We start from the raw sequence: 56,234 nt of genomic DNA on the forward strand, positions 1-56,234 counted from the left end.
TCTAGTTGTTCTCTGCTCTGTTGCTGCCTGTTTTTTGTTTCACCCCCCCCGGCCGGCCGCGCCCCCGCCCGGGCGGGCCCCCCCCCCCCCCGGGCCGTCCGCGTTGGCTGCCCCCGCTGCCCCCCCGGCTGCCCGCTCCCGGTGCAGCGGGGGCGGGGCACCACCGGTGGCACGGGGACAACGGAAGGCCCGGTACGCGCTGGGCGTACCGGGCTCGGAAGCCGGGGAGGCGGGGGGCGTTCCTGACCCTCCGGCTTCGACCGTGTGGCCGGTGTGGGACCGGCCGGTGCGATCCGGAGGTGCCGGTGTGGGACCGGCACCCCCGGGCGCGGGTTACTTCAGACCAGCGTCGAGCGCGGTGATGAGTTCACCGTTGCTGGTGTCTCCGTCAGCCGACCAGAAGAAGGCGCCGCCGAGCTTCTGGCCCTTGGCCCAGGCCATCTTGGTCTTGATGGTGGCCGGGGTGTCGTAGCTCCACCAGTTGCTGCCGCACTTGGCGTACGCGGTGCCGGCGACCGTACCGGTCGACGGGCAGGAGTTCTTGAGGACCTTGTAGTCCTCGATGCCCTGCTCGTACGTGCCCTGGGCGGGCCCGGTGGCGGTGCCGCCCGGCGCGTCCTGGGTGACGCCCGTCCAGCCGCGGCCGTAGAAGCCGATGCCGAGGAGCAGCTTCTTGTCGGGCACGCCCTGCGCCTTGAGCTTGGCGATGGCGTCGGCCGAGGTGAAGCCCTGCTGCGGGATGCCGTTGTACGTGCTCAGCGGCGAGTGCGGAGCCGTCGGGCCCTTCGCGGCCCAGGCGCCGAAGAAGTCGTACGTCATCACGTTGTACCAGTCGAAGCTGGCGGAGGCACCGGCGTAGTCAGCCTTGTCGATCTTGCCGCCGTTGGAGGCGTCGGCGGTGATCGCGGCGGTGACCAGGTTGTTGGCACCGAACTTGGCACGGGTCGCCGCTGCGATCTTCTTCAGCGCGTCCGGACCACTGTTGTCGCAGGTGAGACCACAGGCGTTCGGGTACTCCCAGTCCAGGTCGATGCCGTCGAAGACATCGGCCCAGCGCGGGTCCTCGACCATGTCGTAGCACGACTGGGCGAAGGCGGCCGGGTTCTGCGCGGCCTGGGTGAAGCCGCCGGACCAGGTCCAGCCGCCGATGGAGAAGAGGATCTTGATGTGCGGGTACTTCGCCTTCAGCTTGCGCAGCTGGTTGAAGTTGCCGCGCAGGGGCTGGTCCCAGGTGTCGGCGACACCGTCGACGGACTGCTCGGCGGTGTACGCCTTGTCGTAGTCCGCGTAGGAGTCACCGATGGTGCAGCGACCGTTCTGGACGTTACCGAAGGCGTAGTTGATGTGCGTGATCTTCGCCGCGGTCCCGGAGGTGTCCAGGTTCTTCACGTGGTAGTTGCGTCCGTAGACGCCCCACTGGGTGAAGTAGCCCATCTTGATCTGGCCGCCGCCGCCGTTGCCGCCGTCGCCGGGGGTGCGGACCGCGGTCGCGGCACTGGCCGGACCGGTCTGGTTGCCGGTGTCGCGGGCCTGGATGCTGTACGAGTAGTCCGTACCCGCGGCCAGCGTGGTGTCCGTGTAGCTGGTGTCGCCGGAGGCGGCCGGGTTGACCGTCGCGACGACCGCGCCGTCCCGCAGGACGTCGTAGTTCTTGATGCCCTTGTCGTCCGTCGCCGGACCCCACGACAGCTTCACCGAGGTGCTGGTGAGGCCAGAGGTGGTGGGCTTGCCGGGAGCCGTGGGGGGCTCGTCGCCCGGGACGACGCCTCCGTCACAGGAGCCGCCGTTCAGGGAACAGTTGCTGGGGGAGCCGCTGCCGGAGCCGTTGAACCCGAAGGTGACGGACTTACCGGGCTCGACGGTCCCGTTCCAGCCCAGGTTCTTGGCGGTCCAACGGTTGCCGTTGTTGGTGACCGTGGCGTCCCAGGACGAGGTGGCCTTGGTACCGGTGGGGAAGTCCCATTCCACGGTCCAGTTGCTGAGCGTGGTGGTACCGGTGTTCTTGACCGTCCAGCTGCCGCCGAAACCGCTGCCCCAGTCCTGGGTCTTGGTGAAGGTGGCAGTGGCACTGGTGGCCGCAGCAGCCGGCGTTGCCAGGGCGACCAGTGCGGAAAGGGGCAGTGCCAGGGTCGCGAGCCCTGCCACAGCTTTGGTTCTGAAGCGCATGCTGCGCCTCCTCGGGTGAGTCCGGTAGTGGGGATGGTGGAACCCAACCTGCGCCGCCCGTGAGTACGCGCCGTAGTGATCTCATGACCATGACACGCTCACCGCAGTGCCGCGAGAATAGAAAGGTCTGGACCATCGGTCAAGAGGTCTGGACCAACGAAGCGAGAGCGTCGCAGGTCAGAGCCTTGGGAACCTCATGGGTTCACCAACTGACGCTTGCTCACCATCCGTCACAGTGGACGTCGGTGCCCCCGAGTCACTTCCAACTCCCGGCTTTCACCACCCACTGTGACACTCCGGGGGGCGCGGCACGGCGCACTTCCCGGTATCGCCCCGGCCGTCCGCGCTCCGGCGCACGTCCTCGCAGGTCCGGGCCCCTGGTGGCGCTCGTCACACCCGGGGCGGGGCGGTGTCCGGGACGTTCCGGAGGGTGGCGGTCGGGTAGCGGAGGGCAACGCCTATCCGCACAGCCCCAGTTCACGGGCGAGCACCGCGGCCTGCACGCGACTGCGCAGCTCCAACTTCCCCAACATCCGGCTGACGTGCGTCTTCACGGTGGCCTCCGCCATCTCCAGACGCGCCGCGATCTCGGCGTTGGACAGCCCCTCCCCGATGCACTGGAACACCTCGCGCTCCCGTCGCGTCAACGTGTCCAGCACCGCTTGGTCCGCCGCCGAACTCCGGTGGGAACGGGCCGGGTTCGCGAACTCGGCGATCAGCCGTCGGGTCACCGCGGGGGCGATCAGGCCCTCACCCCGCCCCACCGCCCGCACCGCCTCGATCAGGTCCCTGGCCTCGGTGTTCTTCAGCAGGAAGCCGGAGGCTCCGGCCCGCAGCGCGCCGAACACGTACTCGTCGAGGTCGAAGGTGGTCAGCACCAGGACGTCCGCCAGGCACTCGGCCACCACCTGGCGGGTCGCCGACACCCCGTCCAGGACCGGCATCTGCACGTCCATCAGCACCAGGTCGGGGCGGAGTTCCCGGGCCAGGTCCACGGCCCGTTGCCCGTTCTCCGCCTCGCCCACGACCTCGATGTCCTCGGCGCTGCCGAGGATGAGCACGAGACCGGCCCGCACGGCTGACTGGTCCTCGGCGACGAGCACACGGATCACGGGGTCACTCCTTGGCCTGGGACGGGCCCGAGGTGCCCGATGCGGCGGACGTGTGGGATGTGCCTGACGTGCCTGAGGGGGCCGCTGCGCCGGGCGGGCCGGCCGTGTCGACGGGGAGGACGGCGCGAACGCGCCAGATCTTGCCGTCCCCCGGCCCGTCGTCAGGTTCGGGGCCCGCCCCGAAGAAGCCGTGCAGCAGCGCGGTCCGCTCCCGCATCCCCACCAGACCGGCCCCCGAACCGGGCGCCCGGGGCCCGTCCCGTTCGCCGTGCGGGCTGGTGACCGTGACCGTCAGGGAGTCCGCGTCCCGGGCCAGTCGGACGTGCACCCGGCCGGGCGAGGCGTGCTTGAGGGCGTTGGTCAGGGACTCCTGGACGATCCGGTACGCGGCCAGCTCCACCGGCGCGGGCAGCCGCTGGTCGTCGGCGGGGCGGGCGTCCGTCAACAGCACGTCCAGACCATTGGCACGGGCGCCCGCCACCAGGGCGTCCAGCCCGTCGAGCGTGGGCGCCGCCGCGGGCTCCAGATCGCCGGCGGAGTCCCGCAGCAGACCGATCAACCGACGCATTTCGGCCAGTCCGGCGACGCTGTTCTCCCGGATGACGCCCAGCGCGGTCCGGGTGGTCCGCTCGTCGTCCAGGGAGAGCGCGGCCGTCGAGTGGATGGCGATGGCCGACAGGTGGTTGGCCACCAGGTCGTGGAGTTCGCGGGCCATCCGGGCGCGCTCGGCGCTCACCGCCTGGACCCGGTCCATCTCGGCCAGCAGCGCGGTCTGCTCCGCGCGGAGCCGTTCGGCCTCGGCGGTCTCGCGGTGGTTGCGGACCAGGACGCCGGTGGTGGCCGGGGCGATGGAGATCAGGGCCGTCACCACGCCGATCAGGATCGCCTCGGGCGTCCGGAACCAGGCGAGGAAGCCGATCGTCGCGGCCACCGAGATCAGTCCGCACGTCACCGGGATGCGCCGGGCGTTGGCGGGGGAGCCGTAGACGACGGCGGCGTAGACCAGGTCGGTGAACATCACCAGGGTCGCCAGGTTGCCCGTGGTGAACTGGTCCGCGATGACCGCCGCGGTGCCCACGGACAGGGCGACCTGCGGCCGGGTCCGCCGCATGGTCTCCATCGCCGCGGCCACCACCATCGGCACCAGGGACCATCCCTCGCCGAGCGGCCGGTCGAACTGGAGGTGCAGTCCGAGCGCCCACATCAGGAGCCCGCCGAGCAGTCCGCCGAGGGCGATCACGGCGTCCAGCCGCATCGAGTCCGGCGGTAGTGCCGACGGAAGCCGACGGCTGCGCGGAATCCGGTGGGCGGACGAATCGGACGGGGTCGGCATGCACCCATCCAACACGCACCGGCTCCCCCGGGACATCACCGCGCGGTCGGAACGCCTCGCTGGTCACTACACACAAGGATGCAGTCCGAGGTCGGTCCCGGCGACGACGATCCGGGGTGATCGGGGCGGGAGCATGGAGGCAGTCCCGCGGGGGAACGGCGGGGGGAACGGAGGATTCGGACGGTGATCGTCACCCTGATCGTCATCTGCGAGGTCGGCTTCTGGGTCCTGCTGGCCGCCGGGCTCTCGCTGCGGTACCTGGCCCGGATGCCCCGGCTCGGCGCCGCGGTGCTGCTGTGCGAGCCGCTGCTGGAAGTGGTGCTGCTGGTCGTCACCGCCGTCGACCTGAAGAACGGCGCCGCACCCGACTGGAAGCACGGACTCGCCGCCGTCTACATCGGCTTCACCGTGGGGTACGGGCACTACACCATCAGCCGGATCGACGCGCGCTTCCAGCACCGCTTCGCGGGTGGCCCGCCCCCGGTGCTGCCCCCGAAGTCCGGGCCCGCCCGGGCCCGCCACGAGCGCCGGCTGTGGCTGCGCACGGTCGTCGCCGCGACGGTCGCCTACGCCCTGCTCCAGGGCGCGATCTGGTACGTCGGGGACGGCGGCGGGGACACCTCCTCGCTCGCCGGCTGGCAGGGCGCCGCACTGAAGGCCGCCCTGATCCACGGCCTCATCGCCCTCGCCTACACCCTCTGGCCGGGGAAGGGGCCCGTCGACGCGGGCTCCCGCAAGCCCTGACCGCCGTCGCGCCGCCGTCCGCTCAGCGCTCGCCGCCCGGGACCCACAGGACGTCCCCGTCGGGGTTGGCGACCCGGGCGAGGATGAACAGCAGGTCGGAGAGGCGGTTGAGGTAGGTGGCGGTCAACGGGTTCATGGTCTCGCCGTGCACCTCCAGCGCCGCCCAGGTGGACCGCTCGGCCCGCCGGACCACGGTGCACGCCTGGTGCAGCAGGGCCGCGCCGGGCGTGCCCCCGGGCAGGATGAAGCTCCGGAGCTTGGTGAGCCGCTCGTTGAACCGGTCGCAGTCCTCCTCCAGCCGGTCCACGTAGAACTGCTCCACCCGCAGCGGCGGGTACGCGGGCTCCGCGACCACCGGGGTCGACAGGTCGGCCCCGACGTCGAAGAGGTCGTTCTGCACCCGGGTGAGGACGGCGACGACCTCCTCGCCGAGGTCCCCGAGGGCGAGGGCGGTGCCGAGCACCGCATTGGCCTCGTTGGCGTCGGCGTAGGCGGCGATCCGCAGATCCGTCTTGGCCGTGCGGCTCATGTCCCCGAGGTTGGTGGTGCCCTGGTCCCCGGTCCTGGTGTAGATGCGCGTCAGATTGACCATGGGCCTCAGCGTAGTGAGGTGCGCTCCTCCCGGAAGACCCGCGTGCCCGCGGTGACGGCCGCCGCCGCGAGTCCCAGCGCGATCAGCGCCCCGACCAGCACGTCCCCGCTCGCGTACTGCCCGGCGTAGGCGTCCCGCACCGCCTCCACCAAGTAGCGCAGCGGCACCAGGTGCGACAGGGCGTCCAGCCAGCCCGGGGCGAGGGACATGGGGAGCATCAGCCCCGACAGCAGCATCACGGGCAGCGTCACCGCGTTCACGGTCGGCCCGAACTGGTGGGCCCCGGTCAGCCGCATCGCCAGCGCGTACGACAGGGAGCCCAGGGCCACCGTCAGCAGCGCCACGAAGGCGAAGCCGATGAGCAGGCCGAGGAGCGGCGCGCGCAGCCCCATCAGCAGTGCGGCGCCGACCAGCAGCACCGACTGGCAGGTGAGCAACGCGGCGTCGAGCAGGACCCGGCCGAGCAGCAGCGCCAGCCGACTGACCGGGGTGACCCGCATCCGGTCGATCACCCCCTGGCCCTTCTCGACGATGACCGAGAACCCGGCGAAGGACGCCCCGAACAGCGCGAGCTGGAGCAGCAGCCCGGGGGCGAGGACCTGCCAGGAGTCACGGCCCCCGTCGAGCGGCAGGCCGGTGAGCAGGGGGCCGAAGAGGACGAGGTACAGCAGCGGCATCACCATGCCGAACAGCATCTGGAAGCGGGAGCGCAGCACCTTGCGGGCGTAGCGGCCGAAGACGAGCGCGGTGTCGGAGAGCAGGGCGGGCACGGGGGTCTCCTGCGGGGTCGCGGGGGCGGGATGCGGCGGGCGGGTCACACGGCGACGGGCGCGGTGTCCCGGGGGAGCGGGTCGCGGCCGGTGACGGCCAGGAACGCGTCCTGGAGGGAGGCGTCGATCGATCCGGCGTGCGCCAACTTGAGCGCGGTCGGGGTGCCGTCCGCGACCACCACGCCCCGGTCGACGATGACGAGCCGGTCGGCGAGCGCATCGGCCTCGTCGAGGTAGTGGGTGGTCAGGACGATCGTGGTGCCGTGCGTCTCGCGCAGGGTGCGGACCATGTCCCACAGCACGGCGCGCCCGGCTGGGTCGAGTCCGGTGGTCGGCTCGTCCAGGAAGAGCACTTCGGGACGGTGGGTGAGGCCCATCGCGAGGTCGAGGCGGCGCCGCTGGCCGCCGGAGAGGGCGGCCGTCGGTCGGTCGAGCAGTCCGTCGAGGCCCAGTTCGGCGGCGAGTTCCTCGGCCCGCGCCACCGCTTCCGCCCTGCCGAGCCGGTACAGCCGGCCCTGGGTGACGAGTTCCTCGCGGACGCTCAGGGTGGGGTCGAGGCCACCGGACTGGGCGACGTAGCCGGTGCGGGCGCGGACGCCCGCGGGGTCGGTGGCGAGGTCGTGGCCGGCGACGGTCGCGGAGCCGCCGGTGGGGCGCAACAAGGTCGTCAGCATGCGCAGGGTGGTGGTCTTCCCGGCGCCGTTGGGCCCGAGGAGACCGAGGATCTCGCCGCGCCCGACGGCGAGGTCGACGCCCCGGACGGCCTCCACGGGGCCGCGCGGGGTGCGGAAGGTCCGGGCGAGGCCGGACGTCTTGATGACTGCCATGACCCCAGAAAAACAGAGGCCGTGAAATTTTGCAATGACTCCAAAATTTAAGGGACGGCAAAAAGCGAACGATGTCCAGGGTCGATAGGCTCGGACCATGGACGACGCACGGACACGCGCCAGCGGGGGTACCTCCGCGGGCGACGGGAGCGACGGGAGCGACGGCAGCGACGCGGGCTACGGCAGCGACGGGGGCGCCGCGCCGGAGGCGGCGGGTGCGTCCGAAGGGCTGCGGGAGCGCAAGAAGCGGCGCACCCGGCAACACCTCTCCGACGTCGCCACCGGACTGTTCCTGGAACGCGGCTTCGACGCCGTCACCATCGCCGAGATCGCCGAGGCCGCCGACGTCTCCGTGAACACCGTCTACAACTACTTCCCGGCCAAGGAGGACCTCTTCCTCGACCGGGCCCCGGACCTCGCCGACCGGCTCGCCGGCTGGGTGCGCGGACGGCTCCCCGGGGAGTCCGCCGCCCGGGCCGTACTGCGCCACCTGCGCTCCGAGGTGGAGGCCGTGTCGCCCCGGGTCGGCCTGACCGAGGGGTACGACCGCTTCCTCGTGGTGGTGGAGGACGCCGCCGGGCTGCGCGCCCGACTGTGGCTGCTGGACCAGGAGATGTTCACCCGACTGGAGCGCGCCCTGCGCGAGGAGACCGGCGCCGGGCCCCGCGACCGGCTGCCCGCGCTGATGGCCGGACAGATCGACTGGGTGCACCGGACGGTCATGGGCGTCATCCGCTGCGGCCTGATCGAGGGCGGCAGCCCCGAAGCCGTGTCGCGCGAGGCCCTGGACGCCCTGGACGACATGGAGGAACTGCTCGGCGAACGGGTCCTCAACTACGCCGTGCGCACCACGGGATGAGCCCGTCCGGCCGGGCGCGGCACGCGGTACGGGGCGAGGGGGGTGTGATGTCGGTCATTCGGGGCGTGACACGCATCTCTTCCCTGTCATCAGGGCCCGCAGTGCCGCTAGGGTCCGCCGAAGGGGTGCGGGGAACTCAACGTCAACAGCGGGTGAGGGGTGCAACGTGGCACGCAAGCTGGCCGTCATCGGAGCCGGGCTGATGGGCTCCGGAATCGCGCAGGTGTCCGCCCAGGCGGGCTGGGACGTCGTCCTGCGCGACGTCACCGACGAGGCGCTGACCCGCGGCACCGACGCCATCCGGGCGTCCTACGACAGGTTCGTGGCCAAGGGCAAGCTCGACGCCGTGGACGCGGAGGCGGCCCTCGCCCGGATCACCCCCACCACCGACCTGGACGCAGTGGCCGACGCCGATCTCGTGGTGGAGGCCGTCTTCGAGAAGTTGGAGGTGAAGCACGAGATCTTCCGTGCCCTCGACAAGATCGTCGGCGATGACGCGGTCCTCGCCTCCAACACCTCCGCCATCCCGATCACGAAGATCGCCGCGGCCACCGAACGACCCGAACGCGTCGTCGGCACCCACTTCTTCTCGCCCGTCCCGATGATGCAGCTGTGCGAACTCGTCCGCGGGTACAAGACCAGCGACGCGACCCTCGCCACCGCCCGGGAGTTCGCCGAGTCGGTCGGCAAGACCTGCATCGTCGTCAACCGCGACGTCGCCGGCTTCGTCACCACCCGGCTCATCTCGGCCCTCGTGGTCGAGGCCGCGAAGCTCTACGAGTCGGGAGTGGCGAGCGCCGAGGACATCGACCTCGCCTGCAAGCTGGGCTTCGGCCACGCCATGGGCCCGCTCGCGACCGCCGACCTCACCGGCGTCGACATCCTGTTGCACGCCACCGGGAACATCTACACCGAGTCCCAGGACGAGAAGTTCTCCCCACCCGAGTTGATGCGCCGAATGGTGGACGCCGGTGACATCGGGCGCAAGAGCGGGCAGGGCTTCTACAAGCACTGAACGGGCCCGCCGCCGCTCACCGAGCGGGCGGACGGGGCACGCGGTCCGGGGTCGGGCGACCCTCCGGTCAGCGGAACCGATCTGACGCACCCTCACCCCGAGGATCACTCCTCGGGGTGAATTCGATATCGGTTCGCTTACAACCAGCAACTACGGTCGCCCACCGGCAGTCAGTTGCAGTGACATGGCCGGACAGCAGTACGGACCGCCCGGGCGGGCCCGCACCACCGACCACTGACCGCGGTCATCCTTCCGCGGTCACCCGTCCGGGTCGCGGCCCGGTCACCTTTCGCCGACACGGAGCACGGGGAGCGCATATGCACATCAGGGGCGACCACGCCGAGCTGGTCGTCGGGGGCCGCCTCGACGTCCGCAGCGCGGCGGACGCCCGTACGGTCCTGCACTCGGCCGTCGACGACGGCACCGGTGACCTGGTGCTCGACCTGTCCGAACTCGACTCCTGGGACGCCACCGGACTCGGCGTCATCATGGGCGCGCACCGCCGCGCGGGACGTTGCGGCCGACGGCTCGTGCTGCGTGACGTGCCGCCGCAGATGCAGCGCCTCCTGGTCGCGACCCGGCTGCACCGCATCCTCGCCATCGAGGGCGGCATCGGCGTGGAGTCGCTGCCGCGCGTGTGACCACGCCGATTCTCATCGGACTGTGACGTCCCGAGCCCCCCGAGACGCGCCCGTTCGGGGATACTGGCGCGAGATCCAGTGCCCTGGCACCCGCCCGCACGGCAACCTGCGGGGAGGGGAGCCGCGTCGGTGACGGCAGCGCCGAGCGCGGACCAGCGGACGGGGCGCGGTACACAACGCTCTTGGGGGGCTTTGACCATGGACCCGACCAATCGGGAACCGGAGCAGCACGACCCGGACGCCCCCGGGAACCGGGAAGCGTACGAGGACGTCTCCGACCGTCACGATCAGGCCACTTCCGGCGCCCGCGGTCAGCAGCGCCCGGAGCCCGTCGACGGCGGACCGACGACGAACCGGTTCCTGCCCGCCGTCCGGGGCGACCGGGCGCCCGTACCCGTGGCCGGCGCCGGCCGGGCCGCACCGCCCCGGCCCCGGCCGCCCCGCGACCCGCTCACCCCGGACCTCGGCGGCGCGCAGCCCGCCCGCCGCCCCGCCCGACTGGTCGCCGGCGACCTGTCCCTGCTCGTCAACCCCGTCGACGGCAGCGAGATCGCGACCTGCCCGCCGGGCGAGCGCCCCGGCCCGCCCGAACGGCACACCGCCGAGGCCCGCGAGGAGGTGCGCCGCGCCGCCACCCCACCCGTGCCGGCGGGTCCCGCCCTGGCCAGACCGCCCCTGCTGGAACGCCAGGAGGAACGCGAACACCTGGTCCGACTGATCGCCCGGGGCGGTTCGGTGCGGCTCACCGGAGCCACCGGCTCCGGCCGGACCGCGCTGCTCGACGCCGTCGCCGAGGACTGCGCCGACCTCGCGCCGGACGGGGTCATCCGGCTCACCGGCTTCCGCCGCACCGTCACCGACCTCTTCCACGACCTGTACGGGGCGGTGTTCGACAGCGAGGGGCACCGCCCCGACCGGGCCACCCTCGTCGAACGGGTCCGGGAGATCGGCGCCGTCGTCATCGTGGACGACCTGTCCTTCGGCGGCACCCCGCTCGACGAACTCCTCGACGCCACACCCGAGTGCGCGTTCCTGCTCGCCGTGGACCCGGACACCCCCGCGCCCACCGCCGACGCACCCGTCGAGGAGGTGACGCTGGGCGGCCTCAGCAGGGCCGCGAGCACCGAGCTCCTGGAGCGGGCCACCGGGCGCGTCCTCACCGAGGAGGAGACCAACTGGGCCGGTGACCTGTGGTTCGAGTCGGAGGGGTTGCCCCTGCGGTTCGTGCAGGCCGGCGCCCTCCTGCGGCAGCGCGACACCCGGCGCCTGCACCTCGCAGTCGACGACCAGGCCGACGCCGACACCGAGGACGAACAGCCCGGCGCGCGGGACCTCCCGCTGCCGTCCCCCGCCGAGGCCGCCGCACCCGCCGCGCTGCTGGCCGCGGACCTGAGCGAGTCCGCCCGGGCCGCCCTGCGCTTCGCCGTCGCCCTGGACGGCGAGGTGCCGCACCAGGCGCACCTGCCCGCCCTGGTCGGGGACACCCACGCCGATGCGGCCCTCGCCGAGCTCGTCGCCGCCGCCCTGGTTACCCCGGTCGGGGCCCGGCACCGGCTGGCCGCCGGCGTGCGCACCCAGCTGCTCGCCGCCGGTTACCCCGACGACCCGGACCTCACCGACTCCACCGCCACCGGTGACCCGCACGCCCTGATCGCGGCCCGCCACTACGCCTGGTGGGCCGGACACCCCTCGGTCACGCCCCGAAGGGTCGCCGCCGAAGCCGACGCCGTGTTGACCGCGCTCACCGCCGTCGCGTCCACCGCCACCGCGAGCGCCCCCCTGGACCCGGCGGACGAGGAGGGCGGCCCCAGCGCGCCGGTCGGACTCGCCCGGGCCGCCGCGCCCGTCCTCGCCGCCGGCGGCGACTGGAACGCCTGGGAGGCCGTGCTCCGGCTCGGCGTGGAAGCCGCCCGGCACACCGGAGAGGTCGCCGACGAGGCGTACTTCCACCACGAGTTGGGCGTCCTCGCCCTGTGCGCCGGGCAGCTGGGGCGGGCCCGGGCCGAACTGGAGGCATCCGTCGCGCTGCGCGGCGCGGTCGCCGACCGCCGCGGCGCCGTCGCGGGACGCCGGGCGCTCGCCCTGGTCACGGACCGCTCCGGGCAGACGCCCGCCGCCGCATGGGGCGGCGCCCTCGGGACGAAGCCGGCCGGTGCCCGGTACGAACAGCCCGCCGTGCCGTCCGTCACCGCCACCCGGGCCATACCGCTGGCCCCGGCCGCCACCGCCGCCACCGCCTTCACTCCCGTCACGGGTGCCGCGGACGGCTCGACGACCCTGGTCGGTTCGGTGCGACCGCCCGTCGCCGGATTCTCCGCACGGGTCCGCAGGGCGCGCCGGGTGGTGCTCCACGGCACGCGGCGCAACCTCGCCGCCGCGGGGGCCGGTGCGCTGCTCGCGGCGGTGCTCGGCACGGTGGTGACGCTCGGGATGATCTCGGACGACACCCCCGCCCCCGCCGACCGGGTCAGGACGAACCCCTCCGCCAGCCAGGGCGTCGACGACGGGCGCGGCTCCGACGACGACGGCAAGGAGACGGCGGACGCCCACACCTCGGGAGACACGGGGGACACCCAGAACGTCGCGGACGAGACCGAACAGCGCACCGGCTCCACCAGCCGTCCGGTGGCTCCCGGCGCCACCTCGGCCACCCCCTCCGCGCCGAGCGCCTCGCAGTCCCCGGGGCCGAGTTCCAGCGGGCGGCCCACGAGTTCGGCGCCCGGCGGCGGTCCGACCGAGCCGAGCGGCCCCACCACCTCCACCGGAACGGGCGGTCCGTCCCCCAGCGGCGAGCCCACGCCCCCGGCGTCGACCCCGCCGACCACGGCCAGCGTGCCGCCGAGCGGCCGGCCCACGTCGTCCACCCCGTCGACCCCGAGCACACCGAGTTCCCGTCCGTCGTCGCCCGCGGCGAGTTCCTCCACCACCGACCGGTCCGCGGGGCCGACCGGTCCCGTCCGGGTGTCCCCGCCCGCCGAGGCGGCCGACGGCACCGACGACCCGGGCGGGGCGGACCCGGTGCAGTGAACGACACCGGCCGCGGGCGGGGTCGATGACCCGCCCGCGGCCGGGAGGCTGGTGCGCGTGGCGCCGGAGGACCGGCTAGAACAGGCGGAGTTTGTCGTCCTCGATGCCGCGCAGTGCGTTGTAGTCCAGGACCGTGCACCCGATGCCCCGGTCGGTCGCGAGGACCCGGGCCTGCGGCTTGATCTCCTGCGCCGCGAACACCCCGCGCACCGGCGCGAGATGGGGGTCACGGTTGAGCAGCTCCAGGTACCGGGTCAGCTGCTCGACCCCGTCGATCTCGCCGCGCCGCTTGATCTCCACCGCGACGGTGCCGCCCGTCGAGTCCCGGCACAGGATGTCCACCGGGCCGATCGCCGTCGGGTACTCCCGGCGGATCAGCGTGTAGCCCTCACCGAGGGTCTCGATGCGGTCGGCGAGCAGCTCCTGGAGGTGCGCTTCCACCCCGTCCTTGATGAGCCCCGGGTCCACGCCGAGTTCGTGGGAGGAGTCGTGGAGGACCTCCTCCATGGTGATGATGAGCTTCTCCCCGCCCTTGTTCACGACGGTCCACACCCCACTGTCGTCCCCCGTGCCCTCCTTCAGGGTGCAGGGCGGCGACATCCAGTTGAGGGGCTTGTAGGCCCGGTCGTCGGCGTGGATGGACACGCTGCCGTCCGCCTTGATCAAGATCAGGCGGGGGGCCGACGGAAGATGGGCGGTGAGCCGGCCCGCGTAGTCCACGGAGCAGCGGGCGATGACGAGACGCATGGTCGACCACGCTACTGGACGCCCGGTGCTCCACGCGATTCGCCCTGGAAGGACCCCGTACGCGAGTGGCCGGTTGTGGCCGCGTTCTCCTGGTGCGGTCTGGACACGGTGCTTACCGTGGAAGCGGGAGGTCGCGGAGCGTGCACGCTGCGTAGGCGGACTCCTGCCCTGTCCGTGAACCCCCGGGACCGGGGGTGCGAGAGGAGAACCCATGTCGCTCGACGTCTCACCGGCGCTCCTGGAGCAGGCCGAGCGAGGCGAGGTCGACGAAGCCGCCTTCGTCGACTGCGTCCGGACCTCCCTGCCCTTCGCATGGGAGATGATCAGCTCCCTGGTGGCCCAGCTGAAGGTGGACGGCGGCGAGTTCGCCGACAACCAGACGCCCCCGCCGGACGAGCAGGCGCGCGGTCAACTGCTGCGCGCGCTCGCCAGTGACGCGATTCGCGGCACGCTGGAGCGGCACTTCGGAGTGAGGCTCGCGTTCCAGAACTGCCACCGTGTCGCGGTGTTCCCGCTGGACCCGGGGGTGGACGCGACGCTGGCCCGCTTCACCTCGATCCGGAACCAGCTCCTCAACCAGTCGCCGGAGCTGCGTGACTGCTGACGGCCGCCCAGCGGCCCGCCGTCGTGGACCCGGCACCCGCCGTGACAGGTCCACAACGGCGGGCCGTGCGCACCACGGTCCGTGGGGCGACCCCGCGGCCGTCGGTTCCGGCTGCCCTCAGCGCAGTTGCGGCAGCACCTCGGAGCCCAGCCGGCGGATGTTCTCCTCGGTGGCCGCCAACTCGCCCGACCCCTCCGTCAGGAGGGCGAACCGGGTCAGGCCCGTGCGCTCCGCGGTGGCCGCGAGCGTGTCGGCGCAGTGCTGCGGGGTGCCCACGGGATGGAGGGAGCACAGCAGGTCCGTGTAGGCGACCGGATCGCGCATGGTGCGGGCCCGGCCGTCGACCGTGACGTGCGCCGTGAGGCCCTGGCGCAGCCAGCCCGGCATCGCCTTGCGCAGCGACTCGGACGCCTCGGCGCCCCGGTCGGCGATCTGGACGACACCCGCCGAGACGTGCGCCGCGTCCAGCACCTCTTCGACGCCGAGGCCGGACGCCCGGGCGTGCGACCGCCACAGGGCCAGCATCTGCGCCTTCTCCTCGTCGGAGGCGTGCATGCCGAGCAGCATCGGCAGCCCCCGTTCCGCGGCGAGCCGCACCGAGCCCGGCGACGTACAGGCGACGACGACTTCCGGCCCCTTCGTGCCGCAGGGCCCTTGCGCCGGCTGCGGTACGACGTCCACCGGACGGAACCGGAACCGGTCCGTCTGCGCGCCGACCCGGGACTCCGTCAACCAGCGCATCAGCAGATCGAGGGATTCCGGGAAGCCCGTCTCGAACGCCGGCAACCCGGCGCCGAAGACCTCCAGATCGACCCACGGCCCGCCCCGTCCGACCCCCAGCGAGAAGCGCCCGCCGGAGGTGATGTGCAGCAGTGACGCCTGTTCGCCGAGGGCCACCGGATGGACCGTCGGCAGCACGCTCACGGCCGTCCCCACCCGGAGCGTCCGGGTGCGGCCCAGTAGCAGCGCCGCCAGGGTGACGGCCGAAGGGCAGGTGCCGTACGGCACGAAGTGGTGCTCGGCCAGCCACACCGCGTCCAACCCCGACTCCTCGGCGACCTCCGCCGTCCGCACCGCCCGGTGCAGCGCCTCCCCCTGGCTCTGCCCCGGGAACTGGGCCGCCAGGACGAAACTTCCCACGCGCATGTCTCTCCTCCTTGGCACCGGTCCCGGTGCCACCCCTTGTTCCCCCTAGGCAACAACGCACCACACGTGCCGAAGGCACGGCCGCCCGGAGGATTGACGGATTGTCGGGGTATTACGGGGCGATTGCGGGAACCGGGACGGGCACCCGCCGTTCGGGGTGGCGCGTAGGCTGGACGGGACCTGTCGCTGTTCCCCTGAGATCGTGAGGTGCGCCCGTGTCGCCGCGTCGTAATCGCCCCAAGGGCGGCAAGGACTTCGCAGGAGCCGGGTCCGGCGACGACCACGACCGGTACGGCGGTTTCGAGTCCGTCCACACCTGGCGTGGTGAGGAGTGGTCCGTACGCCATGTGGCGGGCGCGAGCACGGTGGGCAAGACGTACCGGTGCCCCGGCTGCGACCAGGTGATCGCCTCCGGGGTACCGCATGTCGTGGCCTGGCCGCAGCACGCGGGTGTGGACGACCGACGGCACTGGCACAAGGCTTGCTGGTCCGCCCGCGACCGTCGGGAGAGCCGCGTGCAACGGGGGCGCGGCGCTCCGCGGCACTGACGCCGGGCCCGCCCTTCGCGGTCCGTGCCGCCCGGGTATCGTCACCTCTGGTGGACGTCACAGCGGAACAGGGGTGGTACCGGATGTCCTTCTTCCTCCAGCGCCAGGCGCGGGTCCTGACGGTCGCGTTCACGGCCACGGTCGCCCAACTGGGCGCGGCGGCCCTCGTCTTCGCCGTCGTCGTGGCGAGCACCGCCACCGAGTCGCCCTTCCTGCCCACCTTGACGCTCTACGCCCTCGTGTACGCCCCGCTCGTCGTCCTGGCCCTGGCCCTGCTGGGCACGGCGGTCTACGCCCTGCCGGTGCTCCTCCTCGCGGACCGGGCCGTCGCCGCCCGGGGCGGGTCCACCGGGCGCTGGCGGGCCGGCTTGGCCGTCGCGTTCGGCGCGATGTACGCCCTGGTGCTCACCTTCGAGGCGCCGGCGGACTACCCCTGGGCGTTCGGCGCGCTCGTCCTCGCCAGTGTGCTGCCGCTGCTCGCGGTCGCCCGGTCGGACCGTCGTCGCGCCGGTGGCCGGGAACCGAGCACCGCGGGCTGGGCCACCCGGTTCTGGGGGTTCGCCCTGGTGGCCGTGCTGACCCCGGCCCTCAGCAGCGCAGCCCTCACGACGTTCGCCTAGCCGGACCGGTACTCCAGCACCGGGTTCTGGCATCATGAACCGCGCTGCGCAAGGCAACGGTCAACAACCGGCAAAGCCCCTCTGAAACCCCAGGTCAAAAGGGTGCTCCCCGCGCGAGCGGGGGTGGACCGATCATCCGGAGCATCAGGACGTCGGCCGCGACGTGTTCCCGCGCGGCGGGGGCGGACCGAGCTGGTGTTGTGCCGTTGGTGCCCGCTTCGGAGCCGATGGGCCCGCGCCCCGGCCGTACGGCACAGCTTTCCACGACCGGGGCGGGAGCTCAGCGAGCGTCGGACGCGTCCTTCAGCTGGTGGGCGAACACCAGCTGTTCCAAGCGGCGGAGACAGGGTTCGCACGTGAAGAACGGTGCCGTGCCGTGGACGGTTTGCACGGGGCCGAGCCACAACACGTCGATGCCGCGGTTCTCGCACCGCCAGCAGTCGCCGACGCGCCAAGTCCGAACGATCACGTGCGTACCCGGGGCCGGCAGTTGCACGAGCACGGCAACGGCCGCTCGCGGACGCCCAGGTGGAGAACCGCCCGCCCACCACGGAACCGAAGCGCACTGGGGGTCCGTCCCCGGCACTGGTGGTCGTCGGTCCCGAAGATGCGGGCCTTGACGCACGGCGCGCACGGCAGGGCCTCCGGGAGGCACCGTCGGTGGAGATGCACGGGCGAGCCGGGCCCCGACGGGGAGAAGCGGACCTTCGATATCTGGCGCTGCCACCATCGGATCGGCTCGGTGCAGCGCGCGCAGTACCTGAGGGTCGTGCGGACCAAGGGTTCCTCGCAGACGAAGAGGGTAGAGGGGGGCTCCGGTTCGTCTCCGGACAGGGGGAGGCGAACCGAAGCCAAGGGGGCGCCGGCCCGGCCGGCGGCTCAGGACCGGGTGGTGACGCCGTACGCCAGCGCGATGATCAACGCGGCCAGCGACGCGACGTACAGCACCTGGTCGACACCGGGCCTCACTGCGGCTGTTCCAGGAGACCGGTCGGGGGGTCCCAGCCCGGCCGCACGGTCACGTGCTCGTCGCCTGCGCAGCAGTCCGTGCAGTACACGATCCGTCCGCGCCGAGCGGCGACGTACTCACCGAACCCCTGGTGCTCCCAGACGGGGCACTGGCAGGCGCCGCAGACGAGGAGTTCGCCCTTGCCCTCGGTGTCGGTGAGCGGGCCGGTGATCGATTCGATCGCCGTGCGGAGGTCATCCGGGTCGGTCAGCGGAACGGGGTCCCGCGGTTCCCGGAGCCACCACCGTTCCATCCCGGCGGCTCCCACACCGGGGATGGACAGGACGTCTCCCATCTGATGGTGGGTGATGGCGACTCCGGGGGCGTCCGGCCATTGCTCCGTGCCGCGCGGAGACACGATCACGGTGTAGGTGTCGTGTCGGTCATCGGTGATCACCGGCCCGCAGTTCTTCCGTGCGGTGGCCAGGTGCCTCAGCACGAGGTTGCCCCAGGCGGACGGCATGCTGACCGCGGCCCATGTCCCATCGAGCCGGACCCGGTGCGCGACGGTGTCGAGCAGCGATTCCATCAGGGGAACGGGCGGCGGGGCGATGACGAGACCGACGCCGGGGTTGCCCGTGCGGGCGGCCAGCGCCCGCAGGACGATTCCCAGCCGACGCCCGCCGAGGAAGTCAACGAAGCCGATCGGGAGTGTGGTGGACCCTTTGACGGACCGCATGACTGACAGGAACGCGCGCTCGCCGAGGTCGAGCCGGAGGTTTCCGAATCCGCTCTCGAAGCGGCCCCAGTCCATGGACGCCCCGTCGGCGGTCCGGTCGACCAGCAGGTCCTGTACGTCATCCCGGGCTAGGAGGTCGCCCTCCTCGATGAGGGCGGCGACCGCCGCCTGCTCCCGCAGATCCCGTGTGCTGGCCCAGATCCGTAGGTGCGTTGCCAGCGCTGCGAACGGGTCGGTCGTCTCGATCATGTGCGCACCCCGACGGCCACCGTGTCCGAACCGGCGAGCGTCGCCAGGGCCCGCAGGATGATCGTGAGGCGCCGCTCACCGAGTGCGGCGATCTGCCACAACGGCACGAGCCGAGGGAATGCGATCGCCACTACCAACTCCAGGAATGCTTGTTCGCTGGCGTCGAGGACGAGCGTCGTGCGGTACAGGGCCTCGAACCGCGGCCAGTCGCAGCGTGCGCGCGCCCCGGTGTCGACCACCAGGAGGTCGCGGACGTCTCCCCGGGCGAGGATGTCGCCCTCTTGAATCAGCGCGGCGACCGCGCCCTGTCCGCCAGCGTCGAGTCCGTGACCCCACAGGGCCAACCGGCCCGTCAGGAGCTGCGGGTACTCCTCGTCCTCGGGCTGGTCGGTGCCGGCTGCTACATCGGCGAGTGCCCCCCTTCGTGTCACGCCCACGAATCGCTCCCCTCTTGGGCGAGGATCCGACCGAGCGTCGCGTGCAATTCGGTCGCCTCAGCCTCCGTCAGCACGAGGACGGCGTCGCCGAGTTCCACGTCGTCACTCTTGACGGTCAGCGGTACGCCAACCCGTCCGGCCTCGGTCTGGCGCACGGCGCCAGCTTGGCTCACCCGTAGGCCCTTACGCGGATTCGCACTCATCGGTCTTGACGGCCCCCACTGTCGTAGGTGAATCAGAGTGATCGTCACGTAACGGACCGTAGATGCATGTGCGGGGGTCTACCCGGAAGAATCCTCCGGGTAGACCCCCGCTCCGGGGTGTACTGCTGCTACGCCAGCACTCCCACGTGCTTGGCGATCTCGTGCACTTCCTGCCGCATGTGCGGACGAGCCCGTTTCACCAGCGAATGTGCCGCCTCACGGGCCAGAGGCGAGTACCGGATCTCCTCCGGGCTGGCCTCCTTGATCTTCCGCAGCATGAACAAAGTTCCGAAATCGTCTCCGGTCCGCCGGTGTGCGTGCATCACCTCCAGGTGATATCGCGTAACACGCTCCAGTGGCAGAACACCGCTTGCCGGTACCTCCACGTCATCGGCCAGACGTAGCGCCTCCGCAACGTCCCCTTCCTCCGCCGCCAGGTGTACTCCGTGCATCTGCACGTTCGTTGGGCCGAAAGCCGTGTGGAAGTCGTTCCGATCGCCGGGGAGCCGCTTCGCGATCTTCTCTGCCGCGGCGAGCATGGCCCAGGCCGTCGGAGCGAGCGACGCCCGAACCGCTGCGATCACCGCTACCAGGTGCAGGGCGCCGAACGCGCTCACGTGTGCCGATGGCGCCTCCGGCCCGGGGCGGGTCTGAGCGATCACCGACCGCGCCAGATCCAATGCTTCCCCCACCTCACCCCTCGACACCAGGATGCCGGACAGGTTCCAGGCCGCGGCGGCTATCAGGGCAGGCTCACCGACCTGATCTGCGATCACCATCGCCCGTTCAGCGGCGCGTAGCGAAAGAACACGCTCACCGACGCGACGCAAGTAGACCTGGTGGAGATGTAGCAGCGACACCAGTGCGCGCACTGCCACCCGTTCGGCGGCTCCATCGGCGGTGCGAAGGACCGCGTACGCGTCCGCCAAGAGGGTGGGCAGGGCATCGCCGACCGGCCCGTACCGGGTGGTCTGCGTCTCGTAGATCGTCCACGCCTCCCGAACCCGCTCCGCGAGAACGTCGGGGGACGGGGCCTCCCCAACCGAGCTGAGGCCGAGGAGAGAGGGCGGCGTGGTCAGAGTTCGCCGGATTGCTGGGACGGAGGGGTGCTCGGTTCCGGGAGCCAGAGGGACGTCGACGCTGCCGCCAACGAGGTCCGCGACATTGTCCAGCCCGAGCTCACGGGCGATCCGGATCAGCATCGAGAGGCTGTCGATGGCGATGATCCCTCGCTCGACTTTGGACAGCCAGTCCTCGGAGCGACCGACGAGCCCCGCCACGGTTGCCTGAGTCTTGCCGGCCTTGACTCTGTAGTGTCTGATTCGCTCCCCGCTGGTCATCACTGATCGGTGAATCATGGGTTCCCCTCTCCGGGTTGAGCACTCACGCCCAATGTACGGCGACACTCGTCTCTGGGGGCGTGATCGCCTTCCCCTGACAGGGAGCAATCACCGCACAACACCTGCGCCCTCCACTGTTCCCGAGGCGGAAGTGGGGTGCTTCGCGCGCGAGCAGAGGTGAACCGCCCCCCACGCACCGCGCCCCCGGCGCCCTCCGAGGGAGGGCGCCGGGGGCGCGTACGGATGGGGGTCCGGCTCAGACGTCCCTGCGGTCGAGCAGGGCGAAGGCGCCCGCCACCGCGGCGACCGTCAGGACGATCAGGAAGACCAACTGCGGGGTGCCGCTGCTCTCCCCGTCGAGCATGAAGATCTTCGCGAGTGCGTTGGGCGCGGCGTAGTCCGCCATCGTCTCGCCGAAGTCCCGGGTGCTCGGGGAGATCATCAGGAAGGCGGGCATGATCGAGGGCACCAGCACCGCACCGAGCATCGTGGTGATCGCGCCCGCCGAGTGCCGCAGCATCGCACCGACGGCGACGGACAGCACGCCGATCAGCGAGACGTACAGGGACCCCTTGAAGACGGTGCCGAACCAGGGCTCGCTGCTGGCCCCGCCGTGCATGCCGGCGGTCACCACGCCCACGAAGCCGGTCGCGAGCACCGACACCGTGAACGCCACCGCGAAGAAGATGATGAACTTCGCGGCGAGCACCCGCCAGCGCGCGGGCGAGGCGGTGAGCGTGGTGCGGATCATGCCCGTGCCGTACTCGGAGGAGATCACCAGGACGCCCAGGGTGATCAGGCAGATCTGCCCCAGCACCAACCCGAAGAACGCGGGGATCGTGTACGGGGTGTCCACGTAGTCGTTGCTGCTGGTCTGCCCCGCGACGAGCAGTCCGAGCCCGATGACCAGGGCGAGGAACGTGCCGAGCGTCCACATCGTGGAGCGCACCGACTTGATCTTGGTCCACTCGGAGGTGAGGGCGTGCCCCAGGTGGGTGCGCGTGATGGGGATCGGCGAGGTGTACGCGCCGCCGGGCTGCTGCCAGGCGGCGGCCGGTGCCGCCGGTGCCTGCTGCGGGGGCGGCGTGGGCGCGGTGCTCATCAGGATCCCTCGGTGATCTGCTGGGTCGGGGCGGAAGTGCTGGGGGCCGCGGGGGCCGCCACCGGCGGGGCCGGAGTCGCGTACGGGTTCGGCACGGCCGGCGCGGGGCCGGGGCCCTGCGGGGGCAGCGCGAACGGCTGGCCGCCCTGCTGGGGCGGCGGGGGCGCGTACCAGCCGGGCTGGCCCTGGCCCGCCACCGGCACCTCGGGCGGCGGCGGCAGCGCACCGGGCGGCAGCTGCTGCTGGAGGCCGGCCTTCAGGTCGACGGTGGAGCGGTAGTCCACCACGCCCTGAGTCATCCGCATGTACGCCTCCTCCAGCGACGCCTGGTGCGGCGACAGCTCCCAGAGGCGGACGTCGTGGCCGTGCGCGAGGTCGCTGATCCGGGGCAGCGGCAGCCCCATGACCCGCAGGGCGCCGTCCGGCTCGGACAGCACCTGGCCGCCCGCCTCGGTCAGCGCCGCCGTCAGCTTCTCGCGCTGCTCGGACTCGCTGTCCGGGGTGCGCACGCGGGCGAAGTCGGCGGAGTTGTGCGAGATGAAGTCGCCCACGCTCATGTCGGCGAGCAGCTGACCGCGGCCGATGACGATGAGGTGGTCGGCGGTGAGCGCCATCTCGCTCATCAGGTGGGAGGAGACGAAGACGGTGCGGCCCTCGGCGGCCAGCGACTTCATCAGGTTGCGCACCCAGAGGATGCCCTCCGGGTCGAGACCGTTGACCGGCTCGTCGAAGAGGAGGACCTGGGGGTCGCCCAGGAGCGCCGCGGCGATGCCGAGGCGCTGGCCCATGCCGAGCGAGAAGCCCTTGGAGCGCTTGCGGGCCACCTCCTGGAGGCCCACCACTCCGAGGACCTCGTCCACCCGGCGGGCCGGGATGCCCGAGAGCTGCGCCAGGCACAGCAGGTGGTTGCGGGCGTGCCGGCCGCCGTGCACCGCCTTGGCGTCGAGCAGGGCACCGACCTGGCGGGGGGCGTTGGGAAGCTTGCGGTAGGGGTACCCGCCGATCGTCACCTGTCCCGAGGTGGGCTCGTCCAGCCCGAGGATCATGCGCATCGTCGTCGACTTGCCGGAGCCGTTGGGCCCCAGGAAGCCGGTGACGGAGCCGGGCCGCACCTGGAAGGAAAGGTTGTACACGGCCGTCTTGGCGCCGTAGCGCTTCGTCAGGCCGACTGCCTCGATCATGCTCCGCACACCCATCCGCAGGTTCAGGACGTCGGGGCACGCGCCCCCGTAAGGATTAAGAGGATATCCGGGCCTTGACGGTTCCGGCCAAAAGCGGATCGGCCCCCGAACGGCGGGATCCCGTCCCCCCGCCGTCCGCGCGGACCCGCCGTCCTGCCCGCTGCGAAGGGCTCAGGCGTCCCGGCGCTTCAGCAGCACGTAGCCGCCGATCAGGGCGACGACCACCCAGACGACCATGATCCCCAGACCGCCCCAGGGGCCGTACGGGGTGTCGTCGTTCGGCGGGGTGACGACCTGCATCACCTTGGCGCCCGCCTGGTCGGGGAGGAACCGTCCGACCTCCTTCGTCGCCGACACGTTGGCGAGGATGGCGGAGACCAGGAAGAAGAACGGCATCAGGATGCCCAGCGACAGCATCGGACTGCGCAGCATCGTCGCGACGCCCATCGAGAACAGGGCGATCAGGGCCATGTAGAGGCCGCCGCCGATCACCGCCCGCAGCACCCCGGGGTCGGAGATCGCCGCGCGGTGCTCGCCGAGCGCCGCCTGCCCCAGGAAGAACGTCGTGAAGCTGGTGACCAACCCGACCACCAGGGCCAGCGCCGTCGCCACCGCCAGCTTCCCGGCCAGGAACAGACCCCGCTGCGGCACTGCGGCCAGCGAGGTGCGGATCATTCCGGTGCTGTACTCGTTCGAGACCACCAGCACCCCGAACACGATCATCGCGAGCTGTCCGAGGCTCATCCCGGCGAAGCTCACGATCGTCGGGTCGAAGGCGAACTGGTCCTCCCGGCTCAGATTGCCGAACTCGTTCTTCGCCAGCACGCTGATCAGCACGCCGAGCGCGACCGTCACCACGAACGCCAACGACAGCGTCCACACCGTGGACGCCACCGACCGGATCTTGGTCCACTCCGACCGGATCACCTGGGCCGCCGCCATCTCAGGCCCCCTTCCCGTCGCGCCGCTGCCAGTCCTCGCCCCACCCGGGCCCGGGTGGTGGCGCCGCGCCGCCGTCGGGCACGCCGGGATCGTGGGCGTGGTACTCCACCGAACCGGCGGTCAACCGCATGAACGCCTCCTCCAACGAAGCCTGCTGGGGACTCAGCTCGTGCAGCACCACCCGGTGCTCCGCCGCCAGCTCGCCCAGCTTCTCGGACCCTTGCCCGTCGACCTCCAGGGCGCCGCCCGCCGCCTCGACGACGGTGATCCCGTTCTGGTGCAGCACGTCGAGCAACCGCTCGCGGTGCGGAGTGCGCAGTCGTACGTACGAGCGGGAGTTCTCCCGGATGAAGTCCGCCATCGACGTGTCCGCGAGTAGCCGCCCCTGACCGATCACCACCAGGTGGTCGGCGGTGAGCGCCATCTCGCTCATCAGGTGGGAGGAGACGAAGACGGTGCGGCCCTCGGCGGCCAGCGACTTCATCAGGTGCCGGATCCAGTGGATGCCCTCCGGGTCGAGACCGTTCACCGGCTCGTCGAACATCAGCACGCGCGGGTCGCCGAGCAGGGCCCCCGCGATGCCGAGCCGCTGCCCCATGCCCAGCGAGAACCCCTTCGCCTTCTTCTTCGCCACCGCCGTCAGCCCGACCGTGTCGAGCACCTCACCCACCCGGGCCCGCGGGATGCCGTTGGACTGCGCCAGGCACAGCAGGTGGTTGTACGCACTGCGCCCGCCGTGCATCGCCTTGGCGTCCAGCAGCGCGCCGATCGCCGTGAGCGGGTCCCGCAGCCGGTCGTAGTGCTGCCCGTCGATGCGGACCTCGCCCGCGGTCGGATGGTCGAGTCCCAGCATCATCCGCATCGTGGTCGACTTCCCGGCCCCGTTGGGACCGAGGAACCCGGTGACGATCCCGGGTCGCACGGTGAACGTCAACCCGTCCACCGCCAGCTTGTCACCGAACCGTTTAGTCAGCCCCTCAAGCTCGATCATCCCCCCACGCTAAGCGGTGCGGATCGCTCCTGCCTGTTGTACGGACCTACAGAACCCGGACCGGTGATCAGGTGCCGCTCCGTCAGCCCGCCGGCCCCCGCACGCGCATGTGCCCGGCGCGGCCGTCGGGGCCGTACCGGGCACATGAAGCCGGTCCGCGTGAGGGAACGCGGAGCAGCGACTACCGGGTCTGCTGCGCCGGGACGCCCCGCGACACGGGCTCGTCCTCGACCGGGGAGCTGGCCGCGGCCACCGCCGCGCCGGTGAGCGTCGCCAGCATCTCGCGCACATTGGTGAGCTGCGCGTTGATGGAGTCGCGGCGGTTGGTGAGGGCCGCCAGCTCACGCTCGGATTCGCTGCGGATGCGGTCCGCCTTGGCGTTGGCGTCGGCCACGATGTCCTCGGCCTGGCGCTGCGCCGTCTCCACGGTCTGGCGGGCGCGGCGCTCCGCGTCGGTGCGCAGCTTCTCGGCCTCCAGACGCAGCTGCTCGGCGCGGTGCTCGATCTCGGCCAGACGCTTCTCGGCCTTCGCCTGACGCGACGCCAGGTCCCGCTCCGACTGCTCGCGGCGCTTGGCCAGGTTGGTCTCGAAGTCGGCGGCGGCCTGAGCGGCCTTCGCACGGGTCTCCTCGAAGAGGGCGTCCGCCTCCTCGCGCTTCGACTGGGCGTCCTTCTGGGCCTCGGCCCGCAGCGAGGACGCCTCGCCCTTCGCCTTCTCGACGATCCGCAGGCCCTCGTCCTCGGCCTTCGCCTTGCGGTCCGCCGCGAACGTCTCGGCGTCGTTGCGCACCTGCTGGGCCGCCGACTCGGCCAGCTCCCGGTGCTGCTCGGCGGCGCGCCGGGCCTCTTCGCGCAGGTCCTTCGCCTCCTCCTCGGCGAGGCGGAGGATCTTCTCGACGCGCGCGCCGAGGCCGGCGTACGACGGCTCGGCGTCGCTGACCTGTGCCTGGGCGTTCTGCGTTTCGAGGTGGAGTTCCTCGATCCGCTTCTCCAGCGCGGTGATCCGGGTCAGGGCACTGTCGCGATCGGAGACGAGCTTGGAAATGCGTTCGTCCACCTGAGCGCGGTCGTACCCACGCCGCACAAGCTCGAAGCCGTAGGGGGAAGTGTCGCTCATGGGGTTCCTGTCGAATGAGACCGGTGAGGTGATAGGGGGAATCCTAGGGGGCGGAACGGCGTGTCATCGAGCGGATACAGTTTTGATACGGAGAATGACACCCCTTTTGGGTGGCGGAGCCCACCGGCAGGGAGCCGAGACACCGTCAACCCCAGCCAACAAGCACGGACATCGGTGGGGCAAGGGCCCGGAGGCCACGAGACGCCATCGATTTCGGCCGAATCGCGCAGTCGTGCGTTGCTCCCGCAGTGGACTGGCCGTCAGTGTGGTGGCCGTTTCCGGCTCGTCCGTCGGGTTGCGGTCCGTCGTGGTTGCTCGCGCAGTTCCCCGCGCCCCTATGGGGCGCTCCAGTGCGAGGGCGCCGCCCTGCCCCGGAACCGCCCAAGGGGCGCGGGCAACTGCAGCGCGCCCCTTGGGCGACACCGGCTGCCCGCGCGCCCGGCTAGCTTCCCGACGGCTTGCCGCCCGGCCGGGCGGCGCCGACCGCGGCGCCGGCCTTGACTCCCGCGGCGCCGGCCGGTTTGTTTCCGCTCGGCGGCGCCTCGAAGGACTCCAGCGCCTCCAGCACGTCCTGGACCCGGGAGATCTCCGCGTTGATGTCCTGCCTGCGGCGCACCAACACGTCGAGTTCCCGCTGTCCTTCGTCGACCGTCTGTTTGGCCTGCTGCTCGGCTTCGGAGCGGAGGCGCTCGGCCTCCCGGGTCAACTCGGCCTTCTTCGCCTCGGCCTCCTTCAGCAGGCCCTCGGCCTTCTTCACCGCGGCGATCCTGACCCGACCCGCCTCCGAGTTCGCGTCCGCCATCAGGTCCTTGGCCTTGGCCTGCGCCTCGGCCAACTGCTCCTCGGCGGCCTTCACCAGTGCGTCGCACCGTTCGCCCGCGGACCGCATGGCCTCCGACGACTCCCGGCGCGCCCGCTCGTGCAGCTCCTCGATCTCGCCGGTGATGCGTTCGCGCAGCTCCTCCGCCCGCTCCCTTATGGCGGTGGCGTCCCGGCGCGCGCCGACCAGCAGTTCGTCCGCGTCCGTGCGGGCCCGCTCCACCAGCGAGTTGCCCTCGACGGTGGCCTCCGCGACGAGTCGTTCGGCCTCCGCACGGGCCGCCCCGACCATCGTGTCGGCCTGTTCCTCGGCGTCCGCCGTGGTCGTGCGGGCCTTCTCCTGCGAGTCGTTGGTGAGCTTGTCCGCCTCCGACACGGCCTCCGTGATGAGCGCGTCGACCTGCTCGGCCGCTTCCGAACGCCGCTTGTTGGCGTCCTTGCGGGCCTGGTCCATGGTCCGCTCGGCCGCGTTGCGCGCCTCGCCGAGCACCTGCTCGACCTCGGTACGGGCCTGGGTGCGGATCCGCTCGGACTCCGTGCGCACGCGCTCCGCGTGCTGCTGCGCCGACGCGACCGTCTCCGACGCCTGGGCCCGCAGCCGCTCCGCCTCGCCGGTGGCCTCCGAGACCAACTGCTCGGCCCGCGCCATCGACTCGCTGCGGGTGCGTTCGGCCGTCGCCGTCGTCTCCGTGCGCAGGCGCTCCGCCTCCCGGTTCGCCTCCCCGACGAGCTGGTCGGCCTGGCCCGCGGCCTCGGAGCGGATGCGGTTCGCGTCCTCCCGGGCCTCGGCCCGGGTCCGTGAGGCGTTCTGCTCGGCCGCGCCGATGGTGTCGGCGGCCTCGGTCCTGGCCCGCTGCGCGTGCTCGGAGGCGTCCGAGCGCACCCGCTCCGCCTCGGCGATCGCCTCGCTGACCGTGCGCTCCGCGAGCGCCTTCGCCGCCTCGGTCTCCTCCTGGGCCTCCCGGCGCACCCGCGACGCGTCCTCGCCGGCCCGTTCCCGCTCCGCGTACGCATCGGCGCGGACCCGGTCGGCTTCCTCCTGGGCCTCCGTCCGGGTGCGCTCCGCCGCGTGTTCGGCGGCGCTGCGCAGTCCGGTGACCTCCTCCTGCGCCTGTTCCTGGAGCCCGGCCACCGCGTCCCGTACGGACTGGGCCGTCTGTTCGGCGCTGCTGACCAGCTCCGTGGCGCGGCGGTCCGCCTCCTCGCCCAGCCGGGTCGCCTCGGTCTGCGCCTCCTCGACCCGTCCGCGCGCCGAGGCGAGCAGTTCCTCGCTCCGGGTGCGGGCCCGCTCCCGCTCCTGGTCGGCCTCGGTGCGGGCCGCCCCGAGCAGTTCCTCGGCCTCCCGGCGCCGCCGGGCCGCCTCCTCCTGCGCGGCGGTCAGCGCCTCGGCGGCCTCGGTGGCCGTCCGGTCGGCCGCCGCGGCGGCCTCCGCACGTACCCGGTCGGCCTTCTCCCGGGCGTCGACCGACAGCCGTTCCGCCTCCGCGGTGGCCTCCGCGCGCACCCGCACGGCGACGCTCTCGCCCTCGGCGCGGGCCGTGGCGGCGTCCGCCGCGGCCTCGGTGCGCAGCCGGTCCGCCTCCTCCTCGGCCTGGGCCTGGAGGGTGCGGGCGCGTTCCGCGGCCTCGGTGCGCAGCCGCTCCGACTCCTCGGTGGTCTCCCGGCGGACCCGGGACGCCTCGTCCCGCGCGTCCTTCAGCGCCTGCTCGGCGGAGGTCAGCCGGTCCTCGGCCTCGCTGCGCAGTCGGGCCAGCTCCTCGTCGGCCTCCGCACGCTTGGCGGATACCGCCCGCTCGGTCTCCTCGCGCAGTTCCCGCGCCACCCGCTCGGCGGCCGAGGTGGTCTGCTCGGCCTGCTCCTCGGCCTCCGCGCGCTGCCGCTCGGCCTCGCCGCGGGTGCGCTCCAGGGTCTCCTCGGCCTGTTTGCGCAGGGTCGTGGCGCGTTCGATCGCCTCGGTGCGGACCCGCTCGGCCTCGGTCTGCGCGGCCTTGCGCAGCTCGTCCGCGTCGGCCCGCGACTTCGCGAGGAGCTCCTCGGCGGTCTTGGCCGCTTCCTCGATCTGCTGCACGGCCTCGCGCCGGGCCTCGCCCCGGATGCGCTCGCCCTCCGCGACGGCGTCGGCCCGCAGCTGCTCGGCCTCGCCGCGTAGCCTGCGGGCCTCCTCCTGGAGCTCGACCGTCTTGGCGCGGTACTCCTTGGTGTCGTCCTGGGCCGCGCCCTTGAGCTGCTCGGCGATGTCGTTCGCCTCGCCGCGCAGCCGCTCCGCCTCCGCCTCGGCCTCGCCGCGCAGGCGTTCGGCCTCCTCGGTGGCGGCCTTGGTGGTGGCCCGGGCGTCCTCGGTGGCCTTGGTCAGCACTTCCTCGGCGGTGCGGGCGGCCTTGCCGAGCTGGGAGGCGGTCTCCTCGGCGGTGACCGTACGGGCCTTCTCGGCGGCCTCGGCGACGATCTTCTCCGCCTCGGCCCGGGCGTCCTCGACCAGCTGCTCGGCCTCGGCCTTGGTGTTCTCGGCCTCCTTGGTGGCCTCGCCCACCAGTCGGGCGACCTGCTCCTTGGCGGTCCGGGTGCGCTGCTCGTTGGCGGACTCGGCGCTCGCGAGCCGTTTCGCCGCGGCGTCCTTGGCCTCGGTGAGGACCTTCTCGGACTCGGCGCGCGCGGTGCGCAGCGCGGTCTCCGCCTCGGCCATCCGCTCCTCGGCGGCGCGTGCCTGTTCGGCGGACTGACGGCGTGCCTGGTCGGACTCGGCGGCGGTGGTGCTGCGCAGTTGTTCGGCGCGGTCGGTGGCCTCCTGCGCCTGTGCGGAGGCCGTGTTCAGCATGCGCTCGGCGTCGGCGCGGGCCCGTCGCATCAGGGCTTCGGCGTCGGTGCGGGCGGACTCCGCCTCGGCGACGACCCGCTGCCGGGCCTCGTCGGCGACGCGCTGGGCCTCGCTGCGGGCGGCGGCCAGCCCCTGTTCGGCCTCGGCGCGGGACTCGTCGAGCAGTCGGCGGGCCTGCTGCTCGGTCCGGGCGCGCAGTTGCTCCGCCCAGGCGACGTTCTCGTTGACGTGGGACTCGACGGTGGCGCGGCGCTCGGAGAGTTCCTGGTCGAGTTGCTGGCGGCGCGAGACGGCCTCGGCGTGCAGCTCGGACTGGAGTCTGGCCTGCTGTTCCGCGTGCTCCTGCCGCAGCCGCTGGGTCTGGGCGCGGACGTCACGCAGCTCGCGCTCGGTGTCGGCGCGCAACTGCTCGGCCTGGACCTGGGCGTTGCGCATCATCTGCTCGGCTTGGTAGCCGAGGTCCCCGCCGTCGTAGGCGGGGCGCGTCGCGAGGGTGCGCCGTGCTTCGTGCAACTTGGCCCGTAGCACTTCGACCTGGTAGCCGCGGTCCTCGGCGTGCTGAACGGCCTTCTCCCGCTCGGTCTTCAGCCGCTCCATCTCGGCCTCGAACCGAGAGAGGTGGTCGACGTCAGCCCGCTCTCGCTCCTGGCGTTCGTAGCCCCGCACTGCGCGGTCCCATCCGTCCCCTGGTCGTAACGCTCTCCAACGAGCACCGTTCATCCGCCCGAACGGGGCCCCCGGGGAAATGGTGTCAGATCACCGGCGGAGCCTGGGCAGCCGCCCCGACGCACGCCCCGACACCCGGACCCCGGCCATGGACCGCCCCAACGATGTGGCGGCCGTTGCCAACCCTACCGGCCCCCGTCTCCCTCTTGGCCTGGCCGACGACGTTTTCCTGCCGGGGTGCGGTGGTTGCCGCCGCGGTCCGCACGGTGCGAAGGCCCCGGTGACCGCGGGGAGGGGAGGGGGAAGCGGGTGGAGCCCGGGGCCGGAACGCGGGGAGCGCCCGGCCCGGGCGTGCCGTCGCGGGGCCGGCCGGGCGGCGCGGGCGTACGGACCGTGCGGTACGTCCCCGGCCCGCCGCCCGGGGTCCATGGGGTCCGGAACCGGTTCAGGGAGCGGGGTGTCCCCCGGGCGGGTCGGACGGGGCGGGGGCCGCGGAGGTCACCAGTTCGGTGAGGATGCCGTGGCAGTCCTTGGGGTGCAGGAAGGTGATCCGGGAGCCCATCGAGCCGCGCCGGGGCTCCTCGTACAGGACCCGTACGCCCTTCTCGCGGATGTCCGCCGCGTCGGCGTCCACGTCGGCGGTGCCGAACGCGACGTGGTGGACGCCCTCCCCGTTCTTGGCCAGCCACTTGCCGACCGGGGAGTCCTCCCGGACCGGTTCGAGCAGTTGCAGGTAGGTGGCGCCGCCGTCGTCCGTACCGTTGATCCTCAGCATCGCCTCACGGACGCCCTGCTCCTCGTTGATCTCGGAGTGGTACACCTCGAAGCCGTACGTGGCACGGTAGAACTCGACCGTCTTGTCGAGGTCGAAGCAGGCGATCCCGATGTGATCGATACGCGTCAGCATCCCCCTAGTCCATCGGTCCGCGCCGGGGTCACGCAAGGTGTGCGCCGTCACACTCGACGGGCGATGACCCCGGGGCGTACCGCTCAGTACATTTGAAGTAAACCCTCGTTCACTTCTCAGCAGCACGCTGAAAGGGGATCACCCGTCATGTCGGGAACGACCGGTACCACCTCAGTGATCGTCGCGGGAGCACGCACGCCCATGGGCCGTCTGCTGGGCTCCCTGAAGTCCTTCTCGGGCGCTGACCTCGGCGGATTCGCCATCAAGGCCGCGCTGGAGCGGGCCGGGATCGACGGCGACCAGGTGCAGTACGTGATCATGGGGCAGGTGCTCCAGGCCGGCGCCGGCCAGATCCCCGCCCGGCAGGCCGCCGTCAAGGCGGGCATTCCGATGGACGTGCCCGCGCTCACCGTCAACAAGGTCTGCCTCTCCGGACTCGACGCGATCGCGCTGGCCGACCAACTGATCCGCGCCGGCGAGTTCGAGGTGGTCGTCGCGGGCGGCCAGGAGTCCATGACCAACGCCCCCCACCTCCTGCCGAAGTCGCGCGAGGGCCACAAGTACGGGGCGATCGAAATGCTCGACGCCATGGCGCACGACGGGTTGACCGACCCGTTCGAGTCCATCGCCATGGGGGAGTCCACCGAGAAGCACAACACCCGCCTCGGCATCGGCCGCGCCGAGCAGGACGCGCTGGCCGCGCAGTCGCACCAGCGGGCCGCCGCGGCCCGGAAGAACGGTCTCTTCGCGGCCGAGATCACGCCGGTCGAGGTGGTCCAGCGGCGCGGCGAACCGGTGCTGGTCGACCAGGACGAGGGCATCCGGGCCGAGACCACCGCCGAGTCGCTGGGCAAGCTGCGCCCCGCCTTCGCCGCGGACGGCACCATCACCGCCGGGTCCGCCTCCCAGATCTCCGACGGGGCCGCCGCCGTCGTCGTCATGAGCAAGGCCAAGGCCCAGGAGTTGGGCCTGGACTGGATCGCCGAGATCGGCGCCCACGGCAATGTCGCGGGCCCCGACAACTCCCTGCACTCCCAGCCGTCCCGCGCCGTGCTGCACGCCCTCGGCAAGGAGGGCATCGGCGTCGACGACCTCGACCTCATCGAGATCAACGAGGCGTTCGCCGCGGTCGCCCACCAGTCAATGCAGGACCTCGGGGTGTCCGCGGAAAAGGTGAACGTCAACGGGGGCGCCATCGCCCTCGGCCATCCGATCGGGATGTCCGGCGCCCGGCTCGTCCTGCACCTCGCGCTGGAGCTGAAGCGGCGTGGCGGCGGCATCGGCGCGGCGGCGCTGTGCGGGGGCGGCGGCCAGGGGGACGCGTTGATCGTCCGGGTGCCGAAGGGCTGACCGTACCGTCACGGGCAGCACAGCCGAAGCGACCGCGGGCAGCGTCGTCCGCGGTCCCAGGAAGGGAACCGTGCGCGTGAACAGTGACGTCACCTCGCTGGTGGCCGCCGCCCGCAGCGGGCGGCCGAGGGCCGTCGCCCGGCTGATCACCCTGGTGGAGGGGGCGTCGCCGCAACTGCGCGAGGTGATGGCCGCCCTGGCGCCCCTCACCGGCAACGCCTACGTGGTGGGCCTGACCGGGCCGCCGGGCGTCGGCAAGTCGACCACCACCTCGGCGCTCGTCACCGCCTACCGGCGCCAGGGCAAGCGGGTCGGGGTGCTCGCCGTCGACCCCTCGTCCCCGTTCTCCGGGGGCGCGCTGCTCGGGGACCGGGTGCGGATGTCCGACCACGCCTCCGACCCGGGGGTCTACATCCGGTCGATGGCCACCCGCGGCCACCTCGGCGGGCTGGCCTGGGCGGCGCCGCAGGCCATCCGGGTACTGGACGCCGCCGGCTGTGACGTGATCCTGGTGGAGACGGTCGGGGTGGGCCAGTCCGAGGTGGAGATCGCCGCCCAGGCCGACACCTGTGCGGTGCTGCTCGCCCCCGGGATGGGGGACGGCATCCAGGCCGCGAAGGCGGGAATCCTGGAGATCGGCGACCTGTACGTGGTGAACAAGGCCGACCGGGACGGCGCCGACGCCACCGCCCGGGAGCTAAACCACATGCTGGGCCTCGGCGAGGCCCGCGGCCCGGGGGACTGGCGTCCGCCGATCGTCCGGACCGTCGCGGCCCGGGCGGAGGGCATCGACGAGGTCGTCGAAGCCCTGGAGAAACACCGCGCCTGGATGGAGGAACGGGGGGTTCTCCTCCATCGCAGGCGGGCGCGTGCGGCCCGTGAGGTCGAGACGATCGCCGTCACCGCCCTGCGGGAACGACTGGCCGACCTGCACGGGGACCAGCGACTCCGGGGGCTCGCCGAGGACGTCGCCGCGGGTCGTACCGACCCCTACACGGCGGCCGACGTGTTGACCCGGGCGCTGACCGAGGGCTGACGTCCGGGGCCCGGTGGGTCCGGGCCCGGTGGGGTCAGCGGCCTCGGCCTCAGTCGTCGGAGTCGGCAGAATCGTCGGAGTCGGCCGTGTCCTTGGCGGGCACGGTCTTGGCCGTGTCGAGCGAGACCGTCCAGTCGCGCTCGGTGCCGTTGCTCAGCACCTCGACGTCCCAGGCGCCCTTCTTGCCGTCCTCGTCGAGGTCCAGCGAGACCACGGTGCCCTTCGCGGCGGCCACCTCCGCCGCCTGCTGGGCGCTCACCGCGGCGCCCTTCGCCACGGCCAGCTCGTTCGCGGTGTCGTTCCGGTCGTCCTTGTCGTCGGCGTCGTCCTTGTCGAGGGACACACCGAGGACCTTGCCGGTGCCGGGGTCGACGACGACGGTGTACACGTCCCGCTTGCCGTCGATCACCTCGATGTCCCAGGCGACCTTGCCGTCGTCCTCGTCCAGGTCGACGGAGACGGCGGTGCCGGAGCGCTCGCCCAGAGCGGCGGCGATCGCGTCGGCCGCGGTGACCTTCACGCCGGCGGGCAGCCGGCCGGTGTCCTCGCGGTCGTCGTCCCGTCCGTCCCGGTCGTCCGCACGGTCGTCCTCGCGGTCGTCCTTGTCATCACGGTCGTTGCCGTCGTCGTCGCCGGCGTCGTCCGCCAGCTGGACGCTGGACTTCTGCACCGTCCGGTCGTCGTCACCGCCGTCGCCACCCACCACCGCGACGGCCGTGGCCGTGCCCGTGCCCACCAGCAGTGCGCCGGTGATGGCGGCGATCAGGACCTTGCGCTTCATGAACCCTCCCGAGTCCGCAGTTCGGTGCTTGTTTCGGTGTCTGCGGTAACCAATCTGCGGAAGACATGCTGAAGCGACGCTGAAACCGGCTGAAGGGATCTTCAGGTTCCGTTTGGGAGGCTGTGCACATGCGCCTTTTGATCGTGGAGGACGAGAAGCGGCTCGCACTGTCGCTGGCCCGGGGACTGACCGCCGAGGGGTTCGCCGTGGACGTCGTCCACGACGGGCTCGAAGGGCTGCACCGGGCCAGTGAGGGCGCCTACGACCTGGTCGTCCTCGACATCATGCTGCCCGGCATGAACGGATACCGGATCTGCGCCGCCCTGCGCGCCGCGGGCCACGACGTACCGATCCTGATGCTCACGGCGAAGGACGGCGAGTACGACGAGGCCGAGGGGCTCGACACCGGGGCCGACGACTACCTGACGAAACCGTTCTCCTATGTGGTGCTGGTCGCCCGGGTCAAGGCACTGTTGCGGCGCCGCGGACGCGTCGGCGGCTCGCCCGTGCACGTCCTCGGCGACCTCGTGGTGGACACCGCCGCCCATCAGGTGCGGCGCGGCCCGGACGAAGTGCCCCTCACCGCGAAGGAGTTCGCCGTACTGGAGCAACTCCTCCTGCGCTCCGGGGAGGTGGTCTCCAAGAGCGAGATCCTGGAACACGTCTGGGACTTCGCGTACGACGGCGACCCCAACATCGTCGAGGTGTACGTGAGCGCGCTCCGCCGCAAGCTGGGGGCCTCCCTCATCCGGACCGTGCGCGGCGCCGGCTACCGCCTGGAGACCGGGCGATGAGACGGCTGTTCGGCTCGGTCCGCGCCCGGGCCACCCTGGGGGCGACGCTCGTGGTGGCCGTCGCGCTGGTCGCCGCCGGCACCGGGCTGCTGCTGGCCCTGCGCGCCAGCCTCACCGACCAGGCGGGCAGCCAGGCCGAATCCACCGCCAACCGGGTCGCCTCCCAACTGGTGTCCGGCGTGGGCTACCGCGAACTGGACCTGCCCGACGGCGAGGACGGCCGTCCCGTGCAGGTCCTCGACGCACAGGACCGGGTGGTCGCCGTCAGCGAGGGGCTGGAGCGCATCAGCGGCACGGCCTCGGACGAGGTGCGCCCGTACTCCGGTGCGCCGGCGTCCGATGGCGCCCAGGACCGCGACGGCGAGGACCCCGAGGAGTCGAACGACCGGGACGACCGGGCCGACGACGAGGCCGCCGACCCCGAGGACCGGGAGCGGGGGGAGATCTCCGACGAACCGGTGCACAGCGACGGTTCGGCCACCGTGGACGGGGAGTCCGCCGCGTACCTGTTCGCCCGGATCGACCTGGAGGCCCCCGACAAGGGCGAGCTGCGGGTGTACGCGGGCGCCCCGCTCTCCGCGGAGCGCAGCGCCGTCGACACGGCGACGACCGCGATGTTCATCGGGTTCCCGCTGCTGCTCGGCGTGGTGGGCGGGGTGACCTGGCTGGTGACCCGGCGGGCGCTGCGACCCGTCGCGGACATCCGGCAGGAGATGGCGGCGATCACCGCCTCCGAGGACCTGCGGCGCCGCGTTCCGGTGCCGGGCACCCATGACGAGATCGCCCGGCTCGCGCGCACCACCAATGTCACGCTGGCCGCCCTGGAGTCGTCCGTGGAGCGACAGCGCCGGTTCGTCGCCGATGCCTCCCACGAGCTGCGCAGCCCGATCGCCTCGCTGCGCACCCAGCTGGAAGTGGGCGCCGCGCACCCCGAGTTGCTGGATCTGGAGGGTGCGGTGGCGGACACGGTGCGTCTCCAACAGCTGGCCGCGGACCTGTTGTTGCTCGCCCGACTGGACGCGGGGGAGCGGCCGGGGGACGCGCGGCTGGACCTCGCGGCGCTGACCCGGGAGGAACTGTCCCAGCGGGTGGCCGACCGGGTGCCCGTCGAACAGGAGCTGGTCGAGGACGTCGAAGTAGCGGGTTCCCGCGGGCAGTTGACCCGAGTGCTGGGCAATCTGGTGGACAACGCCCAGCGGCACGCGGCCACGGGCGTACGGGTGACGGTGGGGGTGCGCGACGGGTCCGCGGTGCTCGCCGTCGGCGACGACGGGGACGGGGTGCCCGAGGCGGAGCGGGAGCGGATCTTCGAACGGTTCGTGCGGTTGGACGACGCCCGCAGCCGGGACGACGGCGGGGCGGGGCTCGGGCTGGCGATCGCCCGGGACGTGGCCCTGCGGCACGGGGGCACCCTCACGGTGCGGACCTCGCCGGCGGGCGGTGCCCTGTTCGAGCTGGTGCTCCCACTCGCCGGGGTCTGACGGTCGCCGCCGGGTCCGGCGGTCACGGGGGGTCGGCGGTCACGGGGGTGGTGACGGACGCGGCGGTGCGACGGGGGCGGGCACCCCGGATCGGGGCGCCCGGTGTCGTGGGCCCGCGGTGCCGTGGGGCGGGGGGTGGGTGCCCTCGGTCAGCGCGGGGAGCCGCCGGCACCCCCGGGCGGTGGCCCGGGGGCGGGGACCGGGCTTGGCCCTCGCCCGGTCGGTGGGGTCAGAGCCTGCCGCGCTGGACGCGCAGGTGCTCCGCGATCGGGGTGAGCGACTTGTGGAGCGTTTCGAGGTCTTCCGGACCGATCAGGTCGATGAAGTGCCGTCGTACGGAGGCGACGTGGTGCGGTGCCACCTTGCGCATGGTCTCCAAGCCGTGCTCGGTGAGCACGGCGAACAGCCCCCGGCGATCGGACTCGCAGTGCTCGCGGCGCACCAGTTCCGCGTTCTCCATCCGCGTGATCTGGTGGGACAGTCTGCTCTTGGACTGGAGCGTGGACGCGGCGAGGTCGCTCATGCGCATCCGGTGCTCGTCGGTCTCCGAGAGGTTGACGAGGATCTCGTAGTCGTTGATCGTCAGGCCGAACGGCTGGAGGTCCTTCTCCAGTTGGTGCTGTAGCAGGCGGTTGACCTCCAGGTGGGTGCGCCAGGCGCTCTGCTCGGCGTCGGTCAGCCAGGGGGTAGCCGTCTCGGTCTCCATGAATCCTATTCTACCCTAAGAGGTTGAATTGTTAACGAACTTTGGGGGTGTGACGCTGCGCACGCGTTCGATGTCACACTCCGCAGACTACCGCTCACAGCCCGAAGCGACGTTGCAGGTCCCCGAGCTGTCCGGGAAGGCGCGGTACGCCCTGCCCGGGTGCGCCGTGGTTTCCGGGCACGCCCGCCTGGTGCGGCACCACCCCCGTGTCCTGCTCCGCCATCAATCGCTCGCTGGACTGGAGGAGTACCGTACCCGCACCCACGAACTCGAACTGGTGCTCCTCCCCGGACGTCCCGCCGAGACCCGTCAGCGCACGTAGACCGCCGATCACCCCGGTCATGTAGGCGTGGTCGTAGTGGTGGCACGGCGAGGGGCAGTCCGCCCACCCCACCAGCGCCTGCGGATCGACGCGCAGCGGGGGTTCCATGAAGACCACCGGCCCGTTCGACGCGGCGACGAACTTCCCGGTGCCGATCAGCGTCAGGAACCCTGGAACGATCGATTGCTTGAGCGCGAGACTTGGCTGAAAAGCGAGCAGATTGCCCGAGCGTATCGTCAGGTTGCCGTCATCCAGGTCAAAAGAGTTGACGTCGAACGCCCGGTCGGCGAGCAGCAGCTTGCCCGTGCCCGAGGCCACCACCCAGTCACTGGCGTGCAGGGGAGAGTGGAACGAGGTGCGCACCAGCCGGTCGAGACGGCCGTGGCCGATCCCGTTGAACTCGATCGACCCGTAGTAGGCGATCATCTTCCCCTTCTGGAGGAACCACTCGCTGTGCGCGAGCTCCACGCAGAAGGTGTAACTGTCGACGTTGTCGTCCGACGGCAGGGTCGTGGGGTCGTGCACCACCGGTCCCGGCGCCCCGTACTTGCTCGGTGTGCTCACAGTTTCTCCTCCGACGCCTGGACGTACACCACGCCCTGGCCGCTCAGTTCGAGCTGGAACGCCTCGCCCGAACCCCGGCCCACCATGTCCCGCCAGCCCAGGGCCGTCGACAGCTTGTTGCGGAGCTCGCCGCGGTGCGCCACGTACGCCTGCGGGTCGACGTGCACCGGGCGCTGCGGGGTGACCGGCAGCTCGATCACTCCGCCGTGCGCCATCACGGCCACCGAACCGTGGCCCTGGAGCGTGGTGGTGAACAGGCCCTGACCCGTCACCTGGCCGCGCACCATGCCCATGACCCCGCCCTGCGCGCCGAGGAACATCGTGCCCTGCTGGAGCGTCCCGTCGAAGGCCAGCAACCGGTCCGCCTCCACGTACAGGGTGTCCCCGGTCAGGGGGATCACCTGGACGTGGTGGCCGCCGTGCCCGAACAGGACCGTCCCGTTGCCCTCGACGGTCATCAGCGGGGTCGCCTCCCCCGCGACGCGGCGCCCGATCATCGAGGTCAGCCCGCCCTGACCGCCCTGGACGTTGGGCGTGAACGTCACGTCGCCCCGGTAGGCGAGCATCGCCCCGCGCTGGCTGAACAGCCGCTGCCCGGACACCACGGTCGCCTCGATCATCTTCGAGTTGATCTCACGGAACGGCATCAGACGTCCCCTCCGACCGTGTTGCGCTCGCTGGGCTGCACGTACACCAGTCCGTCGCCCTCGAAGCGGATCTGGAACGCCTCGCCGCCGCCCTCCCCGATGAGCGTGCGGAAGGTCACCCCCGCCTGGAAGGTCTGCCGCAGGTCGCCCTGGTGGGCCACGTACGCGCCCGGGTCCACCGACAGCGGGTACTGCGGGGTCACCCGCAGCACGACGGCCGGACCGTCCGAGGTCAGTGCGGCCTGCCCGGTGCCCTCCACGGTCGTGGTGAACAGACCGCCGCCCTGGGTCGCGCCGCGCAGCCCGGTGAAGGTGGTCCCGGTGCGCAGCCCGGCGTCGGTGGCGAGCAGGTTGCTCGCCTCCACGTACAGCTTGTCGCCGTGCAGCCGCACCAGGTTGATCTCGCTCGCCCGGTCGGCGAACCAGCAGGTGCCCTGGCCCTTCACCTCCATCACGGTGAGCTGCTCGCCGGTGAGGCGGCGGGTGACCATCCCGCGCAGCCCCTCACCGCCGCCGCTCATCTTCTTGAAGCTCACCTGGCCGTCGTACGCGACCATCGAGCCGTTCTTCGCCCTGACCGTGTCGCCGGACATGTCGACGGCGAGCACTTTGCTCCCTTGGAGCCGGAACGTTGCCACCCTGCGACGGTAACCGGACCCCGGTGCCGGGGCACAGGGCCCCCGGGCGAGCGGCACCGGCTCGTGACACCGGTGCCGGCATCCGGTGCGCGACTGTGACGCATCCGTCGTTCCCGGCGGGCACCCCGGGCTGGGGCCGCGCCGACCCCGATGCCACAATGGGGACGCTTGTGCACACGTTCACAAAGCGTGCGGAGCCGATCCGTACTCCTCCCGAAGCCCGAAGGTGACCCTCCCCCGTGGACATCAAGACCGCATCCGCACTCCGCCGCCTGCGCCTGGTCTCGGCGCCCGAGGCCCTCTCGTTCCTGCTGCTGCTCGTCTGCTCGGTCCTCAAGCGGACGACGGACTTCAACGCGGTGCCCGCCATGGGCATGATCCACGGTCTGCTGTTCGTCCTGTACGTGGTCTTCTGGCTGGACGCCTGGAACCGCACCAAGTGGTCGCTGGGCACCGCCGCCCTGTACTTCGTGCTGTCGGTCCTGCCCTTCGGCGGGTTCGTCGCGGAGCGGCGCCTCAAGAAGGAGGCCGAGACCGAGGTCATCGCGGCGCGCGCCCGCCGCGAGGGGGTCGTCCAGGCATGATCGTCGCCTTCTCGGTCACCCCGCTCGGCGTCGGCGAGGACGTGGGGGAGTACGTCGCCGACGCCGTCCGGGTCGTCCGCGAGTCCGGGCTCCCGAACCGTACGGACGCGATGTTCACCTCCGTCGAAGGCGAGTGGGACGAGGTCATGGACGTCGTCAAGCGGGCCGTCGCCGCGGTCGAGGCGCGCGCCCCGCGGGTCTCGCTGGTGCTCAAGGCGGACCTCCGCCCCGGGGTCAGTGACGGCCTCACCTCCAAGGTCGAGACCGTCGAACGGCACCTCGCCGACGGCTGAGACCCCCCGCACCGCACGTTCTTCGCGACGGCCGTCCCCGGACCGGGGGCGGCCGTCACGCGTACACACCCACCCTTGCGCTACGACCGTGCCGCGCACCGGGGGCACGCGCACGTCGGCCAGACCGAGGTCAGTGTCGGCGCCGGTTTCGCCGACGCGTACACGCCCTGCGGGTCGCCCCAGGTCCGGCCGCCGTCACGGGACACCCGGAGGGTCAACAGGGGGCGTTCGCCGGGGGGCGGCTGCTGGGGGTCGGGGGGAGCTCCGGGTTCGGGGTCCTGGCGCGTGGGGTCGGTCGTCATGTCGCACCACGCTAGGGACCGTCGGGACCGGTGACCATGGCAGTTCTGCGCGGGGCCGACAGGAGGTGCCACGCAGGGTCACACCGGCAGCTCCATCGTGTCGGCGAGGGAACGCATCTCCTCCGTGAGGGTCCGTCGCCTGGCCACGACGTGGGCGAGGACGTCCCGGGCGTACCGCTGGTTCGGCAGCCACTGCGGGGCTGCGGCGCGGACCCCGGCCAAGGTGTCGACAGCCAGGCCGTACTGCCGCGTCCTGGCGTATGCGTTGGCCACGTCGAGCAGATGACGGTTGCGGTTGTTCGACGTGGGACGGAACCCTCCCGTCGGGACCTTCGACGCCAGCTTGAGGACCACGTCCGGACGATCCAGGACCATGGCGTTCTCGGTCCGCTTCAGGGTGACCGTCACCGGGCCGAAGGCGCGGAGGAAGTCGTCGCCCGGGACGAACTCCCGCCCCAGGGCCACGGCTGCGGAGTGGGCGAAGCGCAGGGCCTCCTCCGCCTCGTCCGGGCGGTTGTCCCGTACGGCCGCGGCCGACAGGCGTAGCAGCAGCCACCCCCATGCGCTGAGTTCGTCGGGCGTCGCGCGGGAGAGCCGGGGTTCCGTTTCGTCGGCCCATTGGGTGGCCAACTCCCGGGCCCGGTCCAATCTGCCCTGTCGCAGCAGTAGCCAGCACATCGTGTTGACCGTGGACGCCCCCTGGAGCCGGTCCGCCGAGCCGGTGAGGGCCATGCCCAAGCACCGTTCGGCGGCCTCGAACTGGCGGGTCTGGGTCAGCAGCCACCCGGTGAGCTGCAACAAGCGCACCCGCAGGGCCCGACCTTCGGGTGCGAGCCGAGCCGCTGCGTCCGCGTCCCGGAGCAGCGCGGGCAGCACGGTGCGCAACTCCGCGAACCGGTCGCCGGAGAACAGGGGGACGACGGCGCGCAGTGCGTCACGCAGACCGTCCAGGGTCGGGGGCTCGTCCACGTCGGCGGCCCCGGTCGCCGAGGCCGTCAGGGCGTTCCTGACGGGAGCCCACTGGTCCGAGACGACGGTGCCTGACCCGTCTTCCACGGCTTCGGCCACCAGGCGCGTGGTGGGCACCCCGAGCGCCGCGGCTAGCTTGCGTACCGTCTCCAGGCGGGCATCTCGCCGCTCCCCCTGTTCGAGCTTCCTGATCAGCGACACCGACACACCGGACTCGCGCGCGAGCCCCTGTTGCGTCAGTCCTCGACGCTTGCGGGCGCTCCGCAGCCGTTCACCCACATCGGCAGGCATGGGCCGAGGGTACGCCCATGCGCGCGGCCGTTGTGCCGAGCTGGTGCGTGGGTAGACCAGACCTGGACGTCCCCTAGCCGTGCGTGAGGGTGAAGTGAAGCGCCGTACGTTTCTGACCGACGTGCCGTCGGCGGACGACTGGGAAGCGAAGCTGGCCGCGTACGGGACCGCGTACATGAGTCAGGAGGCCGCCGACATCCGGCGTCGCGTGACGGGCGAGCTGGTCGTGGTGCAGCAGCAACTGGACACGCCGCAGCTGTGGTCCGTCGCCGCGCGGCTCATGACGCTGTACGCCAAGACGTTCCCCGGCTCCGACGGCTCCAGGGCCGTGAACTGGTACCGCATGGCCGCGGAGGCAGCCGACGAGTCGGGTGACGACCACACCCGGGTGTGGGTACGGGGCCGGGCGGCGATCGCCCTGGGGTACGAAGGGGCGTCCCTCGGCATCGCGGACGTGCTGGCCGATCAGGCGATGGCGATCAGCGACGAGCCCTCGCTCGGATTGCTGAACGCGACCATGGGGAAGGCGCACGCCGCGGCCGTCCGGGGCGATCGTGCGGCCGCGCGACAGCTCCTGCACCAGGGGCGCCGGGTGTTCGACGCGGTGGCCTCCGCCGAACAGACCTCCGACTACGCGGTGCCCTGGTGGCGCATGAACGTCTTCGTCTCGTTGCTCGCGGCTCGCCTCGGGGACGAGGACGCGGCGGTCCGGGCGCAGGACGCCGCGCGACGGGAGCTGCCGGCCGTCCTGCCCCGGTTCGCCACGCACCTCGAACTGCACCGGGGGCTGATGCTCGCGCGCTCCGGGGACCGGGCGGGCGGCGTGGCGTACGCGCGGACGGCCCTCGACGAACTCCCCCGGGAGAAGCACTCGCTGACGCTGCGACTCCTCATGGCCGAGGTGGAGCGCACCTGACTCAGGAGGCCCGGCGGGCGGGGCGAGAGCGTTCCCGAGGGCGGGCGAGCACGTCGTAGGGGTGCGGCAGCGGACGCTCGCTCGCCGCCGTCAGGCGCGCCTCCTGCGCCGGAGTCAGTTCCCAGCCGCTCGCCCCGAGATTGTCCGTCAGCTGCTCCAGGGTGCGTGCCCCCACGATCGGTGCCGTGACCCCGGGGCGTTGCAGCAGCCAGCGCAGCGCCACCTGGGCCGGGGTGCGCTCCGTCTCGTCGGCGACGGCGAGCACCGCGTCCACGACCCGCCACGTCTCCTCGGTGTCCCGGTCCCGCCAGCTCTCCCGGCCCTGCTGCTCCTGGACGGCAGCCTCGCGCGAGCCCGCGGGCGCCGCGGTCATGCCGCGCCGGTACTTGCCCGAGAGCCAGCCGCCCTGGAGGGGGCTCCAGGGGATGACTCCGACGCCCTCCGCCTCGCTCTGCGGCAGCAACTCCCACTCCAGCTCCCGCGCCAGCAGGTTGTAGAGCGGCTGGAGGCAGACGAACGGCTCCCAGCGGTGGAACCGTGCCACGTCGAGCGCCTTCTGCAACTGCGACGGCGTCACACTGCTCGCGCCCAGATAGCGCACCTTGCCGTCCCGTACGAGGGTGTCCAGCGTCGAGAGGGTCTCCTCGATCGGCGTCTCCACGTCCCACATGTGCGTCTGGTAGAGGTCGATGTAGTCCGTGCCGAGGCGACGCAGGCTGCCCTCGACCGCGGTCAGGAGGTGTTTGCGGCTCAGGCCCGCGTCGTTTCCGCCGCCCTCGCCCATCGACCCGAACACCTTGGTGGCGATGACGAGCTCGTCGCGGTTGCCGCGGGCCTTGAGCCAACGGCCCAGGACCTCCTCGGAGGCGCCCTGCCCGTAGATGTCGGCCGTGTCGATGAAGGTGCCGCCCACCTCGGTGAACGCGTCCAGCATGCGGTGCGACGACCCCTCGTCCGCGCTGCTGCCGAACGTCATGGTGCCCAGGCACAGTTCGCTGACGCGCAGCCCCGTCCCACCCAGGAACCGCTGCTCCAACTGCTGTCGCTGCTCCACGGATTCCGCCCCGCTCCCTCGCCGGCTGATGAGGGCCACTCAAGACTCCAAGTCGGAGCGGGGCAAGGCAATTTCACGGGGCAGGGTGGCGTCCCCGCGGGAGTGCACCCCCGTTCGGCGGGAGGTGGGTTCGGGGTCCGTGGTACACCGGAGGGATCGACCACGAGACGAGACAGGGGGTTCACCGATGGGTGTGCCGACGACCGGGAGTCCGTTACCGAGCGACACGAAGGTGCTGACCATCGGGTTGCACCCGAGCGCGATCGACTACAGCCAGCTGCCCGACGGGTTCGACGAGGCACAGCTCACCGCCCGGATCGCCGTCGGGCAAGCGGCGCTGCGGGAGGCCGGGTTCGACGTCGTGAGCTGTCTGATCGGCACGTCGGCGGACGACGCCGAGGCGAGCGTGCGCAAGGCACTCGGTGAGCACGCCGTCGGCCTGGCGATGATCGGTGCCGGCGTGCGGGCGCTCCCCGAGCACACCCTGTTGTTCGAGCGGCTGGTGAACGTCCTCACCGAGGTGGCGCCCGGCATCCGGCTGTGCTTCAACACCGCGCCGGAGAACACCGTCGACGCGTTGGACCGCTGGGTCGCCCGGCCACGGACGTGACGGACGCCGTCCGCGGTGCGGCCCCGCAGGAGCGCACCGCGGACGGTCGTCCCGGGCTCGTCAGCCCAGGGTCTTCGCCAACAGTTCGGCCGTCGACGCGATCAGCGGGTCCACGGCCGGGGCCGCCTCGGTGAAGCGGGTGCTCAGCACCACGAGCAGCACCGGCGTGCCGTCCGGGGTCCAGGCCACGCCCGCGTCGTTGTTGGTGCCGTACCTCCCGCCGCCCGTCTTGTCGGCCAGCGTCCAGTCGGCGGGCAGCCCCTTGCGGAAGCGGGTCCCGCTGGTGGTGTTCCGCAGCATCCAGTCGGTCAGGCGCGCGCGGTCCGGACCGGCCAGCGCGTTGCCGAGGACCAGCCGGGCGTAGGTCGCCCCGATGGCCGCCGGGGTGGTGGTGTCGGTGACCCGGTCGGGTTCCGCCGAGTTCAGTTCGGGCTCCCACCGGTCCAGCCGGGTCACCCGGTCGCCGAGCGAACGACAGAACCGGGTGATCGCGGTCGGGCCGCCCAACTCGCGCAGCAGCAGATTGGCCGCGAAGTTGTCGCTGTACCGGATGGTCGCGTCGCACAGTTCGGCGACGGTGATGCCGTGGTCGATGTGGACCTGGTCGTCGGTGACCGGCGAGTGCGGGATCTTCCCGACCTCTTCGGCCGTGTAGAAGAGCCGTTTGCCCAGGACCTCGCCGTCGTGGTCCAAGTCGCGCAGGACAGCGGCCGCGGCGAGGGTCTTGAAGACCGAGCAGATCGGGAACAGGGTGCCGGCCCGGTGGCGGACGGTCCGTCCGGTCGCCATGTTGCGGGCGAAGACCCCGAGCTCGGCGTCGTGCTGCCGTTCCAGTGCGCGCAGTTCCCGTCCGATCCCGGACGCGCGCCCCCGCGACGCCGCCCGGGCGGTTCCCGGGGCGCCGACCACGCTCAGCGCGGCCAGTGCGGCGCCCGCACCGAGCACCGCCCGACGTCGGGTGCCCGGCTCCGTCGAGCCGCTGCGTATGTCCTGGTGTCCCCGTACTTCCTGGTGTCCCCGTGCTGTCATGTGCCTCCCCTTCGGTGTGCCGCCGAGGTGTCTTCCGGCGGAACGTCCCACCCCATCACAGGTGGGCCGCCACCACGGGGTGGCTCGGGTGGCGTGTTGCCCGCGCCCGGGTGCCCCCGTGTCCCCGCCCGCCCCCGGGTCACTCGCCGCCGGACAGCAGGGCCATGCCCAACGGGGTCCGCTCGTACAGCACCCGGTGGCCGTACCGGCGGGCGGTGAGCAGGCCGGCGTCCCGCAGCGCGATCAGATGGGCGGACACCGAGGACGGGGCGAGGCCCAGCCGCTGGGCCAGTGCGGTGGTGCTCGCCGACTCGTCCAGCGCGGCCAGCACCGCGGCCCGGTTCGCCCCCAGCAGCCGGGCCAGCGCCGCGCGCCCCCGCTCCGGGGCCGCCGGGTCGCGACTCCACAGTCCGCCGATGCCCCGCACCGGGTAGACCAGGGTCGGTTGCCAGGGCGGGTCGTGGCCGCCGATCACGTCCGGCCAGGAGAACACGCTCGGCATCAGCACCAACCCCCGGCCGTCCAGGTGCCGTTCGTGTTCGCCGTGGAAGGCCACGGTGAGGGTGGTGTCCGCCCACACCATGCGTCGGTCCAACTCGCCGAGCAGCGCGCCCAGTCCGATGTCCGCGAGTCGCCGGGAGTGGTAGGTGACATCCGCTTCGAGCAGGGCGCGCAGTCGGGGCCAGTCCGGTTCCACCAGGACCTGCCAGGCCCGTTCCAGCAGGTCCGCCACGTCCCGTACCGCGCGGGCGGGGTCGGCAAGGAGTTGCCGGCCGAGGGCGGTGTCCGCCGCGCCCGGGGTGTGGCCCAGCGCCGTCACCATCTCCGCGCGGGCGGCCTCCGGGTCGGCGGCGCGCACGGCGGCGATCTCCTCGGCGAACGAGGCCGCCGGGCCGATCGGCGGCGGGCCCAACCAGTCGGGGCTGTGCCCGCGGTGCGGCATCAGCAGCCAGATCGGCGCGAGGTCGAGCGGCTGGCCCGTCGCCTCGATCCGCCGCAGCCAGCGCGGATGGTAGCCGTGCCGGTCCGGGCGCCGCAGGGTGCGGACCGCCTCCTGCGTCTCCCAGAGCGGGGAGATGGCGAACCGGGACGCCAACAGGTCGTCCGGGGTGAAGTGCAGACGCATCGGCACGGGGCCTCCCGGACGGCGACGGATTCGGCTGGGGGCGAATCAGTATGCCCGGCCCCCAGGGGGGCCGAGGGTGGCTTCCCATGACGGAGAAACCGCAGGGACATGAGGGAGGGGCCGCGGGGACGGTGGGACCCCTCGCCGCCGGGACCGTGCCCGACGGTGACGGAGCCCGTGACGGCTACCGGGACGTCTTCCGGGTGGTGGAGTTCCGCTGGATCTTCACCGCGCACCTGTTCTCGCTGCTCGGCGTCGTCGTCAGCGAGATCGCGCTGACCGTGCTCGTGTACCGGCTGACCGGCTCGCCGTTCCTCAGCGCGCTGGCCTTCGCGCTCGGCATGCTGCCGTACCTCGTCGGCGGCACCCTGCTGGCCGGGATCGCCGACCGGTACCCGGCGCGGCGGGTGCTCATCGTCTGCGACCTGGTGTGCGCGGCGTGCGCGGCGTTGATGGCGCTGCCGCTGACCCCGGTCGCCGGGCTGCTGGCGCTGCGCTGCGCCATCGCGCTGGTCGCGCCGGTCTTCAACGGCACCCGGATGGCGACCCTCGCCGACGTCCTCGGCCCGGGCGACCGCTTCGTGCTCGGGCGTTCGCTGCTGCGGATCGTCTCGCAGAGCGCGGTCCTGGTCGGCTTCGGTCTGGGCGGGCTGCTGCTGACCGTGGTGTCCCCACGGGGCGCCCTGGTGATCACCCTGGGGACGTTCCTGTGGTCGGCGGTGCTGCTGCGGTGCGGCACCCGACGGCGGCCGGCCCGCCAGGCCCCGGACGGGGGGTCGCTGGCCCGGTACTCGCTCAGCGGGGTCCGTGCGGTCCTCGCCCACCGCAGGCTGCGCGCCCTGCTGCTGTTCCTGTGGGTGCCGCCGATGTTCGTGGTCGTCCCGGAGGCGCTGGCCGCCGCGTACGCGGACCAGATCGGGGCGGGGACCGCCGTGGTGGGACTGCTGATGTGCGCGATGCCGGTGGGCACGGTCCTCGCGGAGCTCCTGGTGGGCGCCGCGCTCCGGCCGCGCACCCGGGAGCGGATCGCCCTCCCGCTCGGCGCCCTGCTGTTGCTGCCGCTGACCGGGTACGTCCTGGTCCCCGAGCCGGGCTGGGCGGTGCTCCTGCTGTTCCTGGGCGGGGCGGGCTTCGCCTACACCCTGGGCGCCGACCGGTGGTTCGTGGACGCGGTGCCGGAAGGGCTGCGGGGCCGGGCGATGACGGTGCACACGGCCGGACTGATGACCGTCCAGGGCGTGGGCATGGTGCTCGCGGGCGCCGCCGCCGAGGTGTTCGCGGTCAGTACGGTGGTCACGGGGGCGGGGGCGCTCGGCACGGTGGTGTGCGTGCTGCTGGCGGTCGAGGTCCGGCGCACCGCGGCCGGTGGACCGCTGTCGGCGCCCGGGTCCGGGGGACCGTCCGCACCGTGATCCGGGGCGGGCGCGGGGCCGGATTCCGGTGGAACCGGGGGCTCCGGACCGAAGGGCGAGACGGGGCTGACCGGCATATGACCGGCCGGTAGGGTCGCATCGTGCCGAAGCCACTGAGTCTCGCCTTCGATCCGATCGCCCGCGCCGATGAGCTCTGGAAGCAGCGCTGGGGCAGCGTCCCCTCGATGGCCGCGATCACCTCGATCATGCGCGCGCACCAGATCCTGCTGGGCGAGGTCGACGCGGTCGTCAAGCCCTACGGGCTGACCTTCGCCCGCTACGAGGCGCTGGTGCTGCTCACCTTCTCCAAGGCGGGCGAGCTGCCGATGTCGAAGATCGGCGAGCGGCTGATGGTCCACCCGACCTCGGTCACCAACACGGTCGACCGGCTGGTGCGCTCCGGGCTGGTGGAGAAGCGGCCCAACCCGAACGACGGCCGGGGCACCCTCGCCTCCATCACCGACAAGGGCCGCGAGGTGGTGGAGGCGGCCACCCGGGACCTGATGGCGATGGACTTCGGGCTCGGCGCCTACGACGCGGAGGAGTGCGGGGAGATCTTCGCGATGCTGCGCCCGCTGCGCGCCGCCGCCCGGGACTTCGAGGGGTAGCGGGGGACGAGCGGGGGAGCGCCGCGAGGGGTGACCCGCTCGAAGATCGGACATCTGCGGTCGTTACGCTCGGGCCATGAAGCAAACCGTGCTGACGCGCTACCGGGTGATGGCGTACATCACCGCCATCTGGCTGCTGGTGTTCACCGTGGCGATCATCCTGAAGTACGGCTTCGAGACCGGCGACACCATGATCATCTCGCAGATCCACGGTCTGCTGTTCATCGTCTACGTGGTCTTCGCCTTCGACCTCGGCTCCAAGGCGAAGTGGCCGTTCGGCAAGTTGCTGTGGGTGCTCCTCGTCGGCTGCATCCCGTTCGCCTCGTTCTTCGTCGAGCCGAAGATCAGCCGTGAGACCCGTGCCCTGATCACGGACCGTGCGCCGGAGCCCGTCAAGGCGTGACGTCCGGGGCCGCGCGCCCCCTCCGCCGGAGCCCGTGGCGGACTCCGGCGGTTTCCCATCGACATTTACTAGGACGTCCTAGTAAATTCGAAGCATGGACGCTGACGCGATCGAGGAGGGCCGCCGACGCTGGCAGGCCCGGTACGACGCCGCCCACAAGCGCGACGCCGACTTCACCACGCTCTCCGGCGATCCGGTCGAGCCCGTCTACGGCCCCCGGCCCGGCGACACCTACGAGGGCTTCGAGCGGATCGGCTGGCCCGGGGAGTACCCCTTCACCCGCGGCCTGCACCCGACCGGCTACCGGGGCCGCACCTGGACCATCCGCCAGTTCGCCGGCTTCGGCAACGCCGAGCAGACCAACGAGCGGTACCAGATGATCCTCGCGGCGGGCGGCGGCGGCCTCTCCGTCGCCTTCGACATGCCCACCCTGATGGGACGCGACTCCGACGACGGACGCTCGCTCGGCGAGGTCGGCCACTGCGGGGTCGCCATCGACTCCGCCGCCGACATGGAGGTCCTGTTCCGGGACATCCCGCTCGGCGACGTCACCACCTCGATGACCATCAGCGGGCCGGCCGTCCCCGCCTTCTGCATGTACCTGGTGGCCGCCGAACGCCAGGGCGTCGACCCCGCCGTCCTCAACGGCACCCTCCAGACCGACATCTTCAAGGAGTACATCGCCCAGAAGGAGTGGCTCTTCCCGCCCGAGCCGCACCTGCGGCTGATCGGCGACCTGATGGAGCACTGCGCGCGGCACATCCCCGCGTACAAGCCGCTCTCGGTCTCCGGCTACCACATCCGCGAGGCCGGGTCGACGGCCGCGCAGGAGCTGGCGTACACCCTCGCCGACGGCTTCGGATACGTGGAACTGGGCCTGTCGCGCGGACTCGACGTCGACACCTTCGCCCCCGGCCTCTCCTTCTTCTTCGACGCGCACCTCGACTTCTTCGAGGAGATCGCCAAGTTCCGGGCCGCCCGTCGGATCTGGGCCCGCTGGATGCGCGACGTGTACGGGGCCCGCACCGCCAAGGCGCAGTGGCTGCGGTTCCACACCCAGACGGCGGGCGTGTCGCTCACCGCCCAGCAGCCCTACAACAACGTCGTCCGCACCGCCGTGGAGGCCCTCGCCGCGGTGCTCGGCGGCACCAACTCGCTGCACACCAACGCCCTCGACGAGACCCTGGCGCTCCCCTCCGAGCAGGCCGCCGAGATCGCGCTGCGCACCCAGCAGGTGCTGATGGAGGAGATCGGCGTCGCCAACGTCGCCGACCCGCTCGGCGGCTCCTGGTACGTCGAGCAGCTCACCGACCGGATCGAGGCGGACGCCGAGCGGATCTTCGAACAGATCGAGGAGCGCGGCCGGCGGGCCCACCCCGACGGTCAGCACCCCGTCGGGCCGATCACCTCCGGCATCCTGCGCGGCATCGAGGACGGCTGGTTCACCGGCGAGATCGCCGAGTCGGCGTTCCGCTACCAGCAGTCCCTGGAGAAGGGCGACAAGCGCGTGGTCGGCGTCAACGTCCACCACGGCTCCGTCACCGGCGACCTGGAGATCCTTCGGGTCAGCCACGAGGTGGAACGCGAGCAGGTGCGGGCCCTCGCCGACCGCAAGGCCGGGCGCGACGGCGTACGGGTGCGCACCGCGCTGGACGCGATGGTCGCCGCGGGCCGGCGCGGCGACAACATGATCGAGCCCATGTTGGAGGCGGTGCGCGCCGAGGCGACCCTGGGAGAGATCTGCGACGTGCTGCGCGTCGAGTGGGGCGTCTACACCGAGCCGCCCGGCTTCTGACCCCGTGGCCGCGGGGGTCGACGGGCCCCTGCGTCACACCGTGGTGACACCGCTTTTCGCTGAGCCGCGCCCAGGGGGGAGGATGTACCCATGCAGCCACGGAACATGTCCATGAGCGGGGTCGTCGACCTCGGAGCGGTGAAGGCCGCCCAGGAGGCCAAGGCGAAGGCGGAGCAGGCCCGGGCCGAAGCGGCCCGGCAGGGCGGCGGCGGGGCCGTCGGCCCGTCCGCCCTCGTGATCGACGTCGACGAGGCCGGCTTCGAGAGCGAGGTGCTCCAGCGCTCCGCCGAGGTGCCCGTCGTCATCGACTTCTGGGCCGAGTGGTGCGAGCCGTGCAAGCAGCTCGGTCCGCTCCTCGAACGGCTGGCCGTCGAGTACAACGGCCGCTTCCTCCTCGCCAAGATCGACGTCGACGCCAACCAGATGTTGATGCAGCAGTTCGGTATCCAGGGCATCCCGGCGGTCTTCGCCGTGGTCGCCGGGCAGGCGCTGCCGCTCTTCCAGGGCGCGGCCCCCGAGGCCCAGATCCGCCAGACGCTCGACCAGCTGGTGCAGGTCGCCGAAGAGCGCTTCGGGCTGACCGGGCTCACCATCGACGCTGACGCGGACGCCGGGGGCCCGGAGTCCGCCGCGCAGCCCCAGGTCCCGGCCGGACCGTACGACGCGGTCCTCGAAGCCGCCGCGCGCGCCCTCGACTCGGGCGATCTCGGCGGTGCGGTGCAGGCGTACCGGAACGTGCTGTCCGAGGACCCCGGGCACCCGGAGGCGAAGCTCGGCCTCGCCCAGGCGGAGCTGCTCCAGCGGGTGCAGGGCGTCGACCCGCAGGCCGTCCGGCGGGACGCCGCGGACCGTCCCGCCGATCCGGCCGCGCAGATCGCCGCCGCCGACCTCGACCTGGTCGGCGGTCATGTGGAGGACGCGTTCGGGCGGCTGGTCGACGCGGTGCGCCGCACGGCGGGCGAGGACCGCGAGGCGCTGCGGCTGCGGCTGCTGGAGCTGTTCGAGGTGGTCGGTGCCGACGATCCGCGGGTGGCCGCCGCCCGCAGGACGCTGGCCCGGGCGCTGTTCTAGTCACCCTTCCCGGCCCCCCTTCCCGGCCCCCGTCTCGGCTCCGCCTCCCTGTCTCCGCCCCGTTCTCCCGACTCCGTCCCGTTCGCCCCCGTCCGTGTTTCGGCGGGGGCGAACGGGGTTTTCGAAAACAAGTTCGCAAACTCGTGATCTTCACAGAATCTTGACAACAGCGACCCACGGTCACTGCACATGCGTCCCGGTCGGCCTTCTGCCCCGTTTCGTCCTTGACGGAAGTGACGTGTGGGGCTCTTGTGGCCACTTTGTGTAGTGGTGTCGTGTCGTACGGTCGCGAATCGATAGCCCTTCGATTACCAGTCGGTAACGAAGCCCTTGTGCGTACGGCCCGGATACACCACCATCGGCGACGCTCGGTCCATTCCCTCAGCGCCCGGCGGCCAGCCCGGGACCGGGACCCTGGGTTCCCCCGAGCGGTCGGTGACCCGTGGCCTTCCCGCGTCAACAGGGGCCCAGGGGGTACCGGCCCGGGACAGGGGGGTCTTCGCCGACCGGCGGAGCCTGTCCGGTTGTCGCGCGTGACCTGTCGGGCGCGACCTGTGGTCGTCGCCCGGGGGTGATCGCCCGCGCTTCGGGCGCGTACCGAGGGCGGGTGCTCTCCTCACCGGCGACGTGACACGTCTCCCAACCCTGCCCGACCGAGCCGCCGCGAGGGGCCGGTCGACGCCGGAGATGGATGTCCGAGGAGGAGGAAAGTCATGGAGTCCGTGGCTCGTGGCGGTACCAGATGGAAGCGGTTCGCCGTGGTCATGGTGCCGAGCGTCGCGGCGTCCGCCGCGATAGGCGTCGCCCTCTCGCAGGGGGCGCTGGCGGCGTCGTTCAGCGTGTCGGGGCAGCAGTTCAAGATGACCGCCAATCGGCTCGACGGCACCGGGTACGTCCAGTACAACGCGGTGGACAGCGGTGAGTCGGGGAACCACGCGGTGTCCGTGATCGGGCTGGAGGACGCGGTCATCACGGATCTGTGCCAGTCCGTGGTGGTCCCCATCGGCGTGTTCGGCGACGTGTCGCTGAAGCTCTCCGCGGGTCGGCCCGGTGATCCGGAGGTCGTGGCCAACAAGCTCTACATCGACACGGACGAGCTCCAGGCCAACGCCACCTTCCGGGAGATCGACATGGGCGTCTCGGTCGACGACACCACCAAGGGGCCCGGCCCGTCGCGGGGCGACCGGTACGAGCCCGGCTCCTTCGCCCAGCAGGCCGATTCGGTCGTCTTCACCGATCTGCGGCAGCGCGCCCGGGCGACCAGTGCGGGCACCTTCAAACTGTCCGGCATGGCGATGAAGGTGCAGAGGGGCAAGCACGAGTGCTTCTGACGTTCCCGAGCGACCACCGCCCGGTGCCCGCCCGGCGCCGGGCGCCGTGACCGGGCGGCCCCGGGGCCGCCGCCGGACCCCGACCCGGGCCGGCCCCCGGGCGTCCGGCCGCCGCGCGCCCGAGCACCCCTGCACCGAGAACCGCCCGCGCTACCCGAGGAGCTGTACGACATGAGTGCCGAAGCGCACGAAGGGCTGGGCGACCGGGCCCACGGCTGGCGGCGGTCGTTCAGGCACTGGCGCGGTCAATGCCCCTTCTGGGCCGGCGTGTTGACCCTGCTGGGCGGCCTGCCGATCATGTACTTCCCGTACGCCAACCTCACGCTCGGCACCGTCACCATCCGGATGGCCACCACCGCGGGCGCCGGCTCGCTGATCATCGGCGTCCTCCTGATGGTGCTGGGCCTGACCATGTGGTTCCAGAAGCACTCACGGATCTTCGCGGGCGTGGCGGCGATCCTGCTGGCCCTGGTCTCGCTGGTCGTCTCCAACTTCGGCGGCTTCGTGGCGGGGTACGCACTCGCCCTGGTCGGCGGAGCGATGGCGATCGCCTGGGCCCCGGGCGAACCCGTCGCGGACCCGGACCCGGGGCCGGACGGGCACCGCCGTGCCGGCTGAGGGGGCGCCCTGCCCGCCGGACGCCGACCCGCCCCGCACCCCGCGGCCGGGACCCCGTCACGCGGCCCCCAGGAAACCGCTGTTGACCCGGTGGCAGGTGCCCGCCGGGAAGGCGATCGCGATCGCCGCGATGCCGACCGCCGTCCTCATGGGCCTGGGGATGACCCCGACGCTCGCCCAGGCCCGACCCGCCGTCCCCGACAACCCCTTCCAGGACGGCCCCTGCGTCGCCGCTCCGGAGGGCCCGACCGGGGACGGCGGGGCGGTGGAGGGCGCCGCGGCCCCGGCCACCGGGCGACCGGACGGGGCGCGGCGCACTGCGGACCGCCCCGCGGCCTCCGACGACCGCGACGACGACCGCGCCGACCGTTCCGGTGACCGGGTCGAGCGGTTCCCCGTACCGGCCCGCTCCCGACCGCCGTTGGAGCCCCTGCACCCCTCGGGTCCGCTGACCGTCCTGGACTCGCTGGGCGTGGGCGACCCGGTCCGGAACCTGCTCGCCCCGTCTGGACGGCAACCGCCCGCGCCCGCCCCGACGGCATCGGCCTCCGGGTCGGCGCCGGGTGACGGCGTCGGGCGGTCCCCCGGCCCCCGCGCGATCGCGACCGCACGCGAAGGGACCGTACGGACCCCGCGCCGGGACCCCACCGGCACCGCGCCCCCGCAGCCGTCCGCGCCGGACGCGCAGTCGTCCGCGCCGGACGCCGAGGGCAAGGTGCCGTTCCCCTGCGCCGTCGAGAAGCGGTCCGACGGCACGCCCGAGCGGCCCGCCGCCCCGATCCCGGGGCGGCCCTGGCTCCTGGAAGCCAGCTCCCTCTTCCTGCGCGGGCTCACCTACCACGGCGTGGTGAATCTGACGATGCCGGACGGACGCACCAAACAGGCCCTCAAGTTCACCGCGGACGACGGCGTCGACATCGGCGACCTGCACCAGAGCGTGACCGACGCCGACGGTCGGACGTACCACCTGCGGGCGGCCCGGGGCTCCGTGTCCACCCTGCGCGGGGGACGCGTGACGATGTACACCGAGCGCCTCGAAGGCCGACTGTTCGGGACGATCCCGATCGTCTTCGACCCGGAGCACCCGCCGCCGCTGGACCTGCCCGCCGCGTACTTCACCCGGGTCCGGATGGTGCAGGCCGGTCAGTTCGGCGGCGACCTGACCGTCCCGGGCCTGCGCCAGTCCGTCAGCGACTGACGTCCACAACGCCTTCAGGGGCGCCCCGGGAAGGGGCGCCCCTGAAGGCGTTCGACCTGCGGCGGAACTAGCGGAACTAGTCGCGCTCGCCGTTGCCCAGGTGGTGGACCCGGACCATGTTGGTGGTGCCGGGCACCCCGGGGGGCGAGCCGGCGGTGATGACGACGGTGTCGCCCTCCTGGAAGCGCTTCAGCTGCACGATCTCGGCGTCCACCAGGCCGACCATCTCGTCGGTGGTGTTGACGTGCGGCACCACGTTGGCGTCGACGCCCCAGCTGAGCGCCAGCTGGTTGCGGGTCGACTCGTCGGTGGTGAAGGCGACGATCGGCTGCGCGGCGCGGTAGCGGGAGAGCCGGCGGGCGGTGTCACCGGACTGCGTGAAGGCGATCAGGCCCTTGGCGCCGAGGAAATCGGCGATCTCGCAGGCGGCGCGGGCCACCGAACCGCCCTGGGTACGGGGCTTCTTGCCCGGCACCAGCGGCTGGAGGCCCTTGGAGAGCAGCTCCTCCTCGGCCGCGACGACGATCTTCGACATCGTCTTCACGGTCTCGATCGGATAGGCGCCGACCGAGGACTCGGCGGACAGCATCACCGCGTCGGCACCGTCCAGGATCGCGTTGGCGACGTCGGACGCCTCGGCGCGGGTGGGACGGGAGTTGGTGATCATCGACTCCATCATCTGGGTCGCCACGACCACCGGTTTGGCGTTGCGGCGGCACAGCTCGATGAGCCGCTTCTGCACCATCGGGACCTTCTCCAGCGGGTACTCGACGGCCAGGTCGCCGCGGGCGACCATCACCCCGTCGAACGCCGCCACCACGGCCTCCATGTTGGCCACCGCCTGCGGCTTCTCCACCTTGGCGATGACGGGGACGCGACGCCCCTCCTCGTCCATGACCTTGTGCACGTCGTCGACGTCGGCGGCGTCCCGCACGAAGGACAGGGCGACCAGGTCGCAGCCCATCCGCAGGGCGAAGCGCAGGTCGTCGATGTCCTTCTCGGACAGCGCCGGGACGTTCACGGCCGCGCCGGGCAGGTTGATGCCCTTGTGGTCGGAGATGACACCGCCCTCGATGACGATCGTCCGCACCTCGGGG

The 56,234-nt window shown here is 72.2% G+C and carries 52 protein-coding genes and 2 pseudogenes (1 of these 54 running past the window's edge); 24 read left to right on the top strand and 30 right to left on the bottom strand.

The annotated features are described in order from the left end of the window. Positions 1-333 precede the first annotated feature (333 nt). The 3 genes from ACFWIA_RS22700 to ACFWIA_RS22710 all read right to left on the bottom strand — a co-directional run bounded on the left by ACFWIA_RS22700 (position 334) and on the right by ACFWIA_RS22710 (position 4,533). A complete protein-coding gene (locus ACFWIA_RS22700) occupies positions 334-2,166 on the bottom strand; it encodes a glycosyl hydrolase family 18 protein (RefSeq protein WP_387007879.1) in 1,833 nt (610 codons plus the stop codon). 458 nt (positions 2,167-2,624) lie between these two features. Further along, on the bottom strand, positions 2,625-3,278 hold the full coding sequence (locus tag ACFWIA_RS22705) for a response regulator (RefSeq protein WP_387007881.1): 654 nt from the start codon (positions 3,276-3,278) through the stop codon (positions 2,625-2,627). Positions 3,279-3,282: 4 nt separating this feature from the next. Then, positions 3,283-4,533, bottom strand: a complete 1,251-nt coding sequence (locus tag ACFWIA_RS22710) for a histidine kinase (protein ID WP_387008007.1) — start codon at positions 4,531-4,533, stop codon at positions 3,283-3,285. Between the two features lie 261 nt (positions 4,534-4,794). On the opposite strand from ACFWIA_RS22710, the gene ACFWIA_RS22715 reads away from it, so the two are divergent. Then, the gene (locus ACFWIA_RS22715; protein WP_387007883.1) at positions 4,795-5,355 is read left to right on the top strand and encodes a hypothetical protein; all 561 of its coding nucleotides are present in this window, start codon (positions 4,795-4,797) and stop codon (positions 5,353-5,355) included. 22 nt (positions 5,356-5,377) lie between these two features. Here the strand turns inward: ACFWIA_RS22715 and ACFWIA_RS22720 are convergent, their stop codons facing one another. The 3 genes from ACFWIA_RS22720 to ACFWIA_RS22730 are packed head-to-tail and all read right to left on the bottom strand — an operon-like array spanning position 5,378 to position 7,544. Next, a complete protein-coding gene (locus tag ACFWIA_RS22720) occupies positions 5,378-5,947 on the bottom strand; it encodes a cob(I)yrinic acid a,c-diamide adenosyltransferase (RefSeq protein ID WP_387007885.1) in 570 nt (189 codons plus the stop codon). A 5-nt stretch (positions 5,948-5,952) separates the two neighbouring features. After that, positions 5,953-6,717, bottom strand: coding sequence for an ABC transporter permease (locus ACFWIA_RS22725; RefSeq protein WP_387007887.1), 765 nt, complete (start codon positions 6,715-6,717; stop codon positions 5,953-5,955). 44 nt (positions 6,718-6,761) lie between these two features. After that, the gene (locus ACFWIA_RS22730) at positions 6,762-7,544 is read right to left on the bottom strand and encodes an ABC transporter ATP-binding protein (protein ID WP_387007889.1); all 783 of its coding nucleotides are present in this window, start codon (positions 7,542-7,544) and stop codon (positions 6,762-6,764) included. Positions 7,545-7,641: 97 nt separating this feature from the next. Between ACFWIA_RS22730 and ACFWIA_RS22735 the strand changes: the two genes are divergently transcribed. The 4 genes from ACFWIA_RS22735 (at position 7,642) to ACFWIA_RS22750 (ending at position 13,086) form a co-directional block, all read left to right on the top strand. Next, positions 7,642-8,403, top strand: a complete 762-nt coding sequence (locus ACFWIA_RS22735; RefSeq protein ID WP_387007891.1) for a TetR/AcrR family transcriptional regulator — start codon at positions 7,642-7,644, stop codon at positions 8,401-8,403. Between the two features lie 166 nt (positions 8,404-8,569). Beyond that, positions 8,570-9,418, top strand: a complete 849-nt coding sequence (locus tag ACFWIA_RS22740) for a 3-hydroxyacyl-CoA dehydrogenase family protein (RefSeq protein WP_387007893.1) — start codon at positions 8,570-8,572, stop codon at positions 9,416-9,418. Positions 9,419-9,735: 317 nt separating this feature from the next. Further along, positions 9,736-10,059 carry an STAS domain-containing protein gene (locus ACFWIA_RS22745; protein WP_073785006.1) on the top strand — a complete coding sequence of 108 codons (324 nt, stop codon included), beginning with the start codon at positions 9,736-9,738 and terminating at the stop codon, positions 10,057-10,059. Between the two features lie 198 nt (positions 10,060-10,257). Then, complete coding sequence (locus ACFWIA_RS22750) at positions 10,258-13,086, top strand: ATP-binding protein (RefSeq protein WP_387007895.1); 2,829 nt, start codon at positions 10,258-10,260, stop codon at positions 13,084-13,086. A gap of 75 nt (positions 13,087-13,161) precedes the next feature. On the opposite strand, the gene nucS is transcribed toward ACFWIA_RS22750, so the two are convergent. Beyond that, positions 13,162-13,833 carry an endonuclease NucS gene (gene nucS / locus ACFWIA_RS22755; RefSeq protein ID WP_385492199.1) on the bottom strand — a complete coding sequence of 224 codons (672 nt, stop codon included), beginning with the start codon at positions 13,831-13,833 and terminating at the stop codon, positions 13,162-13,164. A gap of 211 nt (positions 13,834-14,044) precedes the next feature. Here nucS and ACFWIA_RS22760 point away from each other — a divergent pair, with 211 nt between their 5' ends. After that, positions 14,045-14,437 (top strand): SCO5389 family protein, encoded by a 393-nt coding sequence (locus ACFWIA_RS22760; RefSeq protein WP_387007897.1) that lies wholly within the window; start codon positions 14,045-14,047, stop codon positions 14,435-14,437. 117 nt (positions 14,438-14,554) lie between these two features. Here ACFWIA_RS22760 and ACFWIA_RS22765 read toward each other — a convergent pair whose 3' ends face one another. Then, entirely contained in the window at positions 14,555-15,583 is a 1,029-nt protein-coding gene (locus tag ACFWIA_RS22765) for an LLM class flavin-dependent oxidoreductase (RefSeq protein ID WP_387007899.1), read from the bottom strand. Positions 15,584-15,798: 215 nt separating this feature from the next. On the opposite strand from ACFWIA_RS22765, the gene ACFWIA_RS22770 reads away from it, so the two are divergent. After that, positions 15,799-16,131, top strand: coding sequence for an ATP/GTP-binding protein (locus tag ACFWIA_RS22770; RefSeq protein ID WP_387007901.1), 333 nt, complete (start codon positions 15,799-15,801; stop codon positions 16,129-16,131). 50 nt (positions 16,132-16,181) lie between these two features. Next, positions 16,182-16,751: a hypothetical protein gene (locus tag ACFWIA_RS22775; RefSeq protein WP_387007902.1), complete on the top strand. Its 570-nt coding sequence runs from the start codon at positions 16,182-16,184 to the stop codon at positions 16,749-16,751. A gap of 280 nt (positions 16,752-17,031) precedes the next feature. On the opposite strand, the gene ACFWIA_RS22780 is transcribed toward ACFWIA_RS22775, so the two are convergent. From ACFWIA_RS22780 to mce, 12 genes are all read right to left on the bottom strand, one after another. Further along, the gene (locus ACFWIA_RS22780) at positions 17,032-17,220 is read right to left on the bottom strand and encodes a hypothetical protein (RefSeq protein WP_387007904.1); all 189 of its coding nucleotides are present in this window, start codon (positions 17,218-17,220) and stop codon (positions 17,032-17,034) included. Between the two features lie 496 nt (positions 17,221-17,716). Then, the gene (locus ACFWIA_RS22785; protein ID WP_387007906.1) at positions 17,717-18,688 is read right to left on the bottom strand and encodes a hypothetical protein; all 972 of its coding nucleotides are present in this window, start codon (positions 18,686-18,688) and stop codon (positions 17,717-17,719) included. Further along, positions 18,685-19,119, bottom strand: a complete 435-nt coding sequence (locus ACFWIA_RS22790) for a hypothetical protein (RefSeq protein WP_387007908.1) — start codon at positions 19,117-19,119, stop codon at positions 18,685-18,687. The genes ACFWIA_RS22785 and ACFWIA_RS22790 overlap by 4 nt, the downstream gene beginning before the upstream one ends. After that, positions 19,116-19,280, bottom strand: coding sequence for a hypothetical protein (locus tag ACFWIA_RS22795; RefSeq protein WP_387007910.1), 165 nt, complete (start codon positions 19,278-19,280; stop codon positions 19,116-19,118). Before ACFWIA_RS22795 ends, ACFWIA_RS22790 begins: the two co-directional genes overlap by 4 nt. A 176-nt stretch (positions 19,281-19,456) precedes the next feature. Beyond that, positions 19,457-20,668 (bottom strand): helix-turn-helix domain-containing protein, encoded by a 1,212-nt coding sequence (locus tag ACFWIA_RS22800; RefSeq protein WP_387007912.1) that lies wholly within the window; start codon positions 20,666-20,668, stop codon positions 19,457-19,459. Between the two features lie 256 nt (positions 20,669-20,924). Beyond that, entirely contained in the window at positions 20,925-21,770 is an 846-nt protein-coding gene (locus ACFWIA_RS22805; RefSeq protein WP_387007914.1) for an ABC transporter permease, read from the bottom strand. Next, on the bottom strand, positions 21,770-22,951 hold the full coding sequence (locus tag ACFWIA_RS22810) for an ABC transporter ATP-binding protein (RefSeq protein WP_387007916.1): 1,182 nt from the start codon (positions 22,949-22,951) through the stop codon (positions 21,770-21,772). The genes ACFWIA_RS22805 and ACFWIA_RS22810 overlap by 1 nt, the downstream gene beginning before the upstream one ends. A gap of 171 nt (positions 22,952-23,122) precedes the next feature. Next, the gene (locus ACFWIA_RS22815) at positions 23,123-23,893 is read right to left on the bottom strand and encodes an ABC transporter permease (RefSeq protein WP_387007918.1); all 771 of its coding nucleotides are present in this window, start codon (positions 23,891-23,893) and stop codon (positions 23,123-23,125) included. A gap of 1 nt (position 23,894) precedes the next feature. Further along, entirely contained in the window at positions 23,895-24,884 is a 990-nt protein-coding gene (locus ACFWIA_RS22820) for an ABC transporter ATP-binding protein (protein WP_387007920.1), read from the bottom strand. A 181-nt stretch (positions 24,885-25,065) separates the two neighbouring features. After that, positions 25,066-26,001, bottom strand: a complete 936-nt coding sequence (locus ACFWIA_RS22825; protein WP_387007922.1) for a cellulose-binding protein — start codon at positions 25,999-26,001, stop codon at positions 25,066-25,068. 442 nt (positions 26,002-26,443) lie between these two features. After that, entirely contained in the window at positions 26,444-30,301 is a 3,858-nt protein-coding gene (gene scy, locus ACFWIA_RS22830; protein ID WP_387007924.1) for a polarized growth protein Scy, read from the bottom strand. Between the two features lie 445 nt (positions 30,302-30,746). Further along, positions 30,747-31,208: a methylmalonyl-CoA epimerase gene (mce, locus tag ACFWIA_RS22835; protein WP_387007926.1), complete on the bottom strand. Its 462-nt coding sequence runs from the start codon at positions 31,206-31,208 to the stop codon at positions 30,747-30,749. A gap of 147 nt (positions 31,209-31,355) precedes the next feature. On the opposite strand from mce, the gene ACFWIA_RS22840 reads away from it, so the two are divergent. Together ACFWIA_RS22840 and meaB are read left to right on the top strand one after the other, a co-directional pair. Next, a complete protein-coding gene (locus tag ACFWIA_RS22840) occupies positions 31,356-32,558 on the top strand; it encodes an acetyl-CoA C-acetyltransferase (RefSeq protein WP_387007928.1) in 1,203 nt (400 codons plus the stop codon). A 76-nt stretch (positions 32,559-32,634) separates the two neighbouring features. Continuing rightward, positions 32,635-33,594, top strand: coding sequence for a methylmalonyl Co-A mutase-associated GTPase MeaB (meaB, locus tag ACFWIA_RS22845; protein ID WP_387007930.1), 960 nt, complete (start codon positions 32,635-32,637; stop codon positions 33,592-33,594). A 49-nt stretch (positions 33,595-33,643) separates the two neighbouring features. Here the strand turns inward: meaB and ACFWIA_RS22850 are convergent, their stop codons facing one another. Further along, entirely contained in the window at positions 33,644-34,375 is a 732-nt protein-coding gene (locus ACFWIA_RS22850) for a PepSY domain-containing protein (protein WP_387007932.1), read from the bottom strand. Between the two features lie 128 nt (positions 34,376-34,503). On the opposite strand from ACFWIA_RS22850, the gene ACFWIA_RS22855 reads away from it, so the two are divergent. Together ACFWIA_RS22855 and ACFWIA_RS22860 are read left to right on the top strand one after the other, a co-directional pair. After that, on the top strand, positions 34,504-35,169 hold the full coding sequence (locus ACFWIA_RS22855; RefSeq protein WP_385492254.1) for a response regulator transcription factor: 666 nt from the start codon (positions 34,504-34,506) through the stop codon (positions 35,167-35,169). Continuing rightward, complete coding sequence (locus ACFWIA_RS22860) at positions 35,166-36,650, top strand: ATP-binding protein (RefSeq protein ID WP_387007935.1); 1,485 nt, start codon at positions 35,166-35,168, stop codon at positions 36,648-36,650. Before ACFWIA_RS22855 ends, ACFWIA_RS22860 begins: the two co-directional genes overlap by 4 nt. Positions 36,651-36,879: 229 nt before the next feature. Here the strand turns inward: ACFWIA_RS22860 and ACFWIA_RS22865 are convergent, their stop codons facing one another. From ACFWIA_RS22865 to ACFWIA_RS22880, 4 genes are all read right to left on the bottom strand, one after another. Beyond that, on the bottom strand, positions 36,880-37,356 hold the full coding sequence (locus ACFWIA_RS22865; RefSeq protein WP_385492260.1) for a MarR family winged helix-turn-helix transcriptional regulator: 477 nt from the start codon (positions 37,354-37,356) through the stop codon (positions 36,880-36,882). Between the two features lie 94 nt (positions 37,357-37,450). After that, a complete protein-coding gene (locus tag ACFWIA_RS22870; RefSeq protein ID WP_387007937.1) occupies positions 37,451-38,242 on the bottom strand; it encodes an AIM24 family protein in 792 nt (263 codons plus the stop codon). After that, positions 38,239-38,889: an AIM24 family protein gene (locus ACFWIA_RS22875; RefSeq protein ID WP_387007939.1), complete on the bottom strand. Its 651-nt coding sequence runs from the start codon at positions 38,887-38,889 to the stop codon at positions 38,239-38,241. The genes ACFWIA_RS22870 and ACFWIA_RS22875 overlap by 4 nt, the downstream gene beginning before the upstream one ends. Further along, positions 38,889-39,527, bottom strand: coding sequence for an AIM24 family protein (locus ACFWIA_RS22880; RefSeq protein WP_387007941.1), 639 nt, complete (start codon positions 39,525-39,527; stop codon positions 38,889-38,891). Before ACFWIA_RS22880 ends, ACFWIA_RS22875 begins: the two co-directional genes overlap by 1 nt. A gap of 239 nt (positions 39,528-39,766) precedes the next feature. Between ACFWIA_RS22880 and ACFWIA_RS22885 the strand changes: the two genes are divergently transcribed. Both ACFWIA_RS22885 and ACFWIA_RS22890 read left to right on the top strand, forming a co-directional pair. Then, positions 39,767-40,111 (top strand): DUF3817 domain-containing protein, encoded by a 345-nt coding sequence (locus ACFWIA_RS22885; RefSeq protein WP_387007943.1) that lies wholly within the window; start codon positions 39,767-39,769, stop codon positions 40,109-40,111. Continuing rightward, entirely contained in the window at positions 40,108-40,404 is a 297-nt protein-coding gene (locus ACFWIA_RS22890; protein WP_387007945.1) for an MTH1187 family thiamine-binding protein, read from the top strand. The genes ACFWIA_RS22885 and ACFWIA_RS22890 overlap by 4 nt, the downstream gene beginning before the upstream one ends. A 380-nt stretch (positions 40,405-40,784) precedes the next feature. Here the strand turns inward: ACFWIA_RS22890 and ACFWIA_RS22895 are convergent, their stop codons facing one another. After that, positions 40,785-41,966 carry a helix-turn-helix domain-containing protein gene (locus ACFWIA_RS22895; protein WP_387007947.1) on the bottom strand — a complete coding sequence of 394 codons (1,182 nt, stop codon included), beginning with the start codon at positions 41,964-41,966 and terminating at the stop codon, positions 40,785-40,787. A gap of 70 nt (positions 41,967-42,036) precedes the next feature. Here ACFWIA_RS22895 and ACFWIA_RS22900 point away from each other — a divergent pair. After that, positions 42,037-42,882: pseudogene (locus tag ACFWIA_RS22900) on the top strand (XRE family transcriptional regulator); the annotation flags it as partial. Position 42,883: 1 nt separating this feature from the next. Here ACFWIA_RS22900 and ACFWIA_RS22905 read toward each other — a convergent pair. Then, a complete protein-coding gene (locus ACFWIA_RS22905; protein ID WP_387008009.1) occupies positions 42,884-43,918 on the bottom strand; it encodes an aldo/keto reductase in 1,035 nt (344 codons plus the stop codon). A gap of 205 nt (positions 43,919-44,123) precedes the next feature. Here ACFWIA_RS22905 and ACFWIA_RS22910 point away from each other — a divergent pair, with 205 nt between their 5' ends. Further along, on the top strand, positions 44,124-44,546 hold the full coding sequence (locus ACFWIA_RS22910; protein ID WP_387007949.1) for a hypothetical protein: 423 nt from the start codon (positions 44,124-44,126) through the stop codon (positions 44,544-44,546). Between the two features lie 60 nt (positions 44,547-44,606). Here the strand turns inward: ACFWIA_RS22910 and bla are convergent, their stop codons facing one another. Together bla and ACFWIA_RS22920 are read right to left on the bottom strand one after the other, a co-directional pair. Beyond that, positions 44,607-45,575 (bottom strand): class A beta-lactamase, encoded by a 969-nt coding sequence (bla, locus tag ACFWIA_RS22915; protein WP_387007951.1) that lies wholly within the window; start codon positions 45,573-45,575, stop codon positions 44,607-44,609. A 139-nt stretch (positions 45,576-45,714) separates the two neighbouring features. Then, on the bottom strand, positions 45,715-46,707 hold the full coding sequence (locus ACFWIA_RS22920) for a DUF5937 family protein (RefSeq protein ID WP_387007952.1): 993 nt from the start codon (positions 46,705-46,707) through the stop codon (positions 45,715-45,717). Between the two features lie 80 nt (positions 46,708-46,787). Here ACFWIA_RS22920 and ACFWIA_RS22925 point away from each other — a divergent pair, with 80 nt between their 5' ends. From ACFWIA_RS22925 to ACFWIA_RS22960, 8 genes and pseudogenes are all read left to right on the top strand, one after another. Next, a complete protein-coding gene (locus ACFWIA_RS22925; protein WP_387007953.1) occupies positions 46,788-48,113 on the top strand; it encodes an MFS transporter in 1,326 nt (441 codons plus the stop codon). A gap of 101 nt (positions 48,114-48,214) precedes the next feature. Beyond that, positions 48,215-48,721: a MarR family winged helix-turn-helix transcriptional regulator gene (locus ACFWIA_RS22930; protein ID WP_387007955.1), complete on the top strand. Its 507-nt coding sequence runs from the start codon at positions 48,215-48,217 to the stop codon at positions 48,719-48,721. A gap of 76 nt (positions 48,722-48,797) precedes the next feature. Continuing rightward, positions 48,798-49,124 (top strand): DUF3817 domain-containing protein, encoded by a 327-nt coding sequence (locus ACFWIA_RS22935; protein ID WP_387007957.1) that lies wholly within the window; start codon positions 48,798-48,800, stop codon positions 49,122-49,124. A 94-nt stretch (positions 49,125-49,218) separates the two neighbouring features. Beyond that, positions 49,219-50,919 (top strand): methylmalonyl-CoA mutase, encoded by a 1,701-nt coding sequence (locus ACFWIA_RS22940; RefSeq protein ID WP_387007959.1) that lies wholly within the window; start codon positions 49,219-49,221, stop codon positions 50,917-50,919. A gap of 90 nt (positions 50,920-51,009) precedes the next feature. Then, positions 51,010-51,990, top strand: coding sequence for a tetratricopeptide repeat protein (locus ACFWIA_RS22945; protein WP_387007961.1), 981 nt, complete (start codon positions 51,010-51,012; stop codon positions 51,988-51,990). 713 nt (positions 51,991-52,703) lie between these two features. After that, complete coding sequence (locus ACFWIA_RS22950) at positions 52,704-53,321, top strand: DUF6230 family protein (protein WP_387007963.1); 618 nt, start codon at positions 52,704-52,706, stop codon at positions 53,319-53,321. Positions 53,322-53,492: 171 nt separating this feature from the next. Continuing rightward, positions 53,493-53,915 (top strand): annotated as a pseudogene (locus ACFWIA_RS22955) (DUF6114 domain-containing protein); the annotation flags it as partial. Between the two features lie 106 nt (positions 53,916-54,021). Then, entirely contained in the window at positions 54,022-55,137 is a 1,116-nt protein-coding gene (locus tag ACFWIA_RS22960; RefSeq protein ID WP_387007965.1) for a hypothetical protein, read from the top strand. Positions 55,138-55,213: 76 nt separating this feature from the next. Here ACFWIA_RS22960 and pyk read toward each other — a convergent pair whose 3' ends face one another. Then, positions 55,214-56,234, bottom strand: partial view of a pyruvate kinase gene (gene pyk, locus ACFWIA_RS22965; protein ID WP_387007967.1) — the 3' portion only. 410 nt of this gene lie beyond the right edge of the window; 1,021 of the gene's 1,431 nt are visible here — the last part of the coding sequence; its start codon lies off the right edge, out of view; its stop codon occupies positions 55,214-55,216.

Source organism: Streptomyces sp. NPDC127068, from assembly GCF_042724695.1.
Lineage (GTDB): Bacteria > Actinomycetota > Actinomycetes > Streptomycetales > Streptomycetaceae > Streptomyces.

Bases quoted from the DNA above. Each gene is read 5' to 3' on its own strand.
- ACFWIA_RS22700 (WP_387007879.1), bottom strand. From the start codon at position 2,166: ATGCGCTTCAGAACCAAAGCTGTGGCAGGGCTCGCGACCCTGGCACTG.
- ACFWIA_RS22710 (WP_387008007.1), bottom strand. From the start codon at position 4,533: ATGCGGCTGGACGCCGTGATCGCCCTCGGCGGACTGCTCGGCGGGCTC.
- ACFWIA_RS22720 (WP_387007885.1), bottom strand. From the start codon at position 5,947: ATGGTCAATCTGACGCGCATCTACACCAGGACCGGGGACCAGGGCACC.
- ACFWIA_RS22730 (WP_387007889.1), bottom strand. From the start codon at position 7,544: ATGGCAGTCATCAAGACGTCCGGCCTCGCCCGGACCTTCCGCACCCCG.
- ACFWIA_RS22735 (WP_387007891.1), top strand. From the start codon at position 7,642: ATGGACGACGCACGGACACGCGCCAGCGGGGGTACCTCCGCGGGCGAC.
- ACFWIA_RS22745 (WP_073785006.1), top strand. From the start codon at position 9,736: ATGCACATCAGGGGCGACCACGCCGAGCTGGTCGTCGGGGGCCGCCTC.
- ACFWIA_RS22750 (WP_387007895.1), top strand. From the start codon at position 10,258: ATGGACCCGACCAATCGGGAACCGGAGCAGCACGACCCGGACGCCCCC.
- nucS (WP_385492199.1), bottom strand. From the start codon at position 13,833: ATGCGTCTCGTCATCGCCCGCTGCTCCGTGGACTACGCGGGCCGGCTC.
- ACFWIA_RS22760 (WP_387007897.1), top strand. From the start codon at position 14,045: ATGTCGCTCGACGTCTCACCGGCGCTCCTGGAGCAGGCCGAGCGAGGC.
- ACFWIA_RS22765 (WP_387007899.1), bottom strand. From the start codon at position 15,583: ATGCGCGTGGGAAGTTTCGTCCTGGCGGCCCAGTTCCCGGGGCAGAGC.
- ACFWIA_RS22785 (WP_387007906.1), bottom strand. From the start codon at position 18,688: ATGATCGAGACGACCGACCCGTTCGCAGCGCTGGCAACGCACCTACGG.
- ACFWIA_RS22800 (WP_387007912.1), bottom strand. From the start codon at position 20,668: ATGACCAGCGGGGAGCGAATCAGACACTACAGAGTCAAGGCCGGCAAG.
- ACFWIA_RS22805 (WP_387007914.1), bottom strand. From the start codon at position 21,770: ATGAGCACCGCGCCCACGCCGCCCCCGCAGCAGGCACCGGCGGCACCG.
- ACFWIA_RS22810 (WP_387007916.1), bottom strand. From the start codon at position 22,951: ATGATCGAGGCAGTCGGCCTGACGAAGCGCTACGGCGCCAAGACGGCC.
- ACFWIA_RS22815 (WP_387007918.1), bottom strand. From the start codon at position 23,893: ATGGCGGCGGCCCAGGTGATCCGGTCGGAGTGGACCAAGATCCGGTCG.
- ACFWIA_RS22820 (WP_387007920.1), bottom strand. From the start codon at position 24,884: ATGATCGAGCTTGAGGGGCTGACTAAACGGTTCGGTGACAAGCTGGCG.
- ACFWIA_RS22825 (WP_387007922.1), bottom strand. From the start codon at position 26,001: ATGAGCGACACTTCCCCCTACGGCTTCGAGCTTGTGCGGCGTGGGTAC.
- mce (WP_387007926.1), bottom strand. From the start codon at position 31,208: ATGCTGACGCGTATCGATCACATCGGGATCGCCTGCTTCGACCTCGAC.
- ACFWIA_RS22840 (WP_387007928.1), top strand. From the start codon at position 31,356: ATGTCGGGAACGACCGGTACCACCTCAGTGATCGTCGCGGGAGCACGC.
- ACFWIA_RS22850 (WP_387007932.1), bottom strand. From the start codon at position 34,375: ATGAAGCGCAAGGTCCTGATCGCCGCCATCACCGGCGCACTGCTGGTG.
- ACFWIA_RS22855 (WP_385492254.1), top strand. From the start codon at position 34,504: ATGCGCCTTTTGATCGTGGAGGACGAGAAGCGGCTCGCACTGTCGCTG.
- ACFWIA_RS22860 (WP_387007935.1), top strand. From the start codon at position 35,166: ATGAGACGGCTGTTCGGCTCGGTCCGCGCCCGGGCCACCCTGGGGGCG.
- ACFWIA_RS22865 (WP_385492260.1), bottom strand. From the start codon at position 37,356: ATGGAGACCGAGACGGCTACCCCCTGGCTGACCGACGCCGAGCAGAGC.
- ACFWIA_RS22875 (WP_387007939.1), bottom strand. From the start codon at position 38,889: ATGCCGTTCCGTGAGATCAACTCGAAGATGATCGAGGCGACCGTGGTG.
- ACFWIA_RS22890 (WP_387007945.1), top strand. From the start codon at position 40,108: ATGATCGTCGCCTTCTCGGTCACCCCGCTCGGCGTCGGCGAGGACGTG.
- ACFWIA_RS22895 (WP_387007947.1), bottom strand. From the start codon at position 41,966: ATGCCTGCCGATGTGGGTGAACGGCTGCGGAGCGCCCGCAAGCGTCGA.
- ACFWIA_RS22910 (WP_387007949.1), top strand. From the start codon at position 44,124: ATGGGTGTGCCGACGACCGGGAGTCCGTTACCGAGCGACACGAAGGTG.
- bla (WP_387007951.1), bottom strand. From the start codon at position 45,575: ATGACAGCACGGGGACACCAGGAAGTACGGGGACACCAGGACATACGC.
- ACFWIA_RS22925 (WP_387007953.1), top strand. From the start codon at position 46,788: ATGACGGAGAAACCGCAGGGACATGAGGGAGGGGCCGCGGGGACGGTG.
- ACFWIA_RS22935 (WP_387007957.1), top strand. From the start codon at position 48,798: ATGAAGCAAACCGTGCTGACGCGCTACCGGGTGATGGCGTACATCACC.
- ACFWIA_RS22940 (WP_387007959.1), top strand. From the start codon at position 49,219: ATGGACGCTGACGCGATCGAGGAGGGCCGCCGACGCTGGCAGGCCCGG.
- ACFWIA_RS22945 (WP_387007961.1), top strand. From the start codon at position 51,010: ATGCAGCCACGGAACATGTCCATGAGCGGGGTCGTCGACCTCGGAGCG.
- ACFWIA_RS22950 (WP_387007963.1), top strand. From the start codon at position 52,704: ATGGAGTCCGTGGCTCGTGGCGGTACCAGATGGAAGCGGTTCGCCGTG.